Below are 57,203 nucleotides of genomic sequence, written 5' to 3' on the forward strand. Positions count from 1 at the left end.
CTCGACCACTTGCCCGGAGGCACCAAAAAACGCGTCGACTGAGCTGCCATCCCTTCGCGAAAAGCACATGTAGTGCCACTCGCGAAAAATTTTTAACGCAAGACTATGTTTTACAAGGAAAGTTTAAAGTAGCTGTTAAACCCGGGTTAAGCGCCTTGCCGGCCGCGGCGGCAGCGCCGCCGCGGTTTCGGGCAACTCGTGGCAACAAAAAAGGGACGCTTCGGCGTCCCTTTTTTGTTGCGCGCTGCGCGCGAGCGCGCAGCGTCTTCCAGGCGCTGAATTTACTTGGCGACCTGTTTTTCGCGGACTTCCTCGAGCGTCTTGCAGTCGATGCACAGCGTTGCCGTCGGACGTGCCTCCAGCCGCTTGATGCCGATCTCGACGCCGCAACTGGCGCAGTAACCGTAGTCGCCTGCCTCGATGGTTGCCAGCGCCTCGTCGATCTTCTTGATCAGCTTGCGCTCGCGGTCACGGTTGCGCAGTTCGATCGCGATGTCGGTTTCCTGGCTGGCACGGTCGTTCGGGTCGGCGAAGACGGTCGCTTCGTCCTGCATCGTGTGCACCGTCCGCTCGATGTCGGTGATGAGGCCGCCCTTGATGCCGTTGAGAATGGCACGGAAGTGAGCCAGCTGCTTGGCGTTCATGTATTCCTCGCCCGGCTCTGCAACGTAGGGGACGAAGGATTTTTGATCTTCTGGCATGGTCTGATGAACCCGTTGTTTTTTGCGAAAGGCGACTTAATATCAGAATCGCCGGTAGGCTGCAAGCGATGTCCCCCTCGGCATGCGTCGATGACGTTCGCCGGCACTATCGACCCGGAGGGCGCGGAGTCTTTCTGCGTCACGACGGTGGATGTCCAGTGCATCATATCAATTTTAGCGCTGTCCGGGCTTGCGTTCCGCGGAGAGTGTCGGTAGAATTCGCGCTTCTTCGGGGTGTAGCGCAGCCTGGTAGCGCATCTGATTTGGGATCAGAGGGTCGAAGGTTCGAATCCTTTCACCCCGACCAGTAAAGCAAGAACCCGAAGGTTCGGCGGGCATGTTGAACACCGCGACCCGATCGGTTGGTTTATTCAGGCCTGTGCGCCCGTAGCTCAACCGGATAGAGCACCGGCCTTCTAAGCCGGGGGTTGTGAGTTCGAGTCTCGCCGGGCGCGCCAGAACAATGGCGGCATTAGCTCAGTTGGTAGAGCACTGGATTGTGATTCCAGGTGTCACCGGTTCGATCCCGGTATGTCGCCCCAAACAAAAGCCCCGCGGACCATGGTCTGCGGGGCTTTTTTCTTGGTGCGCCCGGCGAACTTCCTAAACCTCCCACGATGCCGTGGCTGTTTTCCCAAGATGCTGGGCGGCGTGTTCACCCGGCTCCTTTCGCCCGGGAAGCCTGGCTGCGAATCGATCCGTCCGGCCCTCGCCCGTGGCCGGCACCTGAGAACTTTTCTCCGCGCTCGGCGCGACTGACAATCCTGCCTTGATTCTCCGGACACTCGGGGAGCAGGTAACGGTTTCATCGCACGGGCGAATTCTGCGACATGAAAATACCTGCCGGCGGGTAAGAAAACACCGGACCGGGATGATTGTCTGGTTTGCTGGTTTTGATAAATTATCATCAGAATCAGCATGTTGTGGTTTCGGCGTAGCACCGCGCGACGATTCGCCTCGCTCGGGGCGCGCCAGCCGTGCCGCATGCTGGGAACACTTGAGGAGTGCGGGATGGATCACTTGGGCGCCGATACGGCTTCGGCAGAGCAGGACTTCGCGGGATTTGGTGAATGGCAGGTGCTTGAATGAGCAGCATGCGCGCTGAGATCCGGCAACTCGGGCTCACGATCGCAATCGTCGAAGATGGCGCCGATCGACGTGATCTGTTTGTCGATTTCCTCTCCCGCATGGGGCATCTCGTAAGCGGCTTTGCCTTGGCCGACGATCTCGACGCTTACCTGGCGTGCACGACGCCGGACCTCATGGTGCTCGACCTCGACCTGCCGGGTGGGGACGGCTACGGCATCACGAAGCGCATGCGCGCTACCCATCCTGGCATGCACATCCTCGTGCTGAGCGCCAGTGCTGCCGTCGAAGACCGCATCCGGGGCTACGTCAGCGGGGCCGACATCTACCTGAGCAAACCCGTTTCCCCGCCCGAGCTGGCCATCGTGGTCAACAACATCGTGCGTCGGGTCAGTCACGGACGCGAGCAGGCCGCGCAAGTCAGCGTCAACCCCGCGCGCCTCGAGCTTGCCGGGCCGGCCGGCAACCTGACGCTGAGTCATCCGGAAATGCTCTTGCTCAAAACCTTGGCCGAGGCTCCCGAGCGCCAGGTTCCTTACCGGCGCCTGCAGGAACTACTGCAGCTCGACCCTGACGGGCGGAGCAAGGCCTGCCTGGAAGTCCGTGTTTCCCGCCTCAAGAAAAAGCTTCACAGCGTGGGGAGCCCCGAGCCAGCGATCAGGTCACTCTGGAAGGAGGGCTACCGCCTCTGTGCGCCGGTGCGCATGATCTCCTGAGGCCGCGCGCAGCCGGGAGGCTTACCCCGGCCGATGCTGGCTGCCTTGCGCATCTTCGTCCTTCACAACAAGCCCTCCTCGATGGCGATCTTGGTCAGACCGGCGACGCTGCGGATGTCGAGTTTGCGCATCAGGTCGCGGCGATGGGTGTCGACGGTGTCGGTGGATATGTTCAGCTGTCTGGCGATTTCGGCCGAGGTCAGGCCCGAGGCGACCAGGCGCAGGACTTCCTTCTGCCGGCGGGTCAGGCTGGCGAGCGGGCTGGCCTCGCCAGCCGCTGAGGTGCTCACCCGTTCGCCGCGCTGGTTGAGCGCCTCGTGCATCAGGCTCGTGATCTGGCGCAGGAGGTGTGCAGATTCATTTTCCAACTGCTTGCGATGACTGATGTCCTGGGACGTCCCGGTCATGCGCAGCGCTTGTCCGTGTCGATCGCGCGCAACGACCTTGCCGCGATCGAGAACCCAGACCCAGTGCCCTTCCAGATGGCGCAGGCGGTATTCCACTTCGAAGCTCGCCTTATTGCCGTCGAGATAATCCTGCAAGGCGGCACAGACCGCGTCGGTGTCTTCCGGATGAACGTTCTGCAGCCAGTCGTCGTAGCTGTTCAGCGTAGTTTCCTGCTCGCGTCCGACCATGGCGAGCGCGCGCTCATCGAATAGGACGCCGCCGGCGCGGATGTCCCACTCCCAGAAGCCCAGGCCCGCTGCGGTCAACACCTGGTCAAGGCGCCTTTCACGTTCCCTGAGCAGGGCCTCCGCATGCTTGCGTTCGCTGATGTCGACCAGGGTGATGATCAGCAGGTCTTCGATGAGCACGGCGCCGAGCAGGGCGTCGCAGCAGTGGCCATCACGGCAGCGCAGCCGGATTTCCCTCTGTTCGGGTAGGCCGGGTTGTTGCTGCAGGCGGGCCAGGCCTTCCTGCCAGGATGACTGATCGATTTCGTCACCGTCGGCCGGTGTCAACTGGAGCAACCGGGTCAAGGACCCAAGATCGGTGATCGAGTAGCCCAGCATCTTCGAAAACTGCTGGTTCAGGTAAAGGAGAGGCCAGTCTCCGGTGAAATTGCAGCAGGCCAGCGCGACCGGGACCGAGTCGAGGATGCGCCGTAACAGGGACTCCTTGGCAAAAAGCCGGTGCTGCCGGTTTTCCTCGAGCAGGCTCAACTGACTTTCGATCAGCGCCTGCATCTTCGACATCAGGGAAACGATTTCCGGTGAGTAATGGTTTTCCTTGTCGTCGAGGACGCAGAGCGTGCCCAGGATGCCGCCATCGGGCAGGTGAATCGGAAAACCGAGGTAGGAGACCAGGCCAAACTTCAGGTCGGGGTTGTCATCCCAGTCCGGGTCCCCGAGGGCATCCGGGACCAGCAGATGTTGACCGCGCTTGATGACGTTTTCGCAATAGAGGCCGGAGCCATCAAGGTGCTCCCGCTCGCCGACGTGATAAGGATTGTTTTCCGTCCGGCTGGCGACGAGGACGGCGATGTCCTCCTCGACGACCCGCATCACCAGCCCGACCTTGACCCCGGTCATGCGGACGATCAGGTCGACGATGGATTGCCAATCTTCGAGCAATTCTCCGGGCAATTGGGGAGTGCGTATCGGTTTCATCTTTGGCGGGCACATGCTCTGGCGAAAAAATACCCGCCGGCAGGTAAGAAAACACCGGATCGGGCTGATTTTCTGTCGTCTTTATTCTGATAAATTTGGAAGATAATCAAAAACTTATTGGCCCTAGATTAGCACAAGCCGCCGGTTTGCCGAACGCCAGCTCGATAAGTCCCGACGGCAAAACATATTGGCATCTCGTAAGCGCTCAAAGAGCCCGGAATGGATCACTTGCTCATCAACGATGACTCGCCGACTTCGGCAGACCGGACGGTCGCCAGGTCCGCAGGCCATGTCAGCCTCCCTGCCGGGAAAGGCGCTCCGACGGAGCCTGCTTTCCAGTTCCTCCCGCGTCGGCAAGTCGAAGAAATTCTCGGCCCGGTCGCTGGCGTCGAGGCTGCCCTGCGTCTTGTAGGTCACGATGATGAGGCGCTGATCGTGGTCACGGTGGTCGACAGCAAAACAAAGCAGGTGTTATGCCATTTCCCCATCAAGGGGTGCCCGTGATCGGGCGCGGCCTCCCGAGCAGCGGAAGGGATTCCTCATCAGGCCAAAACCATGGAAAGCAGCATGCCCACGAGCACTCTTTCGGTCAGCCGGACAATCCTGGTCGTCGATGACGATGCCCTCTTCCGGGGCTTGCTGGAAAAGCTCCTGCACCAACTTGGACACCGCGTGCTGCTGGCTGCCGATGGCGAAGCCGCGCTTGCCTGTCAGACGGCCGATTTGCCGGACATCGTCCTGATGGACGTGGTGATGCCCGGCATGGGGGGGATCGAGGCGACCCGGCGCCTCAGGGCGATGAACGGCAGGCTGCCCATCGTCCTGATTTCGGCGCAGGGCGACGACGATTCGCGCATCCAGGGACTGAGTGCTGGTGCCGACGACTACCTGTACAAACCGCTGAAGCTGCCGCTGCTGCAGCACAAACTGGCCAGGATCGAGCAATTGCTGGCCGAACGGCAACAACTCGATGGCGCCATGGCGCAGCTACGCCGCAACGCCAGCGTTTTCGATGTCTCGCGCGATGGCATGGTGATCACCGATGCGCGCAGGAAAATCCTCGATGTCAATCGGGCGTTCTGCGAAATCACCGGCTACACCCGCGACGAACTGATCGGCAATAGCCCCGGACAACTGAGGTCGGGACTGACCCCCGCCGCGGTCTATGCCGACATGTGGCAAACCCTGCACACGACCAGGCATTGGCGCGGCGAAGTCACCAATCGCCACAAGGATGGCGAGGTCTACCGGGAACAACTCTCGATCTCGGCGGTGCACGACGAAGCCGGGGAGATCACCAGTTACGTCGGCATCATCAATCGCATCAACAAACTGCGCGACGACATCGTCACCGGCCTGCCCAATCGCCATCAACTCGCCGAGCGCCTGAACCGGGCGATTGCCCGGAATCGGCGCAGGCAAGGCAGCCTGGCCTGCCTGGTGCTGGGCCTCGATCGCTTCAGCGCCGTCAACGCCAGTCTCGGACACGCAGCGGGCGACCTTGTCCTGCGTGAAGCCGCACGCCGCCTGGGCGGGGCGCTGCGCGCCTGCGACACGCTGATTCGATCCGGAGGTGACGAATTCACCCTCATCCTCGGTGAGTTGCCGGACAGCCTGTGGGTCGACGATCTGGTGCACGATCTCCTGCATGGCCTGGCGCAAGCCTTCGTCGTGGGCAGCGAAAGCATTCATCTCAGCGCCAGTGCCGGCCTCGCCTTTCACGCGGGCGGCAGCGCGCAGCCGGGCGACCTCCTGCAGCACGCCGAGATGGCCATGCGCGCTGCCAAGGCGCTGGGCGGGAATCGCTGCGAATATTTCCAGCCGTCGATGCGGGAAGAGGTGCTCGAAAGAAGGCAGTTGAGCGAAGGTCTCAGGCAAGCCCTCGACCTGGAACAGTTCTTCCTGCTCTTCCAGCCGATCGTCAGCCTCGAGAGTGGCAAGATCCGCAAGGCCGAGGCGCTCCTGCGCTGGCGGCATCCGCAACGAGGCCTCGTCGGTCCTGCCACCTTCATCGCCCTCGCCGAGCAGACGGGCCTGATCCACGACATCGGTTGCTGGGTCACGCGCCAGGCGATCGCTGCTCTGCCCGCGCTGCGCGAACGCTGCCCGGAGTTTCAGGTCAGCGTCAACGTCTCGCCAGCCCAGTTTCAGGCCCCCGCTTTCGCCATCGACGTCCATCGTCGCGAACTGGCTGCGCAGGGGCTACCCGGTTCGGCGCTCGTTCTCGAAATCACCGAAGGGCTGCTGCTCGACGGCAACGCCCGGGTCAGGGAGCGTCTGCACGAATGCCGCAGCGCCGGCATGCAGGTGGCCATCGACGACTTCGGCACGGGCTACTCCTGCCTCTCGTACCTGAACCAGTTTGCCACCGACTACCTGAAGATCGATCGCTCCTTCGTGCGCCACTTGCGGCCGGACAGCCGGGAACTGAGCCTGTGCGAGGCGATCATCGCCATGGGCCACAGCCTTGGCCTGAGGGTGGTGGCCGAAGGCGTCGAGACCCTGGAACAGCATCGTCTGCTGCGCCGAGCGGGCTGTGATTTTGCGCAGGGCTACCTGTACGGGCGGCCGATGTCCCTGCCGGACCTGCTCGACCTTTTGCAACAGGAGCATGAGCCAGCCGGAAGCATTGGCAACCGTGAACGGCTGCAAGCGTCCCGCACTTTCAATTGCCGGCTGTCGGCCTCATGAAGACCCCATGAAACCTGCAAATGATCGCACTCCCGCGCATGGCGAGTTCCGGAGGAATGAAGGCCATGACGAAGGCGAGGCGCCGTCCGGAAAAGAAGATGAATGATGTTTGAGATCGCGATCGTGTGCCTGCCCCTGATGAGCTGCTGCGGCATTGTCGTGGCTCGCCTGGGCAGTGGGCAGTCCTGCCAGGGTGACTGCAATCAAGGGCGGAAATGCACTTGCGCCCGACCAACAGGCCATCCGGGGTCGCATCGTGCCGCGCAAAGTCGCTGCTCTTCGCGCGCGCTCGACTCACTTCAGGGGGTTCCGAGAAACAGGTAGAGGCTCGACGCGCCCGTGTCGGAGCGGCCGTAGCCGAGATACACCGGACCCAGCGGCGTCTCGCCACCGAGATAGATCGACAGCGAATTCATCCACCCGCTGAGCCGGGTCTCCGTCAGTGGCTGGCCGACCTTGCCGGTTTCGAGGGCGATGCCCGCGCGCAGGTCGCCGCGCAGTCCCAGCGGCAGGCGACCGATGATCTTTTCAAGGCGCAGGCCGGCATAGCGGATGTCGTCGCCAATGAGTTGATTCAGCGCGAATCCGGCCAGATTGTTCAGGCCGCCCAGCGTCGCGGCATCGTGGACGGGCAGGCTGCCTCTGGCCGAGCCCTGGTAGCCGAGCCTTCCATTCAGCACGTAGTCCCCGAAGGATTCGGCCGCCTTCACCTCGGCCAGCAGCTTGCTGTAGCCTGCGCCCGACGAGTTGAAATAGCCCAGCCGGGAAGACCAGCCCTCGGTCGGAAAATAGAGCCGATTCATCTGGTCGAGATCGATCCCGGCGTACACCCCACCCCAGGATTTGTTCGTGGTTTCGGGGTAGGCCGCCGTCGGCAGTCCGGTATCGAGCTTCGCCTCGACCCAGCGCTGCCGCCAGCCGACACGCAACTGGCCGAGCAGGCCGACATTGACGCCGGCACCGACCGACACGTTGCGCTGCGTCTTCGCGTACTCGGCGAACTTCTCGTCGTCCTGATAGACGCCGAAATTCTCCCGGGCGTAGGAGGCCGAAGCCTCGACGAAATAGCGTTGTCGGGGATCCAGCGGCTGATACAGGTCGACGCCCACGGCGTTCCTGCGGCCGATTTCGGCGGCCGCGAGCAGTTCCCCGCCGAAGGTGTTGAGCCAGGTTTTGTGGTGGGCAGCGCGCAGTGTGAAGGACGAGTCCTGCTTGAAGTCCGAGTAGAGGCTCACGCCAAAGCGCATGTAATCGGGCCCCCAGCTCTTTTCCACCGGCAAGACGCGCAGGATGTGGCGGTCGCGCTCGCTGAGCAGCGAATAGTCGATGCTTTCGTACCAGCCGTCGCCGTAGGCGCGCAACATGTCCTGATTGAGCCGTGCGGCGTCGATCCGGTCGCCAGGTCTGACCCGCAGATGTCGTTCGAGCGCCGCCGGATTGATCGTCTTCAGTCCGGCGACCTGGATTTCGTCGATGCCTGGCGCTGTCTGCCGGGAATAGGCAAGTTTCTGCGACCACGCCGCGTAGCGCTCCTCGCTCACCGAAAACGCCTTGAGCCGATCCGCGATGACTTCCGCTGCGACCCTGCCGCGATCGGCCGTCTCCGAGGTCCTGGAGAAATCGCCAGCGCTGATTCCTTCCAGATCGGGCTTGATGTAGATGTCGCCCGCTTGCAGCGAGGCCAGCGAATGGGTGACGTTCTGTTCGGTGAGGATATTGACCATCTGCATCGAGACGGTGAGCAGCGAGCCGACCTCATCCGCCTTCAGCAGCGGCGAACCGACGTTGACGGCGATGACGATGTCGGCCCGGCAACGTGCGCGCGCTTCGGCAATCGGCAGGTTGTCGACCAGTCCGCCATCGACCAGTTTGTGACCCTGGTGCTCGACCGGCGCCATCATTCCCGGAACCGACATGCTCGCGCGCATCGCCTTGGTCAGACTGCCGTCACGAAAGACGACCTTTTCGCCGTTGCCGATGTCGGTGGCGATGATCGACAGCGGCAAGGGCAGCGACTCTATGCTGCGCTCGCCCAGGTCCGAACCCACCAGGCGGTTGAAGAACAGCTTGATCTTCTGTCCCGACACCACGCCGCGCTGATAAGCGACCCCCTTCTCGCCGACGCCTGTTTCCGAGCCGGGCATGAAGCGCGTCGAAATCTCCTTGTTGCGGTAGTTGATTTCGGAATACGGCGGGTTGTCCTGGAACATGTCGTTCCAGTCGGCCTTCGCCAGTTCGCTGCGCATCTCGGCAGGGGAGAGGCCGGCGGCGTAAGCACCGGAAACCAGCGCCCCCATGCTGGTTCCCGCGATGCAATCGACCGGAACGCGCAGCCTTTCCAGTACTTCGAGCACACCGATGTGCGCCGCTCCACGCGCACCGCCGCCACCGAGCACCAGGCCGATGCGCGGACGCGTCGCTTCGCTGGCTTGTGCCAGCGAGGCGATGAGCAGCAGGGCGGCCAGCCCAAGCCTGCAAATGCGGGATCTGCCGTTCATGTATCACCCGCTCCCCGGGCACTTCGAGTTTCGCCGGTTTTCCTGCCTGTCGATGGGCGGCCGAACGGGGACTTTTCTCCTGCTGCCCGGAAGCCCGCCCGCAGGAAGCATGCAGGCGATCGGCTCCTTCAAGCTCACAGCGGCAGGGAAAGCGTGAGCCAGACGTTCCAGCCGTCAGGGCGGTGGTTCGCGCCGAACTCGTGGTAGCCCTTGAGGTTCACATAGGCCTGCTTGTCGCCGAGCGCAAAGAGGTAGCCCAGCTGCGGCCCGATTCCCGCGACCCGCGACTTGAAGTCGCCGAAGCGTGCGCCGGCGCCGCTGTCCCCCGAGAGCTGATCGTAGAAATAGCCGACCAGTCCGACATGCCAGCGCGGGGAGAGGAACTGCGAGGCGCCCCAGTCCATGTGGGCGTCGACGCCGTTCCGGTAGTCGGTGTCGGGGTTCTCGAAGTTCCAGGTTAGGCCTGCCACCACCGAGAACTCGCGGCCGCTGCTCCGGTTGAAGTAGGTGTAGCCGCCACCCGCATCGATCGACCAGTGATTGCTGCCGAGGTTGGCGAGGCGGCCGGTCCGGTAGCTGCCCACCGGAACGCCGAGCATGCCGTAGGCGAGGTAGTTGTGCTTGCCGTCGTTCCAGCGCAGTGAGGCAGAGGGAAAGAGATCGCCGAACGCCGTCAGCGAATCGTCCCCGGACAGCAGCGTCCTGCCGCGCGGCCCGGTGAGCGTGCCGGAAACCTCGGAGTGGCCGTAGATGCCCGCCACACTGAGCGCCGCCTGTCCGCCGAGCACGGGGTCGGCGAAGACATAGGTCGGCACCAGCATGAGGAGGTCGAGCTGGGCGTCGAGGCCGGCCGTGAACCCGCCGCCGATCGGGAATTGCCTGGTGGCGCTCGCATCGACGGAGGTGCGGTAGTAGATGGCTCCCAGCGACCAGCCCGGCGCCGCCGGTGTTGCCGCGAGGCTGCCGTACATGCCGGGTAGCCAGACGCCCATCCCGCCCTCGTCGGCCCGCACCGTCGGCGCGGCGAGGCCGAGCGCCGTGCCGGCAAGGAGCGCGAGCGTCGCGGACAGGCAGCGGTTCTGCCTGCTGCGTTTCGTCTTCATGATTGCTTCACCTCGTCATTGAGCCTGATCAACAGCGGTCCCTTGATCGCATCCATCACGTACGAGGCCGGCAGGCCCATTGCCAGCAGTTGCGTCATTGCGCGCAGGTACTTGCGGATGTGGAGGAAGAACTTCCTGTATCCCGCGCAGAGGTAATGCAGTCCCGCTTCGCCCTCGGGGGTGGTCGCGAAGCGATGCTTCGGACAGCCGCCGCGGCAGGCTGCCACGACTTCACACTGCCTGCACGCGCGTGGCAGCGCAGTCTCCTTGGCGACGCCGAAACCGGAGCGTAGCGAGCGTTCGATCATGTCCGGCAGTTGATCGGTGAGGATGTTGCCGAGCCGCCATTCCGGATAGACGTAGTGATCGCAGGCATAGACATCGCCGTTGTGCTCGATCGCGAGCGAGCGGCCGCATTGCTGCGCGTGGATGCAGACGGGCGAGGGGTTGCCGATCCAGGCATTGAGCGCCCATTCGAAGTTCATGACGAAGACCTTGCCCACGTCGTGGCAAACCCAGTCCTCGAAGACGGAGATCATGAAGTCGCCGTAGTCCTCGGGAAGCACCGACCACGGGGTCACCGCGGTCTGCTCGGCGGGCCGGTCCGGCGACGCGGGGCTTGCGAGTTTCAGGCCGTGGCGGAGGCTGCGCGCGTCGGGCTGGCGCTCGACGACCGGCGAGAACTGGATGAACTCGACCCCCTCGTCCTTCAGGAAGCGGTACACCTCGAGCGGCCGCCTGGCCGTGTCGCGGGCGACGCAGGCGAGCACGTTGTAGCGCACCCCGTGCTTCTGCAGGCGCCGGAGCCCCTGCATCACCCGTGCGAAGCTCCCGGCGCCTTTCCGGTCGCGGCGATAGCGGTCGTGGATCGCCTGCGGGCCGTCGAGGCTGATGCCGACCGTGAAGTCGTGCTCCTTCAGGAAAGTGCACCATTCGTCGTCGAGCAGGGTGCCGTCGGTCTGCAGCGAGTTGGCGATCGTCTTCCGGTCCGCATGGGACTGCTGCAGTTCGACCACGCGGCGGAAATAATCCACCCCGAGCAGTGTCGGCTCGCCGCCCTGCCAGACGAATTCGACCACCGGCGTCGGCTGGGAGGAGACGTACTGGTCGATGTAGGCGCGCAGGACCTCGTCCGGCATGCGCCAGCGCTCGCCGGCGCCGAACAAGGCCCGCTTTTCCAGGTAGAAGCAGTATTCGCACTTGAGGTTGCACGCCGGCCCGATCGGCTTGGCCAGGACGTGCATGCCTTGTGGCTGATCAGCTGCGCTCATTGTGTTGCCATCGCCTGCTGCTCCATGTCCTGCAGTCTCTGCCGATCCGCGGCACGGAGTCCGGCTTCCCCGAGCTTCACCTGCACCTTCTCGATCTCGCCCGAGAATGTGAATGGGACGTCGTAGTCCAGGTTCACGGGTGTCCCCGTGTCGGCGCCGACGTCGAAGGTTTCATCCAGTGAGTAGCGGAACGGGGTGGTGCGCTCGATCCGCCCCTTGGCGACCTCCTGGCCGTCAACGCTGAGGGTGGCGGTACCGCCCTTGCCGACGCCGCCTCCGTCATAAGCGAAGTCGACGACGACGCTGTGCCTGCCCGGCGACAGCGGATCCCTGGCGGCGACGCGGTAGTGGGCGACGTTGGCCAGGTTGTAGTGGAACACCGGCCTGCCATTCTCGAACAGCAGTGCGTAGCCGCCGGACAGTCCGCCGTGGGTGACGACGACGCCTCGTTCGCTGCCGGTCGGCAGGACCACGTTCGCGGCGATGCGGTAGGACTTGTTCTTGATGTCGGGGGCCGCCGCTTCGGGAATGCGGGTGACGCTCCCGTAGTAGCTGAACTCGCTGCGTCCGCGGGTGAGGCTCGGGCGCGATGCCGGGTCGAGGCGTTCCATGCCACGGTCGTCGAGCGGGAGCACGCCATACCTGGCGGCCTCGGCGTAGAACAGGAGCTGCAGTTCGCGCAGCTTGTCGGGGCGCTTGTCGGCGAGGTTGATCGCCTCGCTGAAGTCTTCAGCGACGTGATACAGCTCCCACTTGGGGTCGCTGATCACATCGAGCAGCGGACGTTTGCTCGTGTCCTCCCAGATCGCCGCCGGTGGCGTGATGCAGGCTACCCAGCCATCGTGATAGATGCCGCGCAGGGAGAAAATTTCAAAATACTGCGTGCGGCGCGTGGAAGGGGCGTCGGGCTGGTCGAAAGTGTAGGCCATGCTCACCCCCTCGATCGGTTTCTGCGCCACCCCGTTGACCGAGGAGGGCTGCTGCAAGCCGGTGACTTCGAGGAGGGTCGGCACAATGTCGATGGTGTGGTGCCACTGCGAGCGGATGCCGCCCTGATCCCTGATCCGCGCCGGCCACGAGATGACCATGCCGTTGCGCGTGCCGCCGTAGTGCGAGGCCACGGCCTTGACCCATTGCATCGGCGTGTTCATCGCGTGCGCCCAACCCACCGGATAGTGGTTGTGCGTCTTCCAGGTGCCCAGGTCGTCCTTGTGCTTGAGGACCTCCTTGTAGTCTTCCGGGATCATGTTCATGAAGGCCATCTCGTTGAGCGAGCCCTGCAGTCCCCCCTCGCTGCTGGCGCCGTTGTCGCCGACCATGTAGACGACCAGCGTGTTGTCCATCTGGCCCATCTGCCCGATCGCGTCGAGGACGCGGCCGACGTTGTAGTCGGTCTGCGAAAGATAGCCGGCGTAGACCTCCATCATGTAGGCGTAGAGCTGCTTCTGCTCGGCATTGAGCGAGTCCCAGGCCGGTATTCCGCGTGTGCGCTCGGTCAGCTTCGTGTTGGCCGGGACGATGCCCAGCTTCTTCTGCCGGGCGAAGGTCTGTTCGCGCAGTCGGTCCCAGCCCTGGTCGAACTGGCCCTTGTATTTCGCGATCCATTCCTTCCTGGGCTGGTGCGGCGAGTGGGTGGCTCCGGGCGCGTAGTAGAGGAAGAAAGGCTTGTCGGGGGCCACGGCCTTCTGGTTGCGCACCCATTCGATGGCCTGATCGGCCATGTCGTAGTCGAAGTGGTAGTCCGGCTTGCCGAGGTAGGGCTCGATCGGCTTGGTGCCGTCGAACACGGCGGGGCGCCACTGGCTGGTCTCGGCGCCGACGAAGCCGTAGAACTTGTCGAATCCGAGCCCGGTCGGCCAGCGATCGAAGGGCCCGGCCTGGCTCGTCTGCCAGTCGGGCACGTTGTGGTTCTTGCCGAACCAGGCGGTGTTCCAGCCATGCTGGCGCAGCATCTCGGCAATGGTCGCGGTGTCCTTGCCCATCAGGCTGTCGTAGCCCGGGAAGCCGGTGGCAAATTCCGTGATGTTGCCGGTATGCACCGAGTGGTGATTGCGTCCGGTGAGCAGGGCGGCGCGGGTGGGCGAAGAAAGGGCGGTGGTGTGGAACTGGTTGTAGCGCAGTCCGCGCTGCGCCAGGCGCTCGAGGGTCGGCGTGTCGATCGGGCCGCCGAAGGTGCTGGAGGCGCCGAAGCCGACGTCGTCGAGCAGCACCACCACGATGTTGGGCGCGCCCTGAGGCGCGTGCACCTGCTGCGGGAAGTCGGGCGTCGAGTCCTTGGTGCTCAGCCCGATCTGCCCCTTGAAGGGGGCGGGCGGTGCGGGGAGTACCTCCTGCGCTGCGGCGCCGCCACCCAGCAGCGTCCCTGCCGCCAGTGCCGATCCCGTCGCGGTCAATGCGGCGGCACGCCGCAAGCTTGCTCTCTGCTGGTTCATGACTGATCCTTCCGCTATGAGGATTCGAGCTTGGCCGGTCAGGTCCCGGGCGGGACTTTACTTCCGCGTTTTGCGGGACTTCTGTTTGTCATAGTTGCTGAGCTTTGAACTTTCAAGCCTGCAACCCGCTCGTCGCGTTGACATCGATGCAGGGCAAGGGCGGGCAGCGGGCCGCGGGACGGCGCTTGAGTGAGTCCAGGCAGGTCTCGACGAGCCGCTCCAGGCACGTTCTAGACGCCCGGCGGGATCTTGGCGGCCATCATCTTCTTGCGCTCGATCCTGCCCCCGTCGACGATGAAGCTTCCGTCACCCACCGCGTGAAACGTGCGCTTCTCCTCGCGTTCGCCATCGATCCAGGCGGCAACGCCCTGCAAGACGACGATGTTGTGCCGGGTGATGATGTCGATCACCTTGCACTCGATGTTGGCGAGGCACTCCTTGATCAAGGGCGGCCTGACCAGCGTGGACGGCACGGGGGTGAGCCCGAACCTGGCAAACTTGTCCGTGTCGGCCCCCGAGCAGGTTCCGATGCCGACCACCTTGTCCAGCAGGTCGACGCCGGGAACGGCAATGACGCACTCCCGCTGCTTGAGCAAGGCGGCGAAGGAGTGATTCCACGGGCCCGTGGTGAGCGCAAACAGCGGTGTGAAATCGACCACCATGGTCCAGGAGATGGTCATGACGTTGGGGCCTTGTCCGTCGTGGGTGGTCACGAGTACCACCGGCCCCGGTTCGATCAGCGTGAAAGCCTTGTTCAGGTCCAAGGGCTGCATGCGGGCACCTCCGGGTCGTGCTGACCTCGCCCGAGCGAGGGGGAGATTCGCCGCCGGCAAGGACCGGCATTCAGCTTTGGCGGGACTGCGGCAGGCTTGCCGAAATCATAGCAGCGGGGCCGGGGTTAATCACATGGCATTTGTGCGGGTGCTCGCCACGGGAGCGGGCAAGGGACGCTGCAGCGACATGCCCAGCCGCGGCAGCTGTTCGGTCCCCTCAGTTGGCCGCAGCCGCGCTGCGCCGGTATAGCCTGAACTTCTCGTTACGGTCCCCCGGTCGCGAGCCTTCCCAGACCTTGCTCCATGCAGGCCCAGGCGAAACCACCGTGCCGCGTCCGGATCCCTGCACCAGCAGGAGGTCGCAGCGGCGTCCTGCGGCCGATTCGCGCGGGACGGTGACGATGCCGGCGAAGTAGTCGAGCGACGCGCGTTGCGCTTCGCCGAGTCCGGCGCCGGCGATGCAGCCGTGTCCGGCCGGCAGCGCCCGGGCCAGCGCCTGCGCCAGCGGTCGGTAGGTCTTGCCGTAATCGACCCAAGGCAGCCACAGGGTGCTCGCCAGCAGCCAGAACAGCGTGACGCCGGCTGCCCAATGCGTCATGCCGCGGAAAGGCGAGCGCGCGCTGGTGACGATCAGCCACAGCCAGGCGAGGCAGGCGAGCACGGCGACGGCGAACGCCAGCCCGTCGAAGCTGCCGACGAAGCCGGGTTCGAGACGGACCACCTGCTTGGCCAGCCGTGCCGGCAGCCCGAACACCATCGCGCTCCAGCCCGCCCAGAGCAGGGCGGCGAGGAGGGTGAAGGTGATCATCGCGAACCAGTCGAAGCCATTGGCGGCACCGCGGCGCAGCGAGGAGACGCCGGGGACGGCGAGCAGCACCAGCGGCGGCAGCAACAGCAGCGCCGGCACGCTTCGTGCCTCCCAGGTGAAGCACAGCCCCAGCCAGAGCAGGACGAAGCCGGCGAGCGGCAGCGCCAGTTCCGGCGTCGCCAGCTGGCGACGCTTCGACCAGAGTGTCCAGGCGGCAAGCGGCAAGGCCGGCCACGCGTACCAGGGCAGCAGGTTCAGGTAGCCGAGCGCGTTGGCGAGGGGACGCTGCGGACTGCCGAACTGGGCGAGTTCGGCAGCAAGCCACGCGGCCAGCCAGGCCGGGTGCTGGATCGCCAGCGGCAGCAGCCACAGCGCGAGCAGCGCGAGCGCGAGCAGCAGGCCGGCGAGGAGTGCGGGTCCGGTCCTCCGCTTTGCCTCGCTCAGCGCGAAGGCGATCAGCGCAACCGGCAGCAGCACGGCCATCGCGGCCAGTCCGCCGCCGAGGACGCCCACGCCGAGGGCCGCGCCGAACGCGGCGCCTGCCGCCCACGGGCGCCGGTCGAGCATTGCCAGCGCCCAGTAGGCGGCGGCGTGCGCCGCGAGTGGCAGCAGCATCGGCTGGATCTCGTGCGTGTGGATGAGGAAACCGATGCTGCCGGCGAGGATCAGCGGCGCGGCGACCGCGTAGTCACGGCCGTGCAGCGCGCGCGCAGCCAGATGGGTGAAGCCGAGGATGAGCAGCGAGAAAGCGGCGCTGGTCAGCCGCACCGCATCGTGCAGCGGCAGCAGGCCGGCGCCGAGCCAGGCGACGAGTTGGCCGAGTGTCGCTGCGATCCAGTAGTAGAGCGGTGCCTCTAAGGTCGGCTGTCCGGCGATCGACGGAGTCAGCCAGTGCCCGCGCAGGAGCATGTCGCGGACGACACCGAACGCCGCCGCATCGTCGACCTTCCACGGGTCGTGGCCGATCAGTCCGGGCAGCAGGTAGAGCGCGAGCAGGACGGCCAGTGGCCAGCCGCGCGGCGGCAGCGTGATGCCCTGCAAGCGTGGTGGTCGGGGGAATTCCGGCATGGCCGAATTATCGTCGATTTGTTGCCGTCGCTGGTGGCAGTCCGGTCAGCGGCAGCGCGCCACCGCCTCCGGCCGCGGCGCAACGAAAAAGGCAGCCCTGGGGGCTGCCTTCACGTTTTCCGGCGATTCGGGGGCAGGAACTGCCCCTGGGCTTGCCGGAGGTGCCTTCCGTCTTGTCGGGAAGGCGTGCCGAATCAGGAAGACTTGCGCATTGCGCCGTACTTCTGGTTGAACTTCTCGACGCGACCGGCGGTGTCGACGATCTTCTGCTTGCCCGTGTAGAACGGATGGCAGGCAGCGCAGACTTCGATGTTCAGCGCCTTCTTCATCGTCGAGCGGGTGGTGAAGGTGTTGCCGCAGGAGCAGGTCACCTGGATTTCGTTGTAAGCGGGATGGCCGTCAGTCTTCATGGCTTGGTCTTTCTCTCGTTCGGTTCTGCCGGCGCACGCGGCGGATTCAGTGAAGCCCGTGATTATCCGGGTTTTTTCGGCCGGACGCAAGGCCGGCATTCCGGCCGATTATCGGGCAGGGTGGGTAGGGAGATGCGGTTCAGCGACGCATCGCGTCGAAGAACTCGCCGTTGTTCTTGGTCGAGCGGATCTTGTCGAGCAGGAATTCCATCGCGTCGAGGTCGTCCATGTTGTAGAGCAGCTTGCGCAGCACCCACATCTTCTGCAGCACGTCGGGCTTCAACAGCAGTTCCTCGCGCCGGGTGCCCGAGCGATTCACGTTGATCGCCGGATACACGCGCTTCTCGGCCATGCGCCGGTCGAGGTGGATTTCCATGTTGCCGGTGCCCTTGAATTCCTCGTAGATCACCTCGTCCATGCGGCTGCCGGTGTCGATCAGCGCGGTGGCGATAATGGTCAGCGAGCCGCCTTCCTCGACGTTGCGCGCGGCGCCGAAGAAGCGCTTCGGCTTCTGCAGGGCATTGGCGTCGACGCCGCCGGTGAGCACCTTGCCCGAAGCCGGCTGCACCGTGTTGTAGGCGCGCGCCAGGCGCGTGATCGAGTCGAGCAGGATGACCACGTCCTTCTTGTGCTCGACCAGGCGCTTGGCCTTCTCGATCACCATTTCGGCGACCTGCACGTGGCGCGTCGCCGGTTCGTCGAAGGTCGAGGCGACCACTTCGCCGCGCACCGAGCGCAGCATCTCGGTGACTTCCTCGGGACGCTCGTCGATCAGCAGCACGATCAGCATCACGTCCGGGTGGTTCGCCGTGATCGCGTGCGCGATGTGCTGCATCATCACTGTCTTGCCGCTCTTCGGGCTGGCGACGAGCAGACCGCGCTGTCCCTTGCCGATCGGCGCGATGATGTCGATGACGCGGCTGGTGATGTTTTCCTCCGCGCGCATGTCGCGTTCGAGGCGCAGGTGCTCGTCGGGGTGCAGCGGCGTCAGGTTCTCGAACAGGATCTTGTTCTTGCACGCCTCGGGCGGCTGGCCGTTGATGCGGTCGACCTTGACCAGCGCGAAGTAGCGTTCGCCTTCCTTCGGCGTGCGGATCTCGCCCTCGATGGTGTCACCGGTGTGCAGGTTGAAGCGGCGGATCTGGCTCGGGCTGACGTAGATGTCGTCGGTGCTGGCCAGGTACGAGGTGTCGGGCGAGCGCAGGAAGCCGAAGCCGTCCGACAGCGTTTCCAGCGCGCCGTCGCCGTAGATGGTCTCACCCTTCTTGGCCTGGTTCTTCAGGAGAGCGAAGATCAGCTCGTGTTTGCGCAGGCGGTTGGCACCCTCGATATTGTTGGCGACTGCCATCTCGAGAAGTTGGCTGACGTGCAGAGCTTTTAGTTCGGAGAGGTGCATGGGAGGTCGAACGGGAAGAGGGTGAGGATGCGGGCGGGGGAGGCGACTCGCGGCCGGGCTTTCTGCTCGTGTCGGGACGACAGGCCGGATCCAATCGGGACACGGTCGACACGGTCACGCCGGAAGTCGGCTGCGGGCGACGCAGGAAACAGTCTCTGGAGAGAAAAAGTGGAGTGCGAAGTGGGGATTGTCGCCGTCCTGGCCGCGCTCGTTACAGCGCAGCTCCGTGGTTACGGGGAGGCGTCAGAGCCAGGAAAAGTCGCTCTGGAGTCGCTCTGGATCGGCGGGACGCGCGCGGCGACTGGGTCGGGGACCGGACCCGGCCTGCTGCCGGGCGCCGCGCGATCAGTTGATGAGGTTATCGAGTTCAGAGAGCGCTGTCAATGAACGCCGTCAGCTGCGACTTGGACAGTGCGCCGACCTTCGTCGCCTCGACGTTGCCGTTCTTGAAGATCATCAGCGTCGGGATGCCACGGATGCCGTAGCCCGCCGGCGTCTTCTGATTGTCGTCGATGTTCAGCTTGGCGACCTTGAGGCGCCCGGCATAGTCCTTGGCGACCTCGTCGAGGATCGGCGCAATCATCTTGCAGGGGCCACACCAGTCCGCCCAGTAATCGACCAGGACCGGCTGCGTCGATTGCAGGACGTCGGTCTCGAAACTGTCGTCGGTGACATGGAGAATGTGCTCGCTCATTGCAAAGGGCCTTTCGCGGAATAGGGGATTGTCGGGGATGCGCCGACAGCGTCGGCAGGTTCAACTTACGGGCATTGAGGCATCTGCACGCTGCCGGGGCAGGGTGTCGCCGGTGTTCCACGAGGGGAGGGCGTCATGACGACAGCCGGGCCGGGGACGGCAGGCAGAAAAGTCGGAACCGTCGGCGCTGGTGCGCGTCGAATGGTTCGCAAAGAGCGCGGTGCTTCTGAAAGACAGGCACCTTACGATCGATCGGTCAGCGCGGTATGCTAGCGAAAAAATTCGAGCAAGGGAAGCGAGCCCGGACAGCCGGCCGTGCAGGCTGCCCGACACTGCCCGAGACTTCAGCAGCCTCACGCACCCTCCGGAGGAGTCACTATGGCCTATGTGGTCACCGAGAACTGCATCAAGTGCAAGTACACCGACTGTGTCGACGTCTGTCCCGTCGATTGTTTCCATGAAGGGCCAAACTTCCTGGTCATCGATCCTGCGGAGTGCATCGACTGTACCCTGTGCGTCGCCGAGTGTCCGGCCGAGGCGATCATGGCCGAGGACGACGTCCCCGAGGCGCAACTCGCCTTCATCGCGCTCAATGCCGAACTCGCCGCGCAGTGGCCGGTGCTGACTTCGCGCAAGGCGCCATTGCCCGATGCCGACGAATGGAACGGCAAGCCGGACAAACGCGGACTGCTGCAACGCTGATCAGGCGCCGTGGCGCTGCCGGCGGCGGCTTTCGCTGCGTCCCCGGATCGAATAAGATTTCGCGACGGGTGTCTTTCTGCGGCCGAGCGGGTCGAGGAGGCCGGTCGCCGTGCCGGTCGATCAACAACGAGAGGAGTGATCATGCAGGTAAGGGAAATTTTGCGCGTCAAGGGGCCGGGGCTGTTCACCATCGAGCCGCAGCAGACGCTCGCCGACGCGATCCGGATCATGGCCGAGCACGACCTCGGCTGGCTGGCCGTGCTCGAGGGCGATCGTTTTGCCGGCATGCTCACTTTCCGCGAACTGCTGCTCGCCCTGCACGCCAGTCCGGCGCAGGCGCTGTCGAGGAAGGTCAGCGAGTTCATGGTCACCGACCCGGTCAGCAGCACGCCGGAGATGGAGCTCGACGACCTGCGTCGCCTCATGGTCGACCAACGCATGCGCTTCGTCCCGGTGTTCGAGGACGGCAAGCTGCTCACCGTCATCACCTTCCACGATGTCGCCAAGGCGGTGCTCGAAGAGCAGAGCTTCGAGAACCTGGTGCTCAAGAACTACATCCGCAACTGGCCGGAGGCCGAAAAGAGCGCCGACTGATCCGCTGCAGCGACGCGCCATGGAACGGATCTGGCTGAGCAGTTACCCGGCCGGCGTTCCTGCCGACGTCGCCCTCGGCGAATTCCCTTCGCTCGGCGCCTTGTTCGCCAGCAGCGTCGAGCGTCACCGCGACCGGGTCGCCTTCATCAACATGGGGGCGAAGCTCAGCTACGGCGAAGTCGATACCTTGTCGCTGCGCTTTGCGGCTTACCTGCAGTCGGTGCTCGAACTGCCGCGCGGTGCGCGCGTGGCGATCATGATGCCGAACGTGCTGCAGTATCCGGTGGCGATGCTCGGCGCCTTGCGCGCCGGCTACGTCGTCGTCAACTGCAACCCGCTGTACACGCCGCGCGAACTCGAACACCAGCTCAAGGATTCGGGCGCGGTGGCGATCGTCATCCTGGAGAACTTTGCGCGCACCCTGGAGCGTGCGATCGCCGCGACCGATATCCGCCACGTGGTGATGGCGCGCATGGGCGATCTGCTCGGCTTCCCGAAGGGGGCGATCGTCAATTTCGTCGTCAAGTACGTCAGGCGGCTGGTGCCGCGCTGGCGCCTGGCGCCGGTCACCCGCTTCACGACGGCGCTCGCGCAGGGCGCCGCTGCCGGCTTCCGGCCGGTCGCAGTCGGCCCCGACGACACGGCCTTCCTGCAATACACCGGCGGTACCACCGGCGTCGCCAAGGGGGCCGTCCTCTCGCACGGCAACATGCTCGCCAACCTGACGCAGGCGCACGCGTGGATCAGGCCGGTTCTGAGCGAGGGCGACGAACTGGTCGTCACCGTCCTCCCCCTTTATCACATCTTCGCCTTGACCGCGAACTGCTTCACCTTCATCAAGATCGGCGCGAGCAACCTGCTGATCACCAATCCGCGCGACGTCCCCGCGATGGTCGCCGAACTGGCGAAGTACCGCTTCACCATCCTCATCGGGGTGAACACCCTGTTCAACGCGCTGATGAACGACCACGGCTTTGCCAGGCTCGATTTCAGCGCGCTCAAGGTCGCGCTCGGCGGCGGCATGTCGGTGCAGAAGGCCGTCGCCGAGCGCTGGCAGAAGCTGACCGGCAAGCCGCTGATCGAGGCCTACGGACTCACCGAGACCTCGCCGGCGGTGACCATCAACCCGCTCGACCTTGCCGAATTCAACGGCATGATCGGCCTGCCGCTGCCCTCGACCGAGGTGGTGATCCGCAACGACGACGGCCGCGACCTGCCGCTCGGTACGCCGGGCGAGTTGTGCGTGCGCGGACCGCAGGTGATGAAGGCTTACTACCGGCGCCCCGACGAAACCGCCAAGGTCTTCATGGCCGACGGCTTCATGCGCACCGGCGACATCGCCGTGATGAACGAGCGCGGCTTCATCCACCTCGTCGACCGCAAGAAGGACACGATCCTCGTCTCGGGTTTCAACGTGTACCCGAACGAGGTCGAGGACGTCGTCGCGCTGCATCCCGGCGTCCGCGAGGTCGCTGCGGTCGGCGTTCCCGACGCGCATTCGGGCGAGACGGTCAAGATCTTCGTGGTCAGGAAGGATCCCGCACTGAGCGAGAAGTCGCTGATCGAGCACTGCCGCAGGAACCTGACGCGCTACAAGGTGCCGCGTCTCATCGAATTCCGCGACGACTTGCCGAAGAGCACGGTCGGCAAGATCCTGCGCCGCGCGCTGCGCGACGAACCGCCGCGACCCTGAGCGGGTTTCAGGATTCCGCCGCTGCCTCGGCGTCCGTCGTGGCGGCCGGCAAGGCTGCGCCCGGCTCGCCGCCGCGCCAGCAGTTGCGACCGGCCGCCTTGGCAGCGTAGAGCGCGGCGTCCGCGCGCGCGCGCAGGTTCGCCGCTTCTGCGCCGTCCTCCGGGTGCAGCGCGATGCCGATGCTGGCGCTGATCAGCACCCGCCGGCCATCGAGCGCAAACGGCCGGGCGAGCGCCTCGAGCATCCGGCGCGCGACGTCGAAGGCGTCCTGCGGCTGTCGTAACTCGCCGAGGATGATCGCGAACTCGTCACCGCCGAAGCGCGCCACGGTGTCGTCGGAACGCACGCAACGGAGCATGCGTTGCGCGGCTTCGCGCAGCAGCGCGTCGCCCGTCGCATGGCCGAACGTGTCGTTGACTTCCTTGAAGTGGTCGAGGTCCATGTAGAGCAGCGCGAGTGGGCTCCGGCATAGCCGCGCACGGGTCAGCGCCATCTCCAGACGCTTGTCGAACAGGCGGCGGTTGGCCAGGTTGGTGAGCGGGTCGTGGTTCGCCTGGTGGCGGATCAGGTTTTCGGCCTCCTTGCGCAGGGTGATGTCGTTGAAGGTGGCGACGAAACCGCCGTCCCATGACTCGTCCGCCGGAATCCGCGCGATGCGCAGGGATTCGGCGAAAACATCGCCGTTCTTGCGCCGGTTCCAGATTTCGCCCTCCCAGCGCCCGTCCTGCAGCAGTTCGTTCCACATCTGCGCGTAGAAAGCCGCGTCGTGCTGCCCTGATTTGAGCAGTCGCGGCGTGTTGCCGATGGCTTCGGCGACGCTGTAGCCGGTGAGCACGGTGAATGCCGGATTGACATGGACGATGCGCCCATCGCGGTCGGTGACGAGGATGCCTTCGGCGGCGCGTTCGAAGACGGCGCCGGCAATCGCCAGGTCGTGCTCGGCCGACAGCTTCGCGGTGACGTCCTTGAAGTTGAGCACCAGGTGCGTGGCCCCATCGACTGCCTGCCACACGCCGACCTGGACGTCGGCGGTCCTGCGCACGAGTCCGTCCTTGTGCTGCAGGCGCACGCGGAGACTCTCCACCACGCCTTGGCCCCGGTGCTGGCGCTCGGCGACGATGGCACGCTCCTCGCTGCCGAGGATGCCGGCCAGGCCCATCTTCATGATGTCCGCGCCGCGGCGGCCGAGGATCTCTTCCATGCGCGCATTGACGAAGACGATCTCGTCGTTGCGCAGCACGATGATTCCGTTCTGGCTGGCTTCGACCACGCTGCGGTAGCTCGCCTGGCTTTCCTCGAGCTGGTGCAAGGCGCTTTCGGCCTCGGCGACCTTGGCCGCCAGCGCCGCATTCGCGGTCGACAGTTCCTGCGTGCGCTGGGCGATCAGCGCCTCCTGGTCGCGCGTGATCGTTTCGAGCGTCTGCAGGCGTTCGCGCGCCTGCCAGACCGACAGGTTGCGCCGGAACAGCCACAGCGCGAGGTGGGCGAGGGCGCCGAGCAGCGCGCAGGCGGCGAGCGAAGCGAGCGCCAGCCGCGTGCGCTGCCGCGCAGCGGAGTCGAGCAGCGAGCCGGCCGGCATCGTGATCGAGATGCCGCCGCGCACGTCGCCGATCCGGTAGCCCTGCTGGTCGTGGCACTTCAGGCACGCCTCCTTGATGCGCAAGGGTGCCATGTAGCGGTGCACGGGCTCGTCGAGGATGCCACCGCCGGCGGCGAAGAAGTCGAGGCGCTCGGACATCTGCCCGGCAGAAAAGGCGCGCAGCGACTCGGCCTCCCAGGGGTCGGCCTTGTTCGCCGGCCGCACCAGCTTTTCGCTGGTGATGTGAAAGCGCACGCCGTCGGCCTGGGCGGCGAGTTCGGAGATCTGCCGCGTCATGAACGACGGATTGACCAGGGTCAGCTGCTGGCCGTCGGTGGTGGTCACGTCGCGGCGCGGCAGCTCGAGGTACGGGTTCGGCTGCGTTTCCCCGGTCACCGGCACATAGACGCCGCCGTGCTGCGCGTTCCAGTCGCGCGTCAGTTCGATCAGGCGGAAGAGCACGGTGCCGCGTTCATGCGCCAGTGCGCTCACGCTCGCATCGATCTGCGCTGCCTGCCAGAAGTACGACAGCGACACCAGCGCGGCGATCAGCGCGTAGCTGCCGACGATCGCGCTGCGGTAGCGGGTCCCGGCGAACGGTCCCGTCGGCTCGGGGGCAGGGAACTCGGGCAGCGACAGGCCCGCGACGCTCCTGCGATCGGGGCTTGTCCTCGCGTTCATCTTCTGCCGCCGCGCGCGCCGCCCTTGTCCCAGCCGAAGCGGACTCGCCGCGCCCAGCGCGCGAGTTCGAGCCCCGGCCCAGGTGAGCCCTTCGCCCCCGTGCCCGATCGCGAACGCAAGGGCGCACCCGCGGCGGGCATCGGCGGGCTGCTGCGCGGGCGTTTTCCTGGCGTCATCGGCGGCTGTGCTAGACTTTCGGGCCATTATATCGTCAGTGGAATTCCCATGTCCGGCAACACCTTCGGCCTCCTCTATTCGGTCACCTCCTTCGGCGAGTCGCACGGTCCGGCAATCGGCTGCGTCGTGGACGGTTGTCCTCCGGGACTCGAACTGTGCGCAGCCGACATCCAGGTCGAACTCGACCGGCGCAAGCCCGGCGGTTCGCGCCACGTCACGCAGCGGCGAGAGCCCGACACGGTCGAGATCCTCTCCGGCGTGTTCGAGGGCAGGACCACCGGCACGCCGATCGGCCTCCTGATCCGCAACGAGGACCAGCGCAGCCGCGACTACGGCAACATCGCCGAGACCTTCCGTCCCGGTCACGCCGACTACGCGTACACGCAGAAGTACGGATTCCGTGACTACCGCGGCGGCGGCCGTTCCTCGGCACGCGAGACGGCGACGCGCGTCGCCGCCGGCGCGATCGCGCGCAAGTGGCTGAAGGAGCGCTACGGCGTCGTCATCCGCGGCTGGATGAGCCAGTTGGGGCCGATCGCGATTCCCTTCGTCGATGCCGCTGTGATCGACGACAACCCGTTCTTTGCGCCCAACGCCGCCATCGTCCCCGAACTCGAGGCCTACATGGACGCGCTCAGGAAGTCCGGCGATTCGGTCGGCGCCCTGATCACCGTCACCGCGACCGGCGTTCCGCCGGGCTGGGGCGAGCCCGTGTTCGACCGCCTCGACGCCGACATCGCGCACGCGATGATGGGGATCAACGCGGTCAAGGGCGTCGAGATCGGCGCCGGTTTTGCCAGCGTCGCGCAGAAGGGCAGCGAGCATGGCGACGAAATGACACCGCAGGGTTTCCTGTCCAACAACGCGGGCGGCGTGCTCGGTGGCATCTCGACCGGTCAGGACCTGGTCGTGCGCATGGCGCTGAAACCGACCTCGAGCATCCGCCTCGAACGCCAGTCGGTCGATCGCGCGGGCGAGGCGGCGACGGTGGCGACGCATGGCCGCCACGACCCCTGCGTCGGGCTGCGTGCGACGCCGATCGCCGAGGCGATGCTGGCGCTGGTGCTGATCGACCATGCGCTGCGTCACCGTGCGCAGTGCGGCGACGTCGTCTGCGCGACGCCGCGGCTGCCGGCAGGCGAGCGCTGAAAGCAGCCTTGTCTGCGCTTCCCTACTGGCGGCTGTCCGGCTACTACTTCTTCCACTTCGCCTTCATCGGCGTCTTCTCGCCGTACTTCAGCCTCTACCTGAAGTCGCTGAGCTTCTCGGCCTGGGACATCGGCCTCCTGATGTCCCAGATGCAGCTGATGCGCATGTTTGCGCCCTACCTGTGGGGCGCGCTCGCCGACCGCAGCGCGCGGCGCACGCCGATCATCCGCCTCGCTGCGGCGATCAGCCTCTTCGCCTTCGTCGCCTTCTTCTTCACGAAAAGCTTGGCCGGCCTGCTCGCGGCGATGGCGCTGCTCGCCTTCTTCTGGAGCGCGACCTTGCCGCTGGTCGAGACGCAGACCTTCGACCACCTCAGGGACGAGCCGGCGCGCTACAGCCGCATCCGCGTCTGGGGCTCGATCGGCTTCATCGTCGCCGTCGCCGGTGTCGGCGCGCTGCTCGAACACTGGCCGATCGGTAGCCTCTTGTGGATGCTGCTGGCGACCCTGGTCGGCATCCTCGCCTGCTCGCTGCTGCTCCCCGAGGCGCCGACGCAGCGTACGGACAGCGCGCCGCCGCCCAGGATCGGCGACATCCTGCGCCAGAAGCGGGTACGCGCGCTGCTGGCGGCGTGCTTCGCGATGTCGGCAGCGCACGGCGCCTACTACGTCTTCTATTCGATCCACCTGTCGGCGAACGGCTACGGCACGGCGCTGGTCGGTGGGCTATGGTCGCTCGGCGTCGTCGCCGAGATCGGCGTCTTCCTGGTCATGGCGCCGCTGATGCGCCGTTTCAGCCTGCGCACGATCCTGCTCGTCAGTTTCGCCGCCGCGGTGCTGCGCTTCCTGCTGATCGGCTGGTATGTCGAGTTGCCGCTCGTCGCCGCCGGCGCGCAGCTCCTGCATGCGCTGACCTTCGGCTCGCATCACGCGGCGGCGATCGCCGCGGTCAACCGCTGGTTTCCGGGGCGCGCGCAGGGACGCGGGCAGGCGCTCTATTCGAGCCTTTCCTTCGGCGCCGGCGGCCTGCTCGGTGCGCTGGTCAGCGGCTGGTCCTGGGACGCGCTCGGCGCCGGCATCACCTTCACGCTCTGCTCGCTGTTCGCGCTGGCCGGATTGCTGCTGGTACTCTTCGGCGTGCGCGAGGAGGAGGGCACGCCGCCCGGCGCCGACGCGCCTACAATGACGAATTCACTCGCCGCACCGGGAGACTCCCGGCAGGAGGCCAGACCATGAAAGCTTCTTCATCCTGCACACGGCGCTCGCTGGCAGTGCTGTCGCTGCTGGCGCTGACCGCCTGCGCGACGCAGACGACTGCCCCCGGCGCGGTCGGCGTCGAGCGCAGGCAGATGCTCCTGATCCCGTCGGCCGAGGTCGACCGTGCTGCCGACCAGTCGTATCGCAAGATCCTGAGCGAGGCGAAGGCGAAGGGGCTGCTCAACCGCGATCCGGCCGAGCTCGCCCGCGTGCGCGCGATCGGTGCGCGGCTGGTGCCGGTCACCGCCACCTTCCGGGCCGACGCGCCGCGCTGGCAATGGGAGATCAACGTCATCGAGAGCGGCGAGGTCAACGCCTGGTGCATGCCCGGCGGCAAGATCGCCGTCTATAGCGGGCTGATCGACAAGCTCAAGCTCAGCGACGCCGAACTCGCCGCGGTGATGGGGCACGAGATCGCCCACGCCCTGCGCGAGCACGGGCGCGAACGCGCCTCGCAGGAGCAGGCGGCGAGCCTCGGCCTGTCCGTGCTCGGTGCCGTCGCCGGCCTCGGCAGCGGCGCGATCGACCTGGCCTCGATCATCACCGACCTGACCCTCTTGCGCCCGAACAGTCGCGCGCACGAGACCGAGGCCGATCGCATCGGCGTTGAACTCGCCGCGCGCGCGGCTTACGACCCGCATGCGGCGATCACGCTGTGGCAGAAGATGCAGGCTACGGGAGGTAGCCAGCCGCCGCAGTGGTTGTCGACGCACCCCGCGCACGATTCGCGCATCGCCGACCTCAAGATCTTCGCCGACCGCGTCGAACCGCTGTATCTTGCGGCGCGCCAGCGCTGAGCGACTGCGTTCGCCATTGCGCTCGACGCTCGACAGACGCGAAAGCGCCATCGCGGGAGCGGCGGCAGCCGCCGGCAAGGGCTTGAATCGCCCGCGCTTTCCGCGCTTTTCCCCTCCGGCCTCTGCTGACAGGTTCGCCGGCGCTGTGACATAATCGTCGGCTTGATTTTATGGGCTGCTTCGGGGACAAACACTCCATGTCGCAACAATCGCCGCAAACCCTCTACGACAAGCTCTGGCAGAGCCACGTCGTCCTCGAACAGGACGACGGATCGGCGCTGATCTACATCGATCGCCACCTGGTGCACGAAGTGACCAGTCCGCAGGCCTTCGAGGGGCTCAAGCTCGCCGGGCGCCAGCCCTGGCGCATCAAGTCGGTGGTCGCCACCGCCGACCACAACACGCCGACCGACCACTGGGAGCGCGGCATCGAGGACCCGGTCTCGCGCCTGCAGGTCGAGACGCTCGACGCCAACATCGCCGAGTTCGGCGCGCTCGCCTACTACCCGTTCAAGCACGAGCGCCAGGGCATCGTGCATGTCGTCGGCCCGGAAAACGGCGCGACGCTGCCGGGGATGACGGTCGTCTGCGGCGACTCGCACACCAGCACGCACGGCGCCTTCGCCTGCATGGCGCACGGCATCGGCACCTCCGAAGTCGAGCACGTGCTGGCGACGCAGTGTCTGGTGCAGAAGAAGTCGAAGACGATGCTGGTGCGCGTCGAGGGTGAACTCGGCCAGGGCGTCTCCGCCAAGGACGTCGCGCTCGCCGTGATCGGCAAGATCGGCACCGCCGGCGGCACCGGCTACGCGATCGAGTTCGCCGGCAGCGCCATCCGTTCGCTGTCGATGGAAGGGCGCATGACGCTCTGCAACATGGCGATCGAGGCCGGCGCGCGCATGGGCTTCGTCGCCGTCGATCAGACTACCATCGACTACCTGAAGGGCCGCAGCTACGCGCCGCAGGGTGACGACTGGGAACGCGCGGTCGCCTACTGGCGCACGCTGGTCAGCGACGAGGGCGCCTCTTTCGACGCGGTCGTCGAACTCGCCGCCGCGGACATCGAGCCGCAGGTCACCTGGGGCACTTCGCCGGAGATGGTCGTTTCCGTGAAGGGCTGCGTTCCCGATCCGGCCTCCTTCGCCGACCCGGTCAAGCGAGAAGGCGCCGAGCGTGCGCTCGCTTACATGGGCCTCTCGGCCAATCAGCCGATCGAAAGCATCGCCATCGACAAGGTCTTCATCGGCTCGTGCACCAACTCGCGCATCGAAGACCTGCGCGCTGCCGCCGATGTCGTCAAGGGCAAGCACATCGCCGCCAACGTCAAGCTGGCGCTGGCGGTCCCGGGTTCGGGGCTGGTCAAGCGCCAGGCCGAAGCCGAAGGCCTCGACAAGATCTTCGTTGCCGCCGGTTTCGAGTGGCGCGAGCCCGGTTGTTCGATGTGCCTGGCGATGAACGCCGACCGGCTGGCGCCGGGCGAGCGCTGCGCCTCGACCTCGAACCGCAACTTCGAAGGCCGCCAGGGTGCCGGCGGCCGTACGCATCTGGTCAGCCCGCAGATGGCAGCGGCGGCGGCGATCGCCGGCCACTTCGCCGACGTTCGCGATCTCGCCTGAGAGGAGAAAACATGAAGCGAATCAACGCAGTTCTCGTCGCCGCGCTGGCTGTGGCGGCGACTGCCTGCAACACCGTGCAGGGCATCGGCCAGGACCTCCAGCGCGGTGGTCAGGCGATCGAAAGGGCGGCACGCTGATGGAAGCCTTTGTCCGCCTTGACGGCCTCGTCGCCCCGCTCGACCGTGCCAACGTCGATACCGACGCGATCATCCCGAAGCAGTTCCTGAAGTCGATCAAGCGTTCGGGCTTCGGCCCCAACCTGTTCGACGAGTGGCGCTATCTCGACGTCGGCCAGCCCGGCCAGGACTGTTCCGGCCGTCCGCAGAACCCCGACTTCGTCCTCAACCAGCCGCGCTACCAGGGCGCGCAGATCCTGCTCGCGCGCCAGAACTTCGGCTGCGGCAGCTCGCGCGAACACGCGCCGTGGGCGCTGCTCGACTACGGCTTCCGCGCCATCATCGCCGAGAGCTTCGCCGACATCTTCTTCAACAACTGCTTCAAGAACGGCATCCTGCCGATCGTCCTGCCGGCGGCCGACATCGACGCGCTGTTCGCTGCAGTCAACGCGACGCCGGGTTACCGGCTGACGGTCGACCTCGAAAAGCAGCTGGTCGAGCGCCCCGACGGCGCCGCGCTGCCGTTCGCGATCGAGCCCTTCCGCAAGGAACGCCTACTGAACGGCTGGGACGACATCGGCCTCACCCTGCTGCAGGCCGACAAGATCCGCGCCTTCGAGGAAAAGCGCCGGATCGAGCAGCCCTGGCTGTTCAGCGCCTGAAGCCCGTCAACTTCCACTCGGGCTTGCCGCCCCTCCCTCAATGGCGATGGGGCGGCGGCCAAAAAGATATCTCTTGACGTGAAACTGCGAAGGGATGAAGCAAAGGCGCTACCCGGAGCAGCAACCCGTCATCGCGAGCCCGAAGGGCGTGGCGATCCAGTGCGTAGGGCTGATATCGGGGCGTCCGTGGATAGCTGGTAGGCTTGAAGCGACAGAAGAACGAACTGGATTGCCACGGCGCTGCGCGCCTCGCAATGACGGAATTGAAGACGATGGGCGCGTTTCATGCTCCGGGGTGGTGCAACTCGCCATGAACATTAATTAGACGGGGACAGCATGAGTCATACTGTCCCCATTCATGAAAGGAATGAAATGAAAATCTGCGTACTGCCCGGCGACGGCATCGGTCCCGAAATCATGGCGCAGGCGCTGCGCGTCCTGCGCGCGCTCGACCTCGGCTTCGAATACGAGGAAGCGCTTGTTGGCGGCTCGGCCTTCGAGGCGACCGGCACCCCGCTGCCCGACGCGACGCTCAAGCTCGCTCAGGAAGCCGATGCGATCCTGCTCGGCGCCGTCGGCGGCCCGCAGTGGGACACGCTTCCGCGTGACCAGCGTCCGGAGCGCGGCCTGCTCGGCATCCGCAAGGCGCTCGGCCTCTTCGCCAACCTGCGCCCGGCGATCCTCTACCCCGAGCTCGCCAACGCCTCGACGCTGAAGGCCGAAATCGTCGCCGGCCTCGACATCCTGATCGTGCGCGAACTGACCGGCGACATCTACTTCGGCCAGCCGCGCGGCATCGAGATGCGCGACACGCCGTTCGGCAAGGAGCGCGTCGGCTACAACACCATGGTCTACAGCGAGTCGGAAATCCGCCGCATCGTCAAGGTCGCCTTCGAGGCCGCGCAGAAGCGCAACAAGCGCCTGTGCTCGGTCGACAAGATGAACGTGCTCGAAGCGACGCAGCTGTGGCGCGACGTGGTCATCGAGGTCGCGCGCGACTACCCCGACGTCGAACTCTCGCACATGCTGGTCGACAACGCGGCGATGCAGCTCGTGCGCAACCCGAAGCAGTTCGACGTGATGGTCACCGGCAACATGTTCGGCGACATCCTCTCCGACGAAGCGTCGATGCTCACCGGCTCGATCGGCATGCTGCCGTCGGCCTCGCTCGACGCCAACAACAAGGGCATGTACGAACCCTCGCACGGCTCGGCGCCGGACATCGCCGGCCAGGACAAGGCCAACCCGCTGGCGACCATCCTTTCGGCGGCGATGATGCTGCGCTACACCTTCGCCAGGGAAGAAGCCGCGCAGCGCATCGAGTCGGCGGTGAAGAAGGTGCTGGCACAAGGCTACCGCACCGGCGACATCTTCGAACCGGGGACCAAGCTGGTCGGAACGCGCGCGATGGGCGACGCGGTCCTCGCCGCACTGTAAGCGGACGCGGACGCGAACCCGTTCGTGTCCGCACACTGAACGAATGGAAGGATCCGTCGTCGAAAGCACTGCTTGGGACGGATCAACGAAGGAACAACTATGGCGATGAGCAAGGTAGGTCTGGTCGGCTGGCGCGGCATGGTCGGCTCGGTGTTGATGCAGCGGATGGCCGAGGAGGGCGATTTCGCCCTGATCGAGCCCTTCTATTTCTCGACCTCGGCGGCCGGCAGCGCGGCGCCGTCCTTCGGTGGCAAGGCCGGCGGCGTTCTGCACGACGCCATGTCGATCGAGGCGCTCTCGGCGATGGACATCATCGTCACCTGTCAGGGCGGCGACTACACCAAGGAAATCTTCCCCAAGTTGCGTGAATCCGGCTGGAAGGGCCACTGGATCGACGCCGCCTCGACGCTGCGCATGAAGGACGACGCGGTGATCGTGCTCGATCCGGTCAACCGCAACGTCATCGACGCGGCGCTGGCCAACGGCGGCCGCAACTGGATCGGCGGCAACTGTACCGTCTCGCTGATGCTGATGGGCCTGGGTGGCCTGTTCCGCGCCGACCTCGTCGAATGGGTCTCGGCGATGACCTACCAGGCCGCATCGGGCGCCGGCGCGCAGAACATGCGCGAGTTGCTCGCGCAGATGGGCGCGCTGCACGACGCGGTCAAGGCCGAGCTCGCCGATCCGGCTTCGGCCATCCTCGAGATCGATCGCAAGGTCGCGGCGACGATGCGCTCGGCCGAATTCCCGACCAGGAACTTCCGCAACACCCCGCTTGCCGGCAGCCTGATCCCGTGGATCGACGTCCCGGTCGAAGGCGGCCAGTCGAAGGAAGAATGGAAGGGCGGCGCCGAGTGCAACAAGATCCTCGGCAAGCCGGCGTTCCGCAGCCCCGGTTCGATCCCGATCGACGGGCTCTGCGTGCGCATCGGCGCCATGCGCTGCCACTCGCAGGGCCTGACCATCAAGCTGAAGAAGGACGTCCCGCTCGCCGAGATCGAGAGCCTGATCGCTTCCGCCAACCCCTGGGCCAAGGTCGTCCCCAACGAGCGCGAGATCAGCGAGCGCGAACTGACGCCGACCGCCGTCACCGGCACCCTGACCGTCCCGGTCGGCCGCCTGCACAAGCTGGCGATGGGTCCGGAGTACCTCGGCGCCTTCACCGTCGGCGACCAGCTCCTGTGGGGCGCCGCCGAGCCGCTGCGCCGCATGCTGCGCATCCTGCTCGAAGCCTGAGCAAGAGGCGCGGTATAGGCCGCGACGGGAAGAAGCAAAAAAACCGGGGCTCGCCCCGGTTTTTTTCTGCGTGCGCCTCAAGCGAGTTGTTGCCCTGGCAGGATGGGAGCGAGCTTTTCGTCGTTCAAGCCACTGAAAAATAAGCCTGAAAAACTCGGCGGCCTGCTCGGCGGTCTTGTCGCCACTCACTACTTCTGGATAAGATAATAGAATATTTTCTGCAGCGTGCGCAGTGTGCTTCGGGGCCGTTGGGGCGAGCTGCCCGATGTCGTGTGGGCTTCTGCAACGCAAGATTCACAGCAATTAGTAACTATTATTAGTTGCTTTTTTGGCGACGGAGGACTTAGTATCGTGTCCAGGAAAGACAAGCTGATCGCCCGATTGCTTGAGCGCCCGTCCGACTTTACGTGGGACGAAGCAACACGCCTGCTGAAGCAATGCAACTTCAGTCTCCTCAAGAACGACGGTTCAAGGCGAAAGTTCAGACACAGTACCGGGCTGAAGCTGTCGATACACGAACCTCACCCAGAAAACATACTCCTTAAATATGCAATCGACCTCATCATCGAGGCGCTGAAGAACGCGGGAGAGATCGAATGAAACCGACCTTCGAGTACAAAGGCTATCTCGGCTCTGCCGAAGTCAGCATCGAAGACAACATCCTGCACGGCAAGCTGCTCTACATCCCGGATGTCGTCGGCTACACGGCACGATCGCCTGTTGAGCTTGAAAAGGCTTTCCAGGAAGCCGTCGATGACTACCTTGAAACCTGCGCCGAATGTGGCGACCGGCCGGATACTCCGTTCAAGGGCGTATTCAACGTTCGCCTCGGCCCGGACCTGCACCGTGCTTGTGCGCTGGCCGCTGACCGAGACGATGTGAAGCTCAACGAATGGGTGAAGACGGCATGCCAGGAGAAGCTCAGCGCCAAGCCCTCTGCGCAGCACAGTCACGTCCATGTGCATCTCGAAAGGCCGGTGCGAGTGACCACGGCTCTCGCCGAGCGCGACCAACCTTGGCAATGGAGTCAAAATGTCCTCACCCACTGAACATCCCGCGGACCAGCAGCCGGTTGCAGAGCCCCTCTCCATTCGCCAGATTGCCGAACTACTCGTCAAGCAGTACGGCCTGACCGACGGGCTTTATGATCCGATGATCGAGTTTTCCATAGGCACCGCCTACGCGGGAGCAAATGAAGACGATACGCTGCCAAGCGCCATCGTCGGAGTTTCGCGCATCGGGCTCATCAGGACGCAGAAGAAAACGGCATTGACCGTCGATGCTGCGCAGATCAACAAGCCGAAACGCAGAAGAAAGGTCGATTAGCGATTCGGTCGCGTCCGGTCGGCACTCGTCAGCCTGTGTGTTCCATCCGCAGTGCATTCGACCTGAGCTGTCACTGGATCTGACTCCGATGCGGCGGGCGTTGCGGGTTTCGCATTCGCTACAGTAAGGCGAGCATGAGCGGTCGGCGCTGCCGGCAACTTCGCTTACGACCACAGGACATTCACGCCGTGCACGACCTCTTCATCTCCCACAGTTCGCGTCGCGCCACTTTCTCGCTGCCTCCCTCAGGACGACACCCTCTTGCCCCTCCCAACACTGCATCCCGCCGTCCGCCTCGCCGGCTGGCTGCTCCTGCTGCTCGCGATCCAGCGCCTGGCCGGCGCGCCGCTGATCGTCGCGCTGGCGGCGACCGGGCTGCTCGGTTCGGCGATCCTCGCGCGTGCCGGCCGGCTGATCCGGCGCACGCGCTGGCTGCTCGTCTCGCTCGCCATCATCTTCGCCTGGGGCGTTGCCGGCGATCCGCTGTGGTCGGGCTTCGGCGCACCGACGCGCGAGGGGGTCGAGGAGGCGGCAACGCAGGTCGGTCGCCTGCTGCTGGTGCTGATCACGGTCGCCGCGTTCCTCGAGAAGATGCCGCTGGGGATGCTGCTCTCGGGTTCGCGCCGCCTGCTGCAGCCGCTGCGCTGGACCGGCATCGACGTCGACCGCGGCGTCATCCGGCTGATGCTGGCGCTGCGCTACGCCGAGGAACTGCCGCGACCGCGCGACTGGCGCACGCTGCTCGCGGTGCCGGCAGTAAACTCGGCCGAGACGGTCGAACTCGACGACGCGCCGCTGTCGCCCGGCGACCGGCTGCTGCTGGCCTGCGGCGTCGTCGCCCTCCTGGCGATCGTCCTGCTCTGATGCGGCGCTGAAGATCGCGTCGGGGGCTCAGCCGCTTGCCTGGCTCTTGAGCAGCCTGCTCACCATGGCGTGAAGCTCTGGCAGGTCACTGTGGATCGTTTTCCAGATCAGCTCCAAGTCGACCTGAAAATAGCCATGGGCCACGCGGTTGCGCATCGTGTACATCAGAAGCCATGGCACCTCGGAGTGCTCGGCAGCGAACACCGTGTGGTGGGCTTCGACATTGTGCGCTGCCTCGCCGATGATCTCGAAGTTCCTGATGACCGCATCCTGCGTCTTCTCGTCCGCGAGAAAGTCATCTTCGGAAAGATTCGCGACATAGCGTTGGATGCGTCCGATGGCTTGTACGATGTGGTAGAGGTAATCGAGCACACGAAGTGCGTCGGCCTTGCTCATAGCCTGACCGCCTCGTCGATGACTTGGGCGCGGAACTTCTCCGGTAGCGCTTTTGGTGTCAGCACATCGACCTTGACCTGCAACAGGCGTGTGAGCTCGAGCTCAATCCTCGCGATGTCCATCAGCGTCGTTTTTTCCGTCGGTTCCACCAGCAGATCGAGGTCGCTCGCTTCGGTATCGTCACCGTGCAGCACCGAGCCGAAGACCCGTACATCGGTGACCCGATGGCTCAGCGCGATGTCGCGAATGGCATCGCGGTGCGTCTTCAGGGCGAGGGAAGGGCGCATGTTGAAAGTTCTCCATTCAAGTCGGAAGGCTCGGAAGCCATCCTTCGCATTGCAGAGAATGATGCGGTGCGCGTCTGACAGCTCGGATGCTATCGTTTTCGCGTCTTGCGGGCTACCGCCCTCGGGTGCCACTGCCACTCCCGCCAAGCCGGGAGGTACTGACAACGAACCGTTGTCTGCTGCCCACTGAATTTACGGGATCCGAGCTTGCCCGGTTTACAATGCCGGCCTTCGCGCTGCCTGCGAAAACACTTTTCCGTTCCTCATCCCTCCCATGCGCATCGCTCTCGGTATCGAATACGACGGCAGCCCCTACTGTGGCTGGCAGAAGCAGCCGGCCGGCGGCAGCGTCCAGGACGCGCTGCAGGCGGCGCTGGCCAGGCTCGCCGGCGTGCCGGTCGATGTCGTCTGTGCCGGGCGCACCGACGCCGGCGTCCATGCCAGCGCGCAGGTCGTCCATTTCGACGCCCCGGTGCAGCGGCCGCTGAGCGCCTGGTCGCGCGGTACCAACACCTTCCTGCCCGATTCGATCGTCGTGCGCTGGGCCTGCGCGGTCGAAGACGACTTCCACGCGCGTTTCTGCGCGCAGGGACGCCAGTACCGCTACCTGCTGCTCAACCGTCCACAGCGACCGGCCCTGTGGCACGGTCGCGCCGGCTGGCATCATGCGCCGCTCGACCTCGCCGCGATGCAGGCGGGGGCTGCCCACCTGCTCGGCGAGCACGACTTCTCGGCCTTCCGCGCCGCCGAGTGCCAGGCCAAGTCGCCGGTGAAGCTCGTCCGCCGCGCCGAGGTCCGCCGTTGCGGCGATTTCGTCGTCTTCGACTTCGCCGCCGGCGCCTTCCTGCACCACATGGTGCGCAACATGGTCGGCAGCCTCGTCTATGTCGGTCTCGGCCGCCAGCGGCCCGAGTGGATCGGCGAACTGCTGGCGGTCGGCGACCGCCGCCTGGCTGCACCGACCTTCGCCGCGGCCGGACTCTACCTCGTCGGCGTCGACTACGATCCGGTCTGGGGGCTGCCGCCGCCGGACCCGCAGGCACTGCCGCTGGCCGAGCTGCCGCTGACGGATCTGGCGCCGCTGGACCCGTCGTGGGTGCGGGGTTGAGCGGCATGTCGGGTTGCGCTGGTGGGGGGGCGTTGAGCATGTCGGGTCACGCTGCGCCGACCGGACCTACAATGCCGAAGTTTACGTTCAATGACCGGGTGAATCCATGCACACGCGCATCAAGATCTGCGGGCTGACCCGCGAAGAGGACGTCGATGTGGTCGCCGACAGCGGCGCCGAAGCGATCGGTTTCGTCTTCTATCCGCGCAGCCCGCGTCACGTCACGCCCGCGCGCGCTGCCGAACTGGCGCGGCGGGTGCCGCCGTTCATGAGCATCGTCGGCCTGTTCGTCAATGCCGATGCCGACACCATCCGCCGGACGTTGGCGACGACGCCGATCCACCTCCTGCAGTTCCACGGCGACGAGGACGACGCCTTCTGCCGGCAGTTCGACCGCCCCTTCATCAAGGCGGCGCGCGTGAGGCCGGGGCTGGATTTGCTACAATACGCGGCTGCCTTTCCGTCGGCGCAGGCGCTCCTGCTCGATGCCTTCGTCGAAGGCTACGGCGGCGGCGGCGCGACCTTCGACTGGTCGCTGGTGCCGCAGTCCCTGGCGCGGCCGCTGATCCTGTCAGGCGGCCTTCAAGTCGACAACGTCGGCGAGGCTGTCCGCCGCTTGCGGCCGGCGGCGGTCGACGTGTCCTCGGGGGTCGAGGCGGCAAAAGGCATCAAGGACGCCGACAAGGTGCGCGCGTTCGTCGCTGCGGTACGGGCGGCGGACGTTTGAGCGATGGCGTTTCGATCAGCGAAAGGATTGTCATGCGCAGGTTTTCCGGTGGCAGGACGCGCAGGTACTGGCGTTACTTCATGGCCAAGCACACCTGAAGGTGCGCTTTTCCCTGCACACCCTTGCCCGCCAACGCTCAACGAGATAGCTCATGACCACCATCACCTACGACCAGCCTGACGCCCGCGGCCACTTCGGCCAGTACGGTGGCGTCTTCGTTTCCGAAACCCTGATCGCCGCGCTCGACGAGCTGAAGGCGGCGTACGCCGAAGCGCAGAAGGATCCCGCCTTCGTCGCCGAGTTCGAGTATGAACTCAAGCACTACGTCGGCCGCCCGAGCCCGATCTACCACGCCAGGCGGCTCACCGAGCACTGCGGCGGTGCGCAGATTTATCTCAAGCGCGAGGACCTGAACCACACCGGCGCGCACAAGGTGAACAACTGCATCGGCCAGGCGCTGCTCGCGCGGCGCATGGGCAAGCAGCGTGTCATCGCCGAGACCGGCGCCGGCCAGCACGGCGTCGCCACGGCCACGGTCGCCGCGCGCTACGGCATGCAGTGCGTCGTCTACATGGGCGCCGAGGACATGCGCCGGCAGGCCGCCAACGTCTATCGCATGAAGCTGCTCGGCGCCGAGGTGCGCGCCGTCGAGAGCGGCTCGAAGACGCTCAAGGACGCGTTGAACGAGGCGATGCGCGACTGGGTGACCAACGTCTCCGACACCTTCTACATCATCGGCACCGTTGCCGGCCCGCACCCCTACCCGATGATGGTGCGCGACTTCCAGTCGGTGATCGGCCGCGAGGCGATCGTGCAGATGCCCGAAGTCGCCGGGCGCCAGCCCGACGCGGTGATCGCCTGCGTCGGCGGCGGTTCGAACGCGATGGGCATCTTCTACCCCTACATCCCGTTCGCCGACGTCCGCCTGATCGGCGCCGAGGCCGCGGGCGAGGGCGTCGACAGCGGCCACCACGCGGCTTCGCTGACCGCCGGTCGTCCCGGCGTGCTGCACGGCAACCGCACCTACCTCTTGCAGGACGAGGACGGCCAGATCATCGAGACGCACTCGATTTCCGCCGGCCTCGACTATCCGGGCGTCGGCCCCGAGCACGCCTACCTCAAGGATAGCGGCCGCGCGGAATACCAGACCGTCACCGACGACGAGGCGCTCGCGGCCTTCCACGACCTGTGCCGGCTCGAAGGAATCATCCCGGCGCTCGAATCGAGCCACGCCATCGCCTGCGCGATGCGGCTGGCGCCGACGCTCCCCAGCGACCGCATCCTGCTCGTCAACCTTTCCGGTCGCGGCGACAAGGACATGCACACCGTCGCCGAAAAATCCGGCATCCACTTCTGATTCGAGCGAGCCCCCATGTCGAAAATCCAGGCCACCTTCGCACGCCTCCAGGCGCAGGGCCGCAAGGCGCTGATCCCCTTCATCACCGCCGGTGATCCCGATCCGGCGCTGACCGTGCCGCTGATGCACGCGCTGGTCGAATCCGGCGTCGACATCATCGAACTCGGCGTTCCCTTCTCCGATCCGATGGCCGACGGCCCGACCATCCAGCGTGCTTCCGAACGCGCGCTCGAAAAGGGCGTCACCCTGCGCAAGGTGCTGGCGATGGTCGCCGAGTTCCGCACGCAGGATAGCGAGACGCCGGTGGTGCTGATGGGCTACGCCAACCCGGTCGAGGCGATGGGGGTCGAGGTCTTCGCCGAGCGCGCGCAGGCCGCCGGCGTCGACGGGGTCCTCGTCGTCGATTACCCGCCCGAGGAGAGCGCCGACTACGTCGCCGCGCTGCGCCGCCATGAGCTCGACCCGATCTTCCTGCTCGCGCCGACATCGAGCGAGCAGCGCATCACCGAGGCCGGAACGCATGCCTCGGGCTATGTTTACTACGTGTCGCTGAAGGGCGTCACCGGATCGGCGGCGCTCGACGTCGCCGCGGTCGCCGCGCGCATTCCCGAGATCCGCGCGCGCACCGGGGTTCCGGTCGGCGTCGGCTTCGGCATCCGCGACGCGGCCACCGCCGGCGCTGTCGCCGCGGTCGCCGACGCCGTCGTCGTCGGCAGCCGCATCATCGAGGAAATCGAAAAATCGGGGCCCGGCGAGCTCATCGACCGGGTGCGGGCGCTGGTCGCCGAATTGCGTCGCGGCATCGATGCCGCCGGAGAAAAAGCATGAGCTGGTTGAAGAAGATCCTGCCGCCGAAGATCAAGCGTGCCGAGCCGGGCAGCGCACGGCGCTCGACACTGCCGGAAGGCCTGTGGAGCAAGTGCCCGTCGTGCGAGGAGGTGCTCTACGCCACCGATCTGGCCAACAACGCCAACGTCTGCCCGAAGTGCGGCCACCACAACCGCCTCGGCGCGCGCGAGCGCATCGACCTCCTGCTCGACGCCGACGGGCGTACCGAGATCGGCGCCGAGGTGCTGCCGGCCGACACGCTGCGCTTCAAGGACAGCAAGCGCTACCCCGACCGCCTGCGCGACGCGACCGCGAGCAGCGGCGAGTCCGACTCGCTGGTGGTGATGTGCGGCACGATCCGCAAGCAGCCGGCGGTCCTCGCCGTCTTCGAATTCGACTTCATGGGCGGCTCGATGGGCTCGGTGCTCGGCGAACGCTTCGTGCGCGGCGTCCAGGTCGCGATCGAGCAGCGCATCCCCTTCATCTGCGTCACCGCCTCGGGCGGCGCGCGCATGCAGGAAGGGCTCTTCTCGCTGATGCAGATGGCGAAGACGACGGCGGCGCTGACGCGTCTGGCGCAGGTGCAGCAGCCGTTCATCTCGATCCTCACCGACCCGACCATGGGCGGCGTCTCGGCCTCGTTCGCCTTCGTCGGCGACATCGTCATCGCCGAGCCCGGCGCGCTGATCGGTTTCGCCGGTCCGCGCGTGATCGAGCAGACCGTGCGCGAGAAGCTGCCCGAAGGCTTCCAGCGCTCCGAGTTCCTGCTCGACAAGGGCGCGATCGACATGATCGTCGACCGGCGCGAACTGAAGGACAAGCTGGCGACCCTGCTGTCGCTGCTGCAGAAGTTGCCGGCGGCGGCGTGAGCGATCCGAGCACGGCGACGGGCACGCCGGCGACGCTCGCCGACTGGCTCGTCCACCTCGAGAGCCTGCACCCGCGCGGGCAGGCCGGGATCGAACTGGGCCTCGACCGCGTCCTGGCCATGCGCGACGCGCTCGGGCAGCAGCCTTTCTGCCCGGTGATCACCGTCGGCGGCACCAACGGCAAGGGCTCGACCACGGCCTACCTGGAGACGATCTACACGGCAGCCGGCTACCGGGTCGGCTGCTATACCTCGCCGCACCTGATCGACTACAACGAGCGCGTGCGCATCGGTGGCGAGCCGGCCGACGACGCGGTTCTGTGCGCGGCCTTCGCGCGCGTCGAGGCGGCGCGGCGCGCGGCCGGCGAGATCGCGCTGACCTATTTCGAGTTCGGCACGCTGGCGGCCTGGGAGGCCTTCGCCGCCGCGCGAGTCGACGTGATCGTCCTCGAAGTCGGCTTGGGTGGCCGGCTCGATGCGGTCAATGCCTGGGATGCGGACTGCGCGATCGTCACCGGCGTCGCGCTCGACCACACCGACTGGCTCGGTTCGACGCGCGAGGCGATCGGCCTGGAGAAGGCCGGCATCTTCCGCCCGGGCCGGCCTGCGATCTGCGGCGAGCCATCGCCGCCGTCTACGCTGCTCGATCACGCGGCGAGGATCGGTGCCGATCTCTACCGGATCGGCGAAGATTTCGGCTATTTCGCTGGTGAAGTGCCGGCCGGTGCGCCGCCCGGAACGCTCAGCCAATGGACCTGGTGGCTGCGCCGACACGAGGCTGCCGCCGCCGATGGCGAAGCCATCCTGCGCCGTGGCGGACTGGCGCCGCCCGCCCTGCGCGGCGCGCACCAGATCGAAAACGCCTCGTCAGCGCTCACCGCGGTCGAACTCCTGCGCGAGCGTCTGCCGGTCTCGATGCAGGCAGTCCGCCGCGGGCTGATCGAGGTCGAATTGCCGGGGCGTTTCCAGATCGTCCCCGGCCGGCCGACCGTCATCCTCGACGTCGCGCACAATCCGCAGGCGGCGCAGGGGCTTGCCGACAGTCTCGGCGGGATGGGCTTCTACCGGCGCACGCTGGCGGTGGTCGGCATGCTCGCCGACAAGGACATCGAGGCAACACTGGCGCCACTCGCCGGCAAGGTCGATCTCTGGCTCTGCGCCGACCTCGATGGTCCGCGCGCGGCGCCGGCTGCCCGGCTCGCGGAAGTGGTCGCCGGCGGCCTCGGCGGCACGGTCGAGTGCTTCGCGGGGAGCGACGCGCCGGCGGCCGCGCTTGCGCGTGCCCTCAGTCTGGCCGGTGAAGATGATAGAATCGTCGGTTTCGGATCCTTCCTCACGGTCGCCGCGCTGCTGCGCGAACTCGGGCGCCTGCGCTGAGGCGGGTCCGCCCACGATCGTCGGATCCGCTTACCGAACCCCATTCGCCGCTCATGCCCGATACTTCCGACGCGCAAATCCTGCTCAAGAAGCAGGCCCGTCGCCGCCTGGTCGGAGCCATCGCCTTTGCCGGGCTGGCAGCCATTGTCCTGCCGATGGTGATGGACGAGGAGCCCCTGCCGGCGCAGGACGTGGAAATCCGCATTCCCTCGCTCGACCAGCCGGCTTTCGAACCGGGACGCCTGGAGCCGCCGTCCACCCCGCCGGCCGACGCGCCACCCGACGAGGAAACCGGTGTCCAGTCAGCCGCCGAGCCAGCGGCCGCCGGGGCGCCGGAGAAGCCCGCCGAAAAACCTGCAGCCAAGCCTGCCGAAAATGCGGCAGCCAAGCCTACCGACAAAGCTGCGGAGAAGCCCGCCACCCGGTCGGTGGACGACGCGGCGCGTGCGCAAAGCCTGCTCGAAGGCAGGCCGGTCGGCAAGGCGGACGCGGGAACGGGCGACTACGTCATCCTCATCGGCACCTATGGCAATCAGGCCAACGTCAAGCAGCTGCAAGGCAAGCTCGGCGAGCTCGGCGTGAAAACCTTCACCGAGCCGCGCGAGACGCCGCAGGGGGTGAAGACGCGCGTTCGCGCCGGCCCCTTCGCCAGTCGTGAGGCCGCCGAAAAGGCACTCGAACGGATGAAGAAGATCGGCGTCGATGGCGTGGTGGCCGGGAAGCAATGACGGTCTTTGACTATGTGGCGATCGGCACCCTGGCCGCCTCGGCAGCGCTCGGCCTGTGGCGCGGTGTCGTCGGTGAACTGATCGCGCTGGCCGGCTGGGTGTGCGGATTCTTCGCTGCCAAGGCGTGGGGCGGCGAGGTCGCCGTGCTCGCCTTCGGCAGCATCGGCGACCCGACGCTGCGCCTGGTTGCCGGCTGGGCCGCGGTCTTCGTCGTGACCATCGTGCTGCTGGCGCTGGTGCGGCTGGCGGTGCAGGGATTCTTGAAGGCGATCGGTCTGTCGCTCACCGATCGCGTGCTCGGTATTTTCTTCGGCGCCGCGCGCGGCTTGCTGATCGTGCTCGTCATCGTCGCCATCGGCGGCATGACCGCGCTGCCGAAGGAACGTTGGTGGAACGAGGCGGCGCTGTCACCGCCGCTGGAAGTTGCTGTACTCGCTGCGCGTCCGTGGTTGCCCGCGGAAGCGGCCAAACGAATTCGATTCAGGTAAGGAAAAATTATGTGCGGGATTCTCGGGGTCGTCGCGACCACACCGGTCAACCAGTTGCTTTACGACGGGCTGATGGTCTTGCAGCACCGCGGGCAGGACGCGGCAGGGATTGCCACGGCAGAGGGAAACACCTTCCATCTGCACAAGGGGCCTGGCCTCGTCCGTGACGTCTTCCGCACGCGCAACATGCGTGCCTTGCCCGGAGAGATGGGGGTCGCGCACTGCCGCTACCCGACCGCCGGGTCGGCGTGGAACTTCGCCGAGTCGCAGCCGTTCTACGTCAATTCGCCGTTCGGCATCATGCTCGCGCATAACGGCAACCTGACCAACACGGACGAGCTCAAGGAGCAGATGTACCGTCAGGACCTGCGCCACATCAACACCAACTCCGATTCCGAAGTGCTGCTGAACGTGCTCGCGCACGAACTGCAGGGGGTGGCCAGCGGCTGCCGGCTCGACCTCGACACCATCTTCGCCGCGGTCGCCGGCGTGCATCGGCGCTGCCGCGGCGCCTACGCCGTCGTCGCCATGATCGCCGGCTACGGCCTGCTCGCCTTCCGCGACCCCTACGGGATCCGGCCGCTGGTGATCGGCATCAACGAGACCCCCGAGGGTGACGAATACCTGCTCTCCTCCGAGTCGGTGGCGCTCGACACGCTCGGTTTCCGTGTGCTGCGCGACGTCGAGCCCGGCGAGGCGGTCTTCATCGACCTGAAGCACCAGTTCCATGCGCGCCAGTGCGCGGACAAGCCGACCTACGCGCCGTGCATCTTCGAGTACGTTTATCTGGCGCGTCCCGACTCGGTGATCGACGGCGTCTCGGTATACGAGACCCGCCTGCGCATGGGCGAGTACCTGGCCGACAAGGTCGCCGCGCAGATCCCGGTCGAGGAGATCGACCTCGTCATCCCGATCCCCGATTCGAGCCGCCCCTCGGCGATGCAGCTGGCGCAGAAGCTCGGCATCCCCTACCGCGAGGGCTTCGTCAAGAACCGCTACATCGGCCGCACCTTCATCATGCCGGGGCAGTCGACGCGCAAGAAGTCGGTCCGGCAGAAGCTCAACACCGTCGGCCAGGAGTTCAAGGGCAAGCGCGTGCTGCTCGTCGATGACTCGATCGTGCGCGGAACGACCAGCCGCGAGATCGTCGACATGGCGCGTGCCGCCGGTGCGCTGAAGGTCTATTTCGCTTCGGCAGCGCCGCCGGTGCGCTATCCCAACGTCTACGGCATCGACATGCCGACGCGCGGCGAGCTGATCGCCACCGGCCGCAGCGACGAGGAAATCGCGCGCGAGATCGGTGCCGACGCGCTCGTCTATCAGGACCTCGACGCGCTGAAGGCTTCGGTCACCGACCTCAACCCCAAGCTGACCCAGTTCGACCTGTCCTGCTTCAACGGCATCTATGTCACCGGCGACGTTTCCCCGGAATACCTCGACGCGATCGAGACGGCGCGCGGCGGCAAGCCGCGCCCGCAGCCGGTCGAGGAGGCCGCCGCGCCGCAGATGCAGCTCAACCTGATCGCGGCGGAGCAGTGATACCAGTGAGCGAAGATAACTTTTTCGACGATCTGCACGCCGAGACCCTCGCGGTGCGCGCCGGCCAGGTGCGCAGCCAATTCAACGAGCACGCCGAGGCGCTCTACCTGACCTCGAGCTTCGTCTTCAACAGCGCCGCCGAGGCCGCCGCGCGCTTCTCGGGCGAAGTCCCCGGCAACGTCTATTCGCGCTTCACCAACCCCACCGTCGCCGTCTTCCAGGACCGGCTGGCCGCGCTCGAAGGCGCTGAAGCCTGCGTCGCGACGGCGTCGGGGATGTCGGCGATCATGTCGCTGGTGATGGCGCTGTGCAGCCAGGGCGACCACATCGTCGCCTCGTCCGGAGTGTTCGGCGCGACCCAGCAACTCCTGGGCGGGATCATGCCGCGCTTCGGCATCGACACGAGCTTCGTCGCGCAGAGCGAGCTGTCCGAGTGGCAGGCGGCGCTGCGCCCGAACACCCGGCTCCTGTTCCTGGAGACGCCGGGCAATCCGCTCACCGGCATCGCCGACATCGCCGCGCTGGCGGCGATCGCGCACGCCCACGGCGCCTTGCTCGTCGTCGACAACTGCTTCTGCACGCCGATCCTGCAGCAGCCGCTCAAGCTCGGTGCCGACCTCGTCGTGCACTCGGCGACCAAGTACCTCGACGGGCAGGGCCGCGTTCTCGGTGGCGCCGTCGTCGGTCCGAAGAAGCTCACCGACGAGGTGTTCAAGTTCCTGCGCACCGCAGGTCCGACGCTGTCGGCGTTCAACGCCTGGGTGCTGCAGAAGGGACTGGAGACGCTCTCGATCCGCATGCACGCGCAGTCGGCGGCGGCGCTCGAACTGGCGCGCTGGCTGGAGGCGCACCCCAAGGTCCTCCGCGTCTTCTACCCGGGGCTGCCCTCGCACCCGCAGCACGAACTGGCGCTGCGCCAGCAGAAGAGCGGCGGGGCGATCGTTTCCTTCGAGGTGAAGGGCGGACGCGCGGAAGCGTGGAAGGTGGTGGACAATTGCCGCCTCCTGTCGATCACCGCCAACCTCGGCGACGTGAAGACGACGCTGACGCACCCGGCGACGACGACGCACGGGCGGCTCTCGCCCGAGCAGCGCGCCGCCGCCGGCATCGAGGAGAGCCTGCTGCGTGTCGCCGTCGGCCTCGAAGCCGTCGCTGACCTGCAGGAAGACCTCGCGCGCGGGCTGGCGCTGATCTGAGCTCACGTCGCCGCCGCCTCGGGAAGGCGGCGACGACGTGTTACAATCCGCTTCATTCGCGAACAGGGCGCACCGCCCGCCGGGCGTTCATCAGGCCAGCCGCCGCAGCGGTGAACGCCGACCTCCGCCACCGAACACCTTCGGCCTCCTCGCGGACTCATCAGGCTCATGCGGTGCCGCCGGCCATCCTGCCGACGGCACCGGGCCTTCACCCGAATTCACCGTCTTTGCCGACTTGCCGAAGCGCTCCTGCGCTCGCCGGCGCGCGAAGATCAGGAGCTCTTCTTCATGCACTTTTCCCAGTTGGGGCTCGCCCCCGAGATCCTGTCGGCCGTCGCCGCGCAGGGCTACACGACGCCGACCCCGATCCAGGGCCAGGCGATTCCGGTCGTTCTCTCCGGGCGCGACCTGATGGCCTGCGCGCAGACCGGAACCGGCAAGACCGCCGGCTTCACCCTGCCCATCCTGCAACTGCTGGCGAACAAGCCGCGTAGCGGCGCGCCGCGCCTGCGTGCGCTGATCCTGACGCCGACGCGCGAGCTGGCGGCACAGGTCGAGGAAAGCGTGCGCACCTACGGCGCCAACCTGCCCTTGAAGTCGATGGTGATGTTCGGCGGCGTCGGCATCAATCCGCAGATCGCGGCACTGCGCCGCGGCGTGGACATCCTGGTCGCCACCCCCGGGCGCCTGCTCGACCATGCCCAGCAGAAGACCATCGACCTCTCGTCGGTCGAGATCCTCGTCCTCGACGAGGCCGACCGCATGCTCGACATGGGCTTCATCCACGACATCCGCCGCGTGCTCGCGCTGTTGCCGAAAAAACGGCAGAACCTGCTCTTTTCGGCGACCTTCTCCGACGAAATCCGCGCGCTCGCCGCAGGGCTCCTGCACGAGCCGCATTACGTCGAGGCCGAGCGCCGCAACAGCGCCGCCGAACTCGTCCGCCAGACGGTCTTCCCGGTCGATCGCGAACGCAAGCGTGACCTCCTCGTCGAGCTCATCCGCACCCATCAGTGGCCGCAGGTGCTGGTATTCACGCGCACCAAGTGGGGCGCCAATGCGCTGGCCGAGAAGCTGCAGAAGGCCGGCATCGAGGCCGACGCGATCCACGGCAACAAGAGCCAGAATGCACGCACGCGCGCACTGTCCGGCTTCAAGGACGGCCGCCTGCACGTGCTGGTGGCGACCGACATCGCCGCGCGCGGCATCGACATCGACGAGTTGCCGCACGTCGTCAACTTCGAATTGCCGAACGTCGCCGAGGACTACGTGCATCGCATCGGCCGCACCGGTCGTGCCGGCAGCCCCGGCGAAGCCGTGTCTCTGGTCTGCGTCGACGAGCACAAGCTCCTGCGCGACATCGAGCGACTGCTCGGCAGGAGCATCGAGAAGCAGGTCCACCCCGGCTACGAGCCCGACCCGCACATCCGCCCCGAACCGATCCAGATGCGTTCGAACGCTCCGCGTTCCGGCGGGCGTGCCGGCAGCCCCAAGCCGCGTGCCGCGCAGCCGGCCGCGCGTGGCAAGCCGCCCTCACGTCCAGCCGCCGGCGCGCCGCGCAGCGGCATGCGCCACCGCTAGCAGGCACGGGGAACAGTGCCAGCTCGTGCAGGAAGATGTCCCGCCAGTGCGGTAAGATAAGCGCCACGCACGCAGCAAGCCTGCGCCGCCGCGTGGCGACCGGGAACCGTGCCGGCAAGGAAACGACCCGAAAATCATGAAACGCCGAAAAATTCACCTGCAAAAATTCCCGGCGACCAGCGCCGGTGGCAAGACCCCGCTCCTCTTCATCCATGGCGGCTACGTCGATTCGAGTTGCTGGGAATACCACTTCGTTCCCTTCTTCCAGCAGCACGGCTACGACTGCTACACGATCGACCTGTCCGGTCACGGGCGCAGTGAAGGGCGCGACCAGATCCACGAGTTCGGCATCGATCAATACGTTGCCGACCTGCAGCAGGCAGTGCAGGAGATCGGCGGCCCGGTGACGCTGATCGGGCACTCGATGGGCTCGCGGGTGGTCGAGCGCTTCCTGGCCTCGGGAGACGCGCAGGCGGCGATCTTCCTCTCGCCGGTGCCGGCCACGGGAACCGTCGGCAGCGCGGTGCGGCTGAGCCTGCGCCATCCGAACTTCCTCGATGCGATGAACGCGGTGACGAGCGGACAGTTTTCCGAGGAAGTCGCCGCGCTGCTGCAGAAGATCTACTTCTCGCCGGAGATGCCGGCTTCCGAAGCGCGCAAGTACCTGCCGATGATCGGCGCCGAATCTCAGCTCGCCGTCTCCGAACTGGCGATGCCGGAGTTCCGGCTGTCCTATCGCCGCCGCAAGCTGCCGACGCTGGTCCTCGGCGGCACCGAGGATGCGGTCTTCCCTGCCTCCGACCTGCACTTCATGGCCTCGACCTGGAACGCGGACCTGCACCGTGCCGAGGGCCTCGGACACATGCTGATGCTCGACCCGAAATGGGAAAACGTCGCCCGCCACATCCACACCTGGATCGGCAAGCGGGTGAGCCTGCCCGCTTGACGTGAAACAGCGGCGTGGGCCGTCCTCGATTCGGGCCTGCCTGCCCTCCCACGAGACGCCGATGTCGCGGCAGCCTTTTTCGTGGGAGCGGCGCCAGTCCGTCAGTTGGCGAGGCCACGAAACTGGAGAACGCACTGGATTGCCACGGCGCTGCGCGCCTCGCAATGACGGGATAGCGACGCGTCATCCGAGCACGCAGCGCGTGGCGATTCAGACAGCGCGTCATCGCGAGCCCGCAGGGCGTGGCGATCCAGTGCGTAGGTCTCGTATCAGGTCGCCCGTGGATGGCGGGAGGAGACAGAAGAACGCACTGGATTGCCACGGCGCTGCGCGCCTCGCAATGACGGGATAGCGACGCGTCATCCGAGCACGCAGCGCGTGGCGATTCAGACAGCGCGTCATCGCGAGCCCGAAGGGCGTGGCGATCCAGTGCGTAGGGCAGCTGTCGGGTCGCCCGAATTGGCGAGGCCACGAAACTGGAAGAACGAACTGGATTGCCGCGGCGCTGCGCGCCTCGGAATGACGGCAGTGAATGGCTCATGCTCGGCGGTTGCACGACTCGCCATGATCGTCAGCCCCGGATCAGCGCGATCAGTTCGTCGGTCGAGGGGAGGGCGGCGCCTTCGCCTTCAGCCAGGATGCCCTCGGCCAGCGCGCGTTTCTCGCCGTGCAACTTGACGATGCGTTCTTCGAGGCTGCCCTGCGTCACCAGACGATAGACTGTCACCGGCCGCAACTGGCCGATGCGGTGCGCGCGCCCCATCGCCTGGTCTTCCGCTGCCGGGTTCCACCACGGGTCGGCGATCACCACGTAATCGGCAGCGGTCAGGTTGAGACCGAAGCCGCCGGCCTTCAGGCTGATCAGGAAGAAGTCGCCTTCGCCCTGCTGGAATGCGGCCACCCGGCGGCTCCGTTCGGCACCCGGCGTCGATCCGTCGAGATACTGGTAACGGATTCCGGCTGCGTCGAGCGGCGCGCGCAGCAGCGCCAGGAAATCGACGAACTGGCTGAACACCAGCGTCTTGTGGCCGTTGGCCGAAAGTTCGACGGCGAGCCGGGCGAAAGCCTGCACCTTGGCGCCGACGATGCCTAGGTCGGGGCTGGTCAGGCGCGGGTCGCAGGCGGCGCGGCGCATCCTGGTCAGCTGGGCGAGGATGTTGAAACGTGCCTGAGCGGCCCTTCCGGGAGCGTCGGCGGCAACTGCGCTTTCCGCCTCGGCGACGGCGATGCGGCGCAAGGCCTCGTAGTGCGCGGCTTCGTCCGCTTCCGGAACGACGGTCAGCGTCAGTTCGGTGCGCGGTGGCAGTTCCTGCAGGACCTGGGCCTTGGTGCGGCGCAGGACGAAGGGCGCGATCAGCCGGCGCAGGACGTGCTGGGCATCGCGGTCGCGGTTGCGCTCGATGGGGGCGGCGAAACGCTGGTTGAAGCGCGTCAGCGTGCCGAGCAGCCCCGGATTGCAGAAGCGCATGATCGACCACAGTTCGGCGAGCCGGTTTTCGACCGGCGTTCCGGACAGTGCCAGGCGGAAGTCGGCGGCAAGCTCGAAGATTGCCTGCGAGCGCTTGGCTGCGGCGTTCTTGATCGCCTGCGCCTCGTCGACGACCAGCGTGTGCCAGTTGCGGCTGGCAAAGGCTTCGGCCGACTGTTGCAGGAGCGTATACGAGACGAGGATCACGTCGCCGGGGCCGGCGGCTTCGATCATCGCCGAACGGTCGCCCTCGCCGTAGAACTGCATCGCGAGCGAGGGGGCGAAGCGCGCACTCTCCGCCAGCCAGTTCCCGCACACCGAGGTCGGCGCGACCACCAGCGCCGCACCGCCTTCGGCGCGTGCGAGCAGCAGCGCCAGCGCCTGCAGCGTCTTGCCGAGGCCCATGTCGTCGGCAAGGCAGGCGCCGAAGCCGGCTGCCGCCAGCCGCGTCGCCCACGCGTAGCCGTCTTCCTGGTACGGGCGCAGTTCGGCCTGCAGGTTGCGCGGCAGCACGGGCTGCTGCTCCTCTGCCGTGCGCAGACGGGCGACGCGTTCGCGGAAGGCGCGGTCGAGCTTGAGCTCGGTTCCCTGCACGGCTTCGTCGAGCCACGCCGAAGCCAGCGCCGGAACGCGCAGGTCATTTTCTCCGGCTTCGGCGACCGCGGCGAGGTCGGCCAGGCGTGCGCGCAGCCGGTCGGTGAGCGCGGCGTAGACACCGGCGCCCATCGGCAGGAAACGTCCCTTGCCGCTGCTCGACCATTCGAGCAACTGCTGCAGTTGCAGCACCAGACCCTCCTCGAGCCTCGCCTCGCCCGAGACGCGCAACCATTCGCGCTCGCTGCGCACCGAGACGGCGAGCTGTGCCGAGTCGACCGGCAGCACGCGCACCGACTTGCCCTTGGGCCAATCGACCCCCGCCACCGCCGCCAGCTGTGGCAGCGTCTCGACCAGGCAGAGCGCCTGTTCGGGGTCCTCGACCAGCCATTCGGCGACGATCGCGCCTTGCCCCGGCGCGCTGAGGAAGGGCAGCGCATCGAGCACCGCGTCGAGATGCGCGCGCTCGCTCCTGATATCCCGCCGGGTGCCCACGGCTTCGCCTGCGATCGCCGCCATGATCTGCTCGTGTCCCGACCCGGGCAACAGGCGCGGTCCGTCCTCGCCGAGCGGCGCCACCACCAGGCGCAGGATCAGGCCGTCTCCCGCCGGTGACAGTTCGGCGCGCAGCCGCGACTCGGCGACCACCTCGCGCGCTGCAGCGGCGTGGTCCGACTGGATCGCGAAATGGCCGGTGAGCGCGCGCAGGGTCTTCTGCAATTCGCCCTCGGCGCTGACGGGAAGGTGCAGCCGTTCGCCGAGCAGGCTGGCCGCCCGCTTCTGCGCCTCCGTGAAGCGGATGACGCGGATGCGCTGCGGCGTGTCCTGGACGACGGTGATCAGGTTGAGTGCCTCGATCTCGCGCTTCTGTTCGGGGTCGGTGGTGTGCTGCGCATTGAACCCTCGCCGCAGTGGCGGCGTGATGCGCATCTGGTAGCCGTCGTCCTGCCTGATGACCTCCATCGCCGGTGCGCCCTCGACGACGTCGACGCGCTGGTCGGGCGCGTGTGCGAGAAAGACCGAGGGATGACCGATCAGCGCCATCACCGCGGCGGCGCGATCGATGTGCAGGTTCCTCGCGTGGTAGGGGTTGACGCGGACGGCTTGGGCGACGCGGGCATCCCAAGGCGGCAGTTTCTCGTTGCCGTGGAGCCGGGCGAGGCTCATCTCCTTGGGCTTGCCCCAGCCGCGGCGTCCGCGTTTCTGCTCGAACGGAACGATCTCCTCGACGTAGCCTGCGTCATCGATCGTGATCACCCACTGGATGCGGCTGGCGTCTTCCACGCCAGCCGCCTCTTCGGCCAGTGCCTGCAGCGAGACGAGGACGTTGCGCCAGCTTTCCTGGCCGCCGCATGCGAAGAAGCCGGGCGGGGCCTCGCCGCCGGCATGGACCGCCTCGGCGGCGGCCACCTGGGCGTCGAGCCAGGCAAAGCCGCAGGCCTGCAGCCGCTCGCGCAGACGGACGATCACCTCGCTTTCGCTGACCGCGTTCAGTCGTGGCTTCTCTCCGGCCGGCTGCGCCACCGCCGGGCCCAGCCAGGCGCGCAGCAGGCAGCGCCACAAGCTGGTCCAGTCGGGTTCCCGCAGATCCTTCGAATCCATCGCGAACGCGCCGGGTTCGAGGGCGGCGTGGCCGAGGCGAACCTCGGCAGCGTGCACCCAAAGGCCCCAGCCGACGAACGGCCCGGGCTTGCGTGCACCGGAATTGGCCAGACACTGCTTGCGTGCTGCCTCGATGCTGTCCGGCGTCTGCTGCGCCAGCAGCGTGAGCGCGTGGTACATGCCGACCCCCGAGCGCAGCGCCACCTTGCGTACCCCGGTTTCCTGGCGCAAGCGCTTCAGCGCAGCCGCAAAGCCGGTGTCAGCCTCCTGCCAGCGACCTTCCTGCGACAGCAGCGCGGCGCGCAGGGCGTCGGCATGGGCGCTGTCGACGCCCGCCAGCAAGCCCAGCACGCCTTCACGGTAGCCACGGTGCAGCAGGATCTCGGCGGTCTGATAACGGATATCCGGCGACAGATCCCAGCCGGGATCGAGCAGGGCCTGTCGCAGCCAGTCGAGCAGCGGCAGGTGCTTCGCCTGCCAATAGACGCGTAGTCCGTACAACTGGCCGCTGATCAGCGTCTCGCGCCACTTTTCCGGCAGGCGCCTGAGGGTCGCTTCGTCCAGCGTGCTGTCGAAGGCCTCCCCGAGCACCCGCCCCTGATCGTAATGGGAGGAGAATTTTCCCTCGATCTTTGCGAGCATCTCGCCGGGCGTGTCGCTCAGCAGGCTGACGCGCATGACCGCTGCCGAGGCATCGATGCCCGCCAGCGGCCAGCCCCAGGTGTTACCGCTTGGCCGGAATTTGAGCGCGTCGAAGACCGTCCGGCGCAACTGTTCGCCTGGCAGTCGCCGCAGCAGGTCGAGGTAGGCAGCGCTGCGCGCAGGTTCGCGCACCCGGAAGTATCCCCGGCGGTCAGGCTTTTCCTCGACCAGTCCGCGCCGGATCAGCGCGTCGGTCGCCGCCTTCACCTCGGTGCTGTTGAGCCATTGTCCTTCCTGGTTGCGCGCACCCAGAGCGCGCAACAGCTCGGGCAGGTGCGTGCGCGTGCTGCCGCCCCACAGCAGGGCGAGCGCGCCGAGTGTCTGCTGCTCGACGGCGGAAAGATCTTCGGGAATGGCTTGGCGCGGCACGTTGGATCTCACGGGCAAGGGAGGGACGGCATTATCTCACTCAGCCCGCGCTGCCATCGCGCTCGCGCATGGCCGAATTGAAAAGCTGATGGGCTAGCGTTACGATGCAGTGCCTATGCGCCCACAGTAACCCCAATGCCACAGCCAAGACCGCGAATCCTCGCCATCGACGACACGCCTGCGAATCTGATGGTTCTGGCGAGCGCGCTGTCCGGCGAGTTCGCCTTCCAGTTGGCGACTTCGGGCCAGGCCGGCCTCGACATCGCGGCGAGTGCGCCTCCCGACCTGATCCTGCTCGACGTGATGATGCCGGACATGGACGGCTTCGAGACTTGTCGTCGCTTCAAGGCCGATCCGCAGCTCGCCTCGATCCCGATCGTCTTCCTCACCGCGCTGGCCGACGCCGGTTCCGAAGTCAGCGGGCTGGAACTGGGGGCCGTCGATTACCTGCACAAGCCGATCGACATCCAGACCGCGCGCCAACGCATCCGCAACCTGTGCGAACGCGAGTCGCTGCGGCGCGAGCTCGAGGCGCATCGCGAGCGGCTGGAAGAACTGGTGGCCGAGCGCACCGCCGAATTGCTGGCCGCGAAGGACGATGCCGAGGTCGCCAATCGGGCGAAGAGCGTTTTTCTTGCCAACATGAGTCACGAGCTGCGTACCCCGCTCAACATCATGCTCGGCATGAACGACCTGATCCAGCGGCAACTTGCCGATCCCGCCCTGAAGGAGAAGAGCAGGAAGATTTCCCAGTCTGGTCGCGAATTGCTGTCGATGATCAACGACATCCTCGAAGTGTCGAAGACGGAAAGCGAAGCGAGCGACTGCGGTGGCATCTCGTTCTCGATGACGCATCTGCTCGATCACGTGGTCGAGCTGTTTGCGGCGAAGGCCGCTGCCAAGGGACTGAAACTGGTCCTCGATGTCGAACCCGGACTGCCCGATGTGCTCTGCGGCGCGCCGGCTCGTATCAAGCAGCTCATCGAGAATTTCGTCTCCAACGCGATCAAGTTCTCCGAGCGTGGCTGCATCACGATCCGCGTGCGGGGCGAAGGCGAGTCGGGCGATCGCCTGCTGCTGCGGATCGAAGTCGAGGACCAGGGTATCGGCATCGCCGACGATCAACGCCAGCGATTGTTCGACGCCTTCACGCAGGTGGATGCGTCGCGCACGCGCAGGTACGGCGGCCTCGGTATCGGCCTGGCGATCAACAGGCACCTGGTGCAAGGCATGCGCGGCCGGATCGGGGTCGACAGCAGGCAGGGCGAGGGCAGCCGCTTCTGGGCAAGCCTGCCGCTGCGCCCGGACCCCGAACCGCGCGATGAACCGACGACCGCGGATCAGCCGGATCGGCGTGAAGCCGCGGCGCAGCAGACGGCATCCTCTGGCGCGCCACGACAGCTGGCGGTCACCGAAGAAGTGAAGCAGAGCCTGGGCCACCTGCAGCGCCTCCTCGCCGACGGCGATTTCAACGTGATCAAGGCGTGCCGCGAAGCGCGATCGATCCTCGACCCACTGCTCGGACTGCAGATTTCCCGCTTCGATCAGGCGCTCGACGAGTTCGCCTTCGACGAGGTCGACGCACTGCTGCGCGCGGCGATCGCCCGCCATCCGGGACTGGGAGAGGGCAGTTCGTGAGCTTTTCCCGGCGCGCGGCAGCGCCTGACGGCGACCTGGGGTGCCGGCGCAGGCGACCGAGCGATCGACTGCGCCGACCTTTCTGGCTGCTCGCTGTGGTGCTGGTCTGTGTTCTTGCCCAAGAGGCCTTCGCGCAAGGGGCGTCCGAGGCGCAGATCAAGGCGGCCTACCTGATCAGCTTCATGAAGTACATCGACTGGCCGGGCAATCCGGCCAACCTGAACATCTGCCTCTACGGCCGGGAAACGCTGCTGCCACTGCTCGCCGGCTACGAGGGACGCAGCATCGGCGGCCGGCCGCTGCTCATCCACAAGGTCGTCAGCGCCGATCAGCTGGCCGGCTGCCAGCAGTTGTTCATCGCCGACAGCGATTCCGCGCGCGGTGCCGAGATGCTGCAGCAGGCGCTGAAACAGCCGCTCCTGATCACCGGCGACGGCGAGAATTTCATTCGCCAGGGCGGTGCCATCGCGCTGGCGCGTAGCGATGGTCGCGTCGTCTTCGACATCAACACGGACGCCATCGCGCGCGCCGGACTGAAGGCCGCGACGCCGATGCTGCGCCTGGCGCGTTCGCTGTCGGGGGGGCAGCGATGAACGCCTCGCCGTCGATCCAGAAGAAGCTCGCGGGCGTGCTGGCCGCGTCGGTCGGCATCAGCCTGCTCCTGGTGTTTGCATTCTTTGCCGTCCGCCAGTTCGAGCAGCAGCGCGAAGGCAAGTTGCGGGAACTGCAGTCGGTCGCCGAGGTGATTGCCTTCAACGCCTCCGCCGTCGTCGATTTTCAGGACAGCGCCGGTGCCGGTCTGCTGTTTTCGGCGCTCGCGAGCCATTCCGACATCGTCGCCGCGCGCCTGCTGGTTGCCGACGGCAGCCGCCTGCACGCCTTCGACCGGGACGAGACGCAGGTGCCGGACGCGGCGACGGCGATCGAAACCTTCTCGCCCTCACTCATGCGCCGGCTCAGCCTTTCCCATGCCACCATCAGCGTTCCGGTCGAGCGGCAAGGGGAGGTCAGCGGCGCGGTCGTCCTGAGCGCCAGCCTGAGGCCCCTCTGGGACGAGATGCTGGCCGGCTCCGCCATCTATCTGGCCGGAGCGCTGCTCGCCTTCCTCATTTCCCAGTGGATCTCCCGCCGGCTGCTGGTGACCATCCTCACACCGCTGGCCAACCTGACCGCGACCGCGCGCGAGGTCGCGGCGAGCAAGAACTATCTGCAGCGGGCCAGGAAGTACGGCGAAGACGAAATCGGCCAGCTGGCGGATGCCTTCAACCAGATGCTGGCGGAAATCTCGTCGCGCGACGACGAACTGCAGGCCAACCGCCAGCGGCTGAAGGAAGACAACGCGGCGCTCGCCCAGGAAATCGAGCGCCGCGAACGACTCGAAGCGCAGCTCAAGGAAAACGCCCGCCGGCTCGAAATCGTCGCCGCGGAAGCGCGTTCCAACGCCCTGCGCGCCGAGGATGCGAACCGCGCCAAATCCGAGTTCCTCGCCACGATGAGCCACGAGATCCGGACGCCGATGAACGGCATCCTGGGCATGGCGCAGATCCTGCTGTTGCGCGACGCCAGCGAGGAAGAGCGACTGTCCTGCGCGCGGACTATCCTTTCTTCCGGCAACACCCTGCTGGTCCTGCTCAACGACATCCTCGACCTGGCCAAGGTCGAAGCGGGGAAGATTCAGCTCGAGTACATGGAGTGCGCGCCGGCGCGGCTGCTCGCCGAGAGCGTCGCTGTCTTCGCCGAGTCGGCACGGCGCAAGCAGCTCGACCTGAAGATTGGCGCCACCCTGGACGAAGACCGCCATGTCTTCGCCGATGCCACCCGGCTCCGGCAGATGCTCAACAACCTGATCGGCAACGCGATCAAGTTCACCGAGCGCGGCGGGGTCGAGGTGTCCCTGCACGAGAGCGCGGCCAGCGACACGTACGCCGACTTCGAATTCGTCGTCAGCGACACCGGCATCGGCATCGACGAAGACAGGTTGCCGCTCCTTTTCCAGCCTTTCTCGCAGGTCAACTCCTCGACCACGCGCCAGTTCGGCGGGACCGGTCTCGGCCTTTCCATTGTGCGCAAGCTGGCACTGCTGATGGACGGCGAGGCCGGCGTCAGCTCGACGCCTGGCCACGGTTCGCGTTTCTGGTTTCGCGTCCGTTTGCAGACGCTGCAGCGCGATCAGGTGCAGGTCGCGCACGATGGCACGGAGGTGCACAGCCCGGCGGAGGCTGCCCTGCCGCGACTGCGCGGCCATGTGCTCATCGCCGAGGA

General features: G+C 66.3%; 48 protein-coding genes and 3 tRNA genes (1 of these 51 running past the window's edge). 36 read left to right on the plus strand and 15 right to left on the minus strand.

Annotated features, from left to right (window positions below):
• Positions 1-281: 281 nt before the first annotated feature.
• Positions 282-701 carry an RNA polymerase-binding protein DksA gene (dksA, locus tag CCR84_RS00270; protein ID WP_201208936.1) on the minus strand — a complete coding sequence of 140 codons (420 nt, stop codon included), beginning with the start codon at positions 699-701 and terminating at the stop codon, positions 282-284.
• A gap of 230 nt (positions 702-931) precedes the next feature.
• Here dksA and CCR84_RS00275 point away from each other — a divergent pair.
• The 4 genes from CCR84_RS00275 to CCR84_RS00290 all read left to right on the plus strand — a co-directional run bounded on the left by CCR84_RS00275 (position 932) and on the right by CCR84_RS00290 (position 2,503).
• A tRNA-Pro gene (locus CCR84_RS00275) sits at positions 932-1,008 on the plus strand.
• A 74-nt stretch (positions 1,009-1,082) separates the two neighbouring features.
• A tRNA-Arg gene (locus tag CCR84_RS00280) sits at positions 1,083-1,159 on the plus strand.
• An 8-nt stretch (positions 1,160-1,167) separates the two neighbouring features.
• Positions 1,168-1,243, plus strand: a tRNA-His gene (locus CCR84_RS00285).
• A gap of 543 nt (positions 1,244-1,786) precedes the next feature.
• Positions 1,787-2,503 (plus strand): response regulator transcription factor, encoded by a 717-nt coding sequence (locus tag CCR84_RS00290; RefSeq protein ID WP_201208937.1) that lies wholly within the window; start codon positions 1,787-1,789, stop codon positions 2,501-2,503.
• 62 nt (positions 2,504-2,565) lie between these two features.
• Here CCR84_RS00290 and CCR84_RS00295 read toward each other — a convergent pair whose 3' ends face one another.
• A complete protein-coding gene (locus CCR84_RS00295; protein WP_201208938.1) occupies positions 2,566-4,113 on the minus strand; it encodes a PAS domain-containing protein in 1,548 nt (515 codons plus the stop codon).
• Between the two features lie 219 nt (positions 4,114-4,332).
• On the opposite strand from CCR84_RS00295, the gene CCR84_RS00300 reads away from it, so the two are divergent.
• A complete protein-coding gene (locus CCR84_RS00300; RefSeq protein WP_201208939.1) occupies positions 4,333-4,617 on the plus strand; it encodes a hypothetical protein in 285 nt (94 codons plus the stop codon).
• Between the two features lie 63 nt (positions 4,618-4,680).
• Positions 4,681-6,804 (plus strand): putative bifunctional diguanylate cyclase/phosphodiesterase, encoded by a 2,124-nt coding sequence (locus tag CCR84_RS00305; protein WP_201208940.1) that lies wholly within the window; start codon positions 4,681-4,683, stop codon positions 6,802-6,804.
• Between the two features lie 299 nt (positions 6,805-7,103).
• On the opposite strand, the gene CCR84_RS00310 is transcribed toward CCR84_RS00305, so the two are convergent.
• From CCR84_RS00310 to trxA, 9 genes are all read right to left on the minus strand, one after another.
• Entirely contained in the window at positions 7,104-9,302 is a 2,199-nt protein-coding gene (locus CCR84_RS00310) for a patatin-like phospholipase family protein (RefSeq protein WP_201208941.1), read from the minus strand.
• A 134-nt stretch (positions 9,303-9,436) separates the two neighbouring features.
• A complete protein-coding gene (locus CCR84_RS00315) occupies positions 9,437-10,405 on the minus strand; it encodes a SphA family protein (RefSeq protein WP_201208942.1) in 969 nt (322 codons plus the stop codon).
• Positions 10,402-11,676: an anaerobic sulfatase maturase gene (locus tag CCR84_RS00320; RefSeq protein ID WP_201208943.1), complete on the minus strand. Its 1,275-nt coding sequence runs from the start codon at positions 11,674-11,676 to the stop codon at positions 10,402-10,404. Before CCR84_RS00320 ends, CCR84_RS00315 begins: the two co-directional genes overlap by 4 nt.
• Positions 11,673-14,108: an arylsulfatase gene (locus CCR84_RS00325; RefSeq protein WP_201208944.1), complete on the minus strand. Its 2,436-nt coding sequence runs from the start codon at positions 14,106-14,108 to the stop codon at positions 11,673-11,675. The genes CCR84_RS00320 and CCR84_RS00325 overlap by 4 nt, the downstream gene beginning before the upstream one ends.
• Before the next feature lie 230 nt (positions 14,109-14,338).
• Positions 14,339-14,881 carry a flavin reductase family protein gene (locus CCR84_RS00330; RefSeq protein WP_201208945.1) on the minus strand — a complete coding sequence of 181 codons (543 nt, stop codon included), beginning with the start codon at positions 14,879-14,881 and terminating at the stop codon, positions 14,339-14,341.
• Between the two features lie 217 nt (positions 14,882-15,098).
• Positions 15,099-16,757, minus strand: coding sequence for an ArnT family glycosyltransferase (locus CCR84_RS00335; RefSeq protein WP_201208946.1), 1,659 nt, complete (start codon positions 16,755-16,757; stop codon positions 15,099-15,101).
• A gap of 194 nt (positions 16,758-16,951) precedes the next feature.
• Positions 16,952-17,167 (minus strand): 50S ribosomal protein L31, encoded by a 216-nt coding sequence (rpmE, locus tag CCR84_RS00340; RefSeq protein WP_201208947.1) that lies wholly within the window; start codon positions 17,165-17,167, stop codon positions 16,952-16,954.
• Positions 17,168-17,306: 139 nt separating this feature from the next.
• Positions 17,307-18,563 (minus strand): transcription termination factor Rho, encoded by a 1,257-nt coding sequence (gene rho / locus CCR84_RS00345; RefSeq protein WP_201208948.1) that lies wholly within the window; start codon positions 18,561-18,563, stop codon positions 17,307-17,309.
• A 367-nt stretch (positions 18,564-18,930) separates the two neighbouring features.
• A complete protein-coding gene (gene trxA, locus CCR84_RS00350) occupies positions 18,931-19,257 on the minus strand; it encodes a thioredoxin TrxA (protein ID WP_201208949.1) in 327 nt (108 codons plus the stop codon).
• 378 nt (positions 19,258-19,635) lie between these two features.
• Between trxA and fdxA the strand changes: the two genes are divergently transcribed.
• The 3 genes from fdxA to CCR84_RS00365 all read left to right on the plus strand — a co-directional run bounded on the left by fdxA (position 19,636) and on the right by CCR84_RS00365 (position 22,246).
• A complete protein-coding gene (gene fdxA / locus CCR84_RS00355) occupies positions 19,636-19,959 on the plus strand; it encodes a ferredoxin FdxA (RefSeq protein WP_201208950.1) in 324 nt (107 codons plus the stop codon).
• Between the two features lie 141 nt (positions 19,960-20,100).
• Positions 20,101-20,553 carry a CBS domain-containing protein gene (locus CCR84_RS00360; protein WP_201208951.1) on the plus strand — a complete coding sequence of 151 codons (453 nt, stop codon included), beginning with the start codon at positions 20,101-20,103 and terminating at the stop codon, positions 20,551-20,553.
• A gap of 19 nt (positions 20,554-20,572) precedes the next feature.
• A complete protein-coding gene (locus CCR84_RS00365) occupies positions 20,573-22,246 on the plus strand; it encodes an AMP-binding protein (RefSeq protein ID WP_201208952.1) in 1,674 nt (557 codons plus the stop codon).
• Between the two features lie 7 nt (positions 22,247-22,253).
• On the opposite strand, the gene CCR84_RS00370 is transcribed toward CCR84_RS00365, so the two are convergent.
• Positions 22,254-24,506 carry a diguanylate cyclase domain-containing protein gene (locus CCR84_RS00370; RefSeq protein WP_201208953.1) on the minus strand — a complete coding sequence of 751 codons (2,253 nt, stop codon included), beginning with the start codon at positions 24,504-24,506 and terminating at the stop codon, positions 22,254-22,256.
• 225 nt (positions 24,507-24,731) lie between these two features.
• Between CCR84_RS00370 and aroC the strand changes: the two genes are divergently transcribed.
• From aroC to CCR84_RS00430, 12 genes are all read left to right on the plus strand, one after another.
• The gene (gene aroC / locus CCR84_RS00375) at positions 24,732-25,832 is read left to right on the plus strand and encodes a chorismate synthase (RefSeq protein ID WP_201208954.1); all 1,101 of its coding nucleotides are present in this window, start codon (positions 24,732-24,734) and stop codon (positions 25,830-25,832) included.
• 8 nt (positions 25,833-25,840) lie between these two features.
• Positions 25,841-27,067 (plus strand): MFS transporter, encoded by a 1,227-nt coding sequence (locus CCR84_RS00380; RefSeq protein WP_201208955.1) that lies wholly within the window; start codon positions 25,841-25,843, stop codon positions 27,065-27,067.
• Positions 27,064-27,885, plus strand: a complete 822-nt coding sequence (locus CCR84_RS00385; protein ID WP_201208956.1) for a M48 family metallopeptidase — start codon at positions 27,064-27,066, stop codon at positions 27,883-27,885. Before CCR84_RS00380 ends, CCR84_RS00385 begins: the two co-directional genes overlap by 4 nt.
• A 197-nt stretch (positions 27,886-28,082) precedes the next feature.
• A complete protein-coding gene (gene leuC, locus CCR84_RS00390) occupies positions 28,083-29,501 on the plus strand; it encodes a 3-isopropylmalate dehydratase large subunit (RefSeq protein ID WP_201208957.1) in 1,419 nt (472 codons plus the stop codon).
• Between the two features lie 11 nt (positions 29,502-29,512).
• Positions 29,513-29,638: an entericidin A/B family lipoprotein gene (locus CCR84_RS00395; RefSeq protein WP_201208958.1), complete on the plus strand. Its 126-nt coding sequence runs from the start codon at positions 29,513-29,515 to the stop codon at positions 29,636-29,638.
• Entirely contained in the window at positions 29,638-30,279 is a 642-nt protein-coding gene (gene leuD / locus CCR84_RS00400; RefSeq protein WP_201208959.1) for a 3-isopropylmalate dehydratase small subunit, read from the plus strand. The genes CCR84_RS00395 and leuD overlap by 1 nt, the downstream gene beginning before the upstream one ends.
• Before the next feature lie 372 nt (positions 30,280-30,651).
• Entirely contained in the window at positions 30,652-31,716 is a 1,065-nt protein-coding gene (leuB, locus tag CCR84_RS00405) for a 3-isopropylmalate dehydrogenase (RefSeq protein ID WP_201208960.1), read from the plus strand.
• Positions 31,717-31,821: 105 nt separating this feature from the next.
• On the plus strand, positions 31,822-32,952 hold the full coding sequence (asd, locus tag CCR84_RS00410) for an aspartate-semialdehyde dehydrogenase (protein WP_201208961.1): 1,131 nt from the start codon (positions 31,822-31,824) through the stop codon (positions 32,950-32,952).
• 351 nt (positions 32,953-33,303) lie between these two features.
• The gene (locus CCR84_RS00415) at positions 33,304-33,552 is read left to right on the plus strand and encodes a type II toxin-antitoxin system HicA family toxin (protein ID WP_201208962.1); all 249 of its coding nucleotides are present in this window, start codon (positions 33,304-33,306) and stop codon (positions 33,550-33,552) included.
• The gene (locus CCR84_RS00420; RefSeq protein WP_201208963.1) at positions 33,549-34,001 is read left to right on the plus strand and encodes a type II toxin-antitoxin system HicB family antitoxin; all 453 of its coding nucleotides are present in this window, start codon (positions 33,549-33,551) and stop codon (positions 33,999-34,001) included. Before CCR84_RS00415 ends, CCR84_RS00420 begins: the two co-directional genes overlap by 4 nt.
• On the plus strand, positions 33,985-34,278 hold the full coding sequence (locus CCR84_RS00425; RefSeq protein ID WP_201208964.1) for a hypothetical protein: 294 nt from the start codon (positions 33,985-33,987) through the stop codon (positions 34,276-34,278). Before CCR84_RS00420 ends, CCR84_RS00425 begins: the two co-directional genes overlap by 17 nt.
• A gap of 261 nt (positions 34,279-34,539) precedes the next feature.
• The gene (locus CCR84_RS00430; protein ID WP_201208965.1) at positions 34,540-35,142 is read left to right on the plus strand and encodes an energy-coupling factor transporter transmembrane component T family protein; all 603 of its coding nucleotides are present in this window, start codon (positions 34,540-34,542) and stop codon (positions 35,140-35,142) included.
• 27 nt (positions 35,143-35,169) lie between these two features.
• Here the strand turns inward: CCR84_RS00430 and CCR84_RS00435 are convergent, their stop codons facing one another.
• Both CCR84_RS00435 and CCR84_RS00440 read right to left on the minus strand, forming a co-directional pair.
• On the minus strand, positions 35,170-35,538 hold the full coding sequence (locus CCR84_RS00435) for a HepT-like ribonuclease domain-containing protein (RefSeq protein WP_201208966.1): 369 nt from the start codon (positions 35,536-35,538) through the stop codon (positions 35,170-35,172).
• Positions 35,535-35,825 carry a nucleotidyltransferase family protein gene (locus CCR84_RS00440; RefSeq protein WP_201208967.1) on the minus strand — a complete coding sequence of 97 codons (291 nt, stop codon included), beginning with the start codon at positions 35,823-35,825 and terminating at the stop codon, positions 35,535-35,537. The genes CCR84_RS00435 and CCR84_RS00440 overlap by 4 nt, the downstream gene beginning before the upstream one ends.
• A gap of 274 nt (positions 35,826-36,099) precedes the next feature.
• Between CCR84_RS00440 and truA the strand changes: the two genes are divergently transcribed.
• From truA to CCR84_RS00500, 12 genes are all read left to right on the plus strand, one after another.
• Positions 36,100-36,933, plus strand: a complete 834-nt coding sequence (gene truA, locus CCR84_RS00445; protein ID WP_201208968.1) for a tRNA pseudouridine(38-40) synthase TruA — start codon at positions 36,100-36,102, stop codon at positions 36,931-36,933.
• A gap of 106 nt (positions 36,934-37,039) precedes the next feature.
• Entirely contained in the window at positions 37,040-37,660 is a 621-nt protein-coding gene (locus CCR84_RS00450; RefSeq protein ID WP_201208969.1) for a phosphoribosylanthranilate isomerase, read from the plus strand.
• A 151-nt stretch (positions 37,661-37,811) separates the two neighbouring features.
• Positions 37,812-39,017, plus strand: a complete 1,206-nt coding sequence (trpB, locus tag CCR84_RS00455; RefSeq protein WP_201208970.1) for a tryptophan synthase subunit beta — start codon at positions 37,812-37,814, stop codon at positions 39,015-39,017.
• Positions 39,018-39,032: 15 nt separating this feature from the next.
• Complete coding sequence (gene trpA, locus CCR84_RS00460) at positions 39,033-39,845, plus strand: tryptophan synthase subunit alpha (RefSeq protein ID WP_201208971.1); 813 nt, start codon at positions 39,033-39,035, stop codon at positions 39,843-39,845.
• A complete protein-coding gene (gene accD, locus CCR84_RS00465) occupies positions 39,842-40,714 on the plus strand; it encodes an acetyl-CoA carboxylase, carboxyltransferase subunit beta (protein ID WP_201208972.1) in 873 nt (290 codons plus the stop codon). Before trpA ends, accD begins: the two co-directional genes overlap by 4 nt.
• Positions 40,711-42,090, plus strand: coding sequence for a bifunctional tetrahydrofolate synthase/dihydrofolate synthase (gene folC / locus CCR84_RS00470; RefSeq protein WP_201208973.1), 1,380 nt, complete (start codon positions 40,711-40,713; stop codon positions 42,088-42,090). The genes accD and folC overlap by 4 nt, the downstream gene beginning before the upstream one ends.
• A gap of 53 nt (positions 42,091-42,143) precedes the next feature.
• Positions 42,144-42,818: an SPOR domain-containing protein gene (locus CCR84_RS16665; RefSeq protein ID WP_201208974.1), complete on the plus strand. Its 675-nt coding sequence runs from the start codon at positions 42,144-42,146 to the stop codon at positions 42,816-42,818.
• Positions 42,815-43,306, plus strand: coding sequence for a CvpA family protein (locus CCR84_RS00480; protein WP_201208975.1), 492 nt, complete (start codon positions 42,815-42,817; stop codon positions 43,304-43,306). Before CCR84_RS16665 ends, CCR84_RS00480 begins: the two co-directional genes overlap by 4 nt.
• Before the next feature lie 9 nt (positions 43,307-43,315).
• Positions 43,316-44,845 (plus strand): amidophosphoribosyltransferase, encoded by a 1,530-nt coding sequence (gene purF / locus CCR84_RS00485; RefSeq protein ID WP_201208976.1) that lies wholly within the window; start codon positions 43,316-43,318, stop codon positions 44,843-44,845.
• 5 nt (positions 44,846-44,850) lie between these two features.
• Positions 44,851-46,041, plus strand: a complete 1,191-nt coding sequence (locus tag CCR84_RS00490) for an O-succinylhomoserine sulfhydrylase (protein ID WP_201208977.1) — start codon at positions 44,851-44,853, stop codon at positions 46,039-46,041.
• Positions 46,042-46,329: 288 nt separating this feature from the next.
• Positions 46,330-47,622 carry a DEAD/DEAH box helicase gene (locus CCR84_RS00495; RefSeq protein WP_201208978.1) on the plus strand — a complete coding sequence of 431 codons (1,293 nt, stop codon included), beginning with the start codon at positions 46,330-46,332 and terminating at the stop codon, positions 47,620-47,622.
• 136 nt (positions 47,623-47,758) lie between these two features.
• Positions 47,759-48,568: an alpha/beta hydrolase gene (locus tag CCR84_RS00500; protein WP_201208979.1), complete on the plus strand. Its 810-nt coding sequence runs from the start codon at positions 47,759-47,761 to the stop codon at positions 48,566-48,568.
• 571 nt (positions 48,569-49,139) lie between these two features.
• Here the strand turns inward: CCR84_RS00500 and CCR84_RS16750 are convergent.
• Positions 49,140-53,303: an SNF2-related protein gene (locus tag CCR84_RS16750; protein ID WP_201208980.1), complete on the minus strand. Its 4,164-nt coding sequence runs from the start codon at positions 53,301-53,303 to the stop codon at positions 49,140-49,142.
• 135 nt (positions 53,304-53,438) lie between these two features.
• Between CCR84_RS16750 and CCR84_RS00510 the strand changes: the two genes are divergently transcribed.
• The 3 genes in view from CCR84_RS00510 to CCR84_RS00520 are tightly spaced (each overlapping or abutting the next) and all read left to right on the plus strand, a layout consistent with a single transcriptional unit that may run on beyond the window.
• Positions 53,439-54,941 carry an ATP-binding protein gene (locus CCR84_RS00510; protein ID WP_201208981.1) on the plus strand — a complete coding sequence of 501 codons (1,503 nt, stop codon included), beginning with the start codon at positions 53,439-53,441 and terminating at the stop codon, positions 54,939-54,941.
• Positions 54,938-55,534, plus strand: a complete 597-nt coding sequence (locus CCR84_RS00515) for a YfiR/HmsC family protein (RefSeq protein ID WP_201208982.1) — start codon at positions 54,938-54,940, stop codon at positions 55,532-55,534. The genes CCR84_RS00510 and CCR84_RS00515 overlap by 4 nt, the downstream gene beginning before the upstream one ends.
• Positions 55,531-57,203, plus strand: partial view of a hybrid sensor histidine kinase/response regulator gene (locus CCR84_RS00520; RefSeq protein ID WP_201208983.1) — the 5' portion only. Its footprint extends 634 nt past the window's final position; only the first 1,673 of its 2,307 coding nucleotides appear in the window; its start codon is at positions 55,531-55,533; its stop codon lies beyond the right edge, outside the window. Before CCR84_RS00515 ends, CCR84_RS00520 begins: the two co-directional genes overlap by 4 nt.

The organism is Rhodocyclus purpureus, assembly GCF_016653115.1.
Taxonomy (GTDB): Bacteria; Pseudomonadota; Gammaproteobacteria; order Burkholderiales; family Rhodocyclaceae; genus Rhodocyclus; species Rhodocyclus purpureus.

What these genes read in the sequence shown, in the direction of transcription:
- dksA (WP_201208936.1), bottom strand. Translation starts at nt 701, where the DNA reads ATGCCAGAAGATCAAAAATCCTTCGTCCCCTACGTTGCAGAGCCGGGC.
- CCR84_RS00290 (WP_201208937.1), top strand. Translation starts at nt 1,787, where the DNA reads ATGAGCAGCATGCGCGCTGAGATCCGGCAACTCGGGCTCACGATCGCA.
- CCR84_RS00295 (WP_201208938.1), bottom strand. Translation starts at nt 4,113, where the DNA reads ATGAAACCGATACGCACTCCCCAATTGCCCGGAGAATTGCTCGAAGAT.
- CCR84_RS00300 (WP_201208939.1), top strand. Translation starts at nt 4,333, where the DNA reads ATGGATCACTTGCTCATCAACGATGACTCGCCGACTTCGGCAGACCGG.
- CCR84_RS00305 (WP_201208940.1), top strand. Translation starts at nt 4,681, where the DNA reads ATGCCCACGAGCACTCTTTCGGTCAGCCGGACAATCCTGGTCGTCGAT.
- CCR84_RS00310 (WP_201208941.1), bottom strand. Translation starts at nt 9,302, where the DNA reads ATGAACGGCAGATCCCGCATTTGCAGGCTTGGGCTGGCCGCCCTGCTG.
- CCR84_RS00315 (WP_201208942.1), bottom strand. Translation starts at nt 10,405, where the DNA reads ATGAAGACGAAACGCAGCAGGCAGAACCGCTGCCTGTCCGCGACGCTC.
- CCR84_RS00320 (WP_201208943.1), bottom strand. Translation starts at nt 11,676, where the DNA reads ATGAGCGCAGCTGATCAGCCACAAGGCATGCACGTCCTGGCCAAGCCG.
- CCR84_RS00325 (WP_201208944.1), bottom strand. Translation starts at nt 14,108, where the DNA reads ATGAACCAGCAGAGAGCAAGCTTGCGGCGTGCCGCCGCATTGACCGCG.
- CCR84_RS00330 (WP_201208945.1), bottom strand. Translation starts at nt 14,881, where the DNA reads ATGCAGCCCTTGGACCTGAACAAGGCTTTCACGCTGATCGAACCGGGG.
- CCR84_RS00335 (WP_201208946.1), bottom strand. Translation starts at nt 16,757, where the DNA reads ATGCCGGAATTCCCCCGACCACCACGCTTGCAGGGCATCACGCTGCCG.
- rpmE (WP_201208947.1), bottom strand. Translation starts at nt 17,167, where the DNA reads ATGAAGACTGACGGCCATCCCGCTTACAACGAAATCCAGGTGACCTGC.
- rho (WP_201208948.1), bottom strand. Translation starts at nt 18,563, where the DNA reads ATGCACCTCTCCGAACTAAAAGCTCTGCACGTCAGCCAACTTCTCGAG.
- trxA (WP_201208949.1), bottom strand. Translation starts at nt 19,257, where the DNA reads ATGAGCGAGCACATTCTCCATGTCACCGACGACAGTTTCGAGACCGAC.
- fdxA (WP_201208950.1), top strand. Translation starts at nt 19,636, where the DNA reads ATGGCCTATGTGGTCACCGAGAACTGCATCAAGTGCAAGTACACCGAC.
- CCR84_RS00360 (WP_201208951.1), top strand. Translation starts at nt 20,101, where the DNA reads ATGCAGGTAAGGGAAATTTTGCGCGTCAAGGGGCCGGGGCTGTTCACC.
- CCR84_RS00365 (WP_201208952.1), top strand. Translation starts at nt 20,573, where the DNA reads ATGGAACGGATCTGGCTGAGCAGTTACCCGGCCGGCGTTCCTGCCGAC.
- CCR84_RS00370 (WP_201208953.1), bottom strand. Translation starts at nt 24,506, where the DNA reads ATGAACGCGAGGACAAGCCCCGATCGCAGGAGCGTCGCGGGCCTGTCG.
- aroC (WP_201208954.1), top strand. Translation starts at nt 24,732, where the DNA reads ATGTCCGGCAACACCTTCGGCCTCCTCTATTCGGTCACCTCCTTCGGC.
- CCR84_RS00385 (WP_201208956.1), top strand. Translation starts at nt 27,064, where the DNA reads ATGAAAGCTTCTTCATCCTGCACACGGCGCTCGCTGGCAGTGCTGTCG.
- leuC (WP_201208957.1), top strand. Translation starts at nt 28,083, where the DNA reads ATGTCGCAACAATCGCCGCAAACCCTCTACGACAAGCTCTGGCAGAGC.
- CCR84_RS00395 (WP_201208958.1), top strand. Translation starts at nt 29,513, where the DNA reads ATGAAGCGAATCAACGCAGTTCTCGTCGCCGCGCTGGCTGTGGCGGCG.
- leuD (WP_201208959.1), top strand. Translation starts at nt 29,638, where the DNA reads ATGGAAGCCTTTGTCCGCCTTGACGGCCTCGTCGCCCCGCTCGACCGT.
- leuB (WP_201208960.1), top strand. Translation starts at nt 30,652, where the DNA reads ATGAAAATCTGCGTACTGCCCGGCGACGGCATCGGTCCCGAAATCATG.
- asd (WP_201208961.1), top strand. Translation starts at nt 31,822, where the DNA reads ATGAGCAAGGTAGGTCTGGTCGGCTGGCGCGGCATGGTCGGCTCGGTG.
- CCR84_RS00420 (WP_201208963.1), top strand. Translation starts at nt 33,549, where the DNA reads ATGAAACCGACCTTCGAGTACAAAGGCTATCTCGGCTCTGCCGAAGTC.
- CCR84_RS00425 (WP_201208964.1), top strand. Translation starts at nt 33,985, where the DNA reads ATGTCCTCACCCACTGAACATCCCGCGGACCAGCAGCCGGTTGCAGAG.
- CCR84_RS00435 (WP_201208966.1), bottom strand. Translation starts at nt 35,538, where the DNA reads ATGAGCAAGGCCGACGCACTTCGTGTGCTCGATTACCTCTACCACATC.
- CCR84_RS00440 (WP_201208967.1), bottom strand. Translation starts at nt 35,825, where the DNA reads ATGCGCCCTTCCCTCGCCCTGAAGACGCACCGCGATGCCATTCGCGAC.
- truA (WP_201208968.1), top strand. Translation starts at nt 36,100, where the DNA reads ATGCGCATCGCTCTCGGTATCGAATACGACGGCAGCCCCTACTGTGGC.
- CCR84_RS00450 (WP_201208969.1), top strand. Translation starts at nt 37,040, where the DNA reads ATGCACACGCGCATCAAGATCTGCGGGCTGACCCGCGAAGAGGACGTC.
- trpB (WP_201208970.1), top strand. Translation starts at nt 37,812, where the DNA reads ATGACCACCATCACCTACGACCAGCCTGACGCCCGCGGCCACTTCGGC.
- trpA (WP_201208971.1), top strand. Translation starts at nt 39,033, where the DNA reads ATGTCGAAAATCCAGGCCACCTTCGCACGCCTCCAGGCGCAGGGCCGC.
- accD (WP_201208972.1), top strand. Translation starts at nt 39,842, where the DNA reads ATGAGCTGGTTGAAGAAGATCCTGCCGCCGAAGATCAAGCGTGCCGAG.
- CCR84_RS16665 (WP_201208974.1), top strand. Translation starts at nt 42,144, where the DNA reads ATGCCCGATACTTCCGACGCGCAAATCCTGCTCAAGAAGCAGGCCCGT.
- CCR84_RS00480 (WP_201208975.1), top strand. Translation starts at nt 42,815, where the DNA reads ATGACGGTCTTTGACTATGTGGCGATCGGCACCCTGGCCGCCTCGGCA.
- purF (WP_201208976.1), top strand. Translation starts at nt 43,316, where the DNA reads ATGTGCGGGATTCTCGGGGTCGTCGCGACCACACCGGTCAACCAGTTG.
- CCR84_RS00495 (WP_201208978.1), top strand. Translation starts at nt 46,330, where the DNA reads ATGCACTTTTCCCAGTTGGGGCTCGCCCCCGAGATCCTGTCGGCCGTC.
- CCR84_RS00500 (WP_201208979.1), top strand. Translation starts at nt 47,759, where the DNA reads ATGAAACGCCGAAAAATTCACCTGCAAAAATTCCCGGCGACCAGCGCC.
- CCR84_RS00510 (WP_201208981.1), top strand. Translation starts at nt 53,439, where the DNA reads ATGCCACAGCCAAGACCGCGAATCCTCGCCATCGACGACACGCCTGCG.